This is a genomic window from Paracoccus shanxieyensis, from assembly GCF_009711265.1.
In the GTDB taxonomy this organism is placed as follows: Bacteria; Pseudomonadota; Alphaproteobacteria; order Rhodobacterales; family Rhodobacteraceae; genus Paracoccus; species Paracoccus shanxieyensis.
In genome coordinates this window covers 166203-211684 of the sequence record NZ_WMII01000007.1, presented here as the reverse complement: position 1 = coordinate 211684, position 45482 = coordinate 166203, and the positions used below count along the sequence as shown (strand labels likewise).

General features: G+C 64.4%; 51 protein-coding genes and 2 tRNA genes (1 of these 53 only partly in view). 20 read left to right on the top strand and 33 right to left on the bottom strand.

Annotation, left to right across the window (positions count from 1 at the left end; genetic code table 11):
- Nucleotides 1-101: 101 nt before the first annotated feature.
- From GL284_RS09690 to GL284_RS09660, 7 genes are all read right to left on the bottom strand, one after another.
- Nucleotides 102-590 carry a type I restriction endonuclease gene (locus GL284_RS09690; RefSeq protein WP_230382998.1) on the bottom strand — a complete coding sequence of 163 codons (489 nt, stop codon included), beginning with the start codon at nt 588-590 and terminating at the stop codon, nt 102-104.
- A gap of 168 nt (nt 591-758) precedes the next feature.
- Nucleotides 759-1478, bottom strand: coding sequence for a sulfate/molybdate ABC transporter ATP-binding protein (locus GL284_RS09685; RefSeq protein ID WP_196216748.1), 720 nt, complete (start codon nt 1476-1478; stop codon nt 759-761).
- A gap of 8 nt (nt 1479-1486) precedes the next feature.
- On the bottom strand, nt 1487-2371 hold the full coding sequence (cysW, locus tag GL284_RS09680) for a sulfate ABC transporter permease subunit CysW (protein ID WP_155044391.1): 885 nt from the start codon (nt 2369-2371) through the stop codon (nt 1487-1489).
- Nucleotides 2364-3200, bottom strand: a complete 837-nt coding sequence (gene cysT, locus GL284_RS09675) for a sulfate ABC transporter permease subunit CysT (RefSeq protein WP_155044390.1) — start codon at nt 3198-3200, stop codon at nt 2364-2366. Before cysT ends, cysW begins: the two co-directional genes overlap by 8 nt.
- A 3-nt stretch (nt 3201-3203) precedes the next feature.
- On the bottom strand, nt 3204-4352 hold the full coding sequence (locus tag GL284_RS09670; RefSeq protein WP_230382999.1) for a sulfate ABC transporter substrate-binding protein: 1149 nt from the start codon (nt 4350-4352) through the stop codon (nt 3204-3206).
- 297 nt (nt 4353-4649) lie between these two features.
- Complete coding sequence (locus GL284_RS09665; RefSeq protein ID WP_155044389.1) at nt 4650-5012, bottom strand: cell division protein ZapA; 363 nt, start codon at nt 5010-5012, stop codon at nt 4650-4652.
- 1 nt (nt 5013) lies between these two features.
- On the bottom strand, nt 5014-5577 hold the full coding sequence (locus GL284_RS09660) for a hypothetical protein (protein ID WP_196216749.1): 564 nt from the start codon (nt 5575-5577) through the stop codon (nt 5014-5016).
- Between the two features lie 178 nt (nt 5578-5755).
- Between GL284_RS09660 and hisB the strand changes: the two genes are divergently transcribed.
- A complete protein-coding gene (gene hisB, locus GL284_RS09655; RefSeq protein ID WP_155044388.1) occupies nt 5756-6343 on the top strand; it encodes an imidazoleglycerol-phosphate dehydratase HisB in 588 nt (195 codons plus the stop codon).
- Entirely contained in the window at nt 6343-6972 is a 630-nt protein-coding gene (gene hisH / locus GL284_RS09650) for an imidazole glycerol phosphate synthase subunit HisH (RefSeq protein WP_155044387.1), read from the top strand. Before hisB ends, hisH begins: the two co-directional genes overlap by 1 nt.
- Nucleotides 6973-7074: 102 nt before the next feature.
- On the opposite strand, the gene GL284_RS09645 is transcribed toward hisH, so the two are convergent.
- Entirely contained in the window at nt 7075-7461 is a 387-nt protein-coding gene (locus GL284_RS09645) for a DUF2147 domain-containing protein (protein WP_155044386.1), read from the bottom strand.
- 157 nt (nt 7462-7618) lie between these two features.
- Here GL284_RS09645 and hisA point away from each other — a divergent pair, with 157 nt between their 5' ends.
- Genes hisA through GL284_RS09625 form a run of 4 tightly spaced genes read left to right on the top strand, consistent with a single transcriptional unit; the run spans nt 7619 to nt 9908 of the window.
- A complete protein-coding gene (hisA, locus tag GL284_RS09640) occupies nt 7619-8335 on the top strand; it encodes a 1-(5-phosphoribosyl)-5-[(5-phosphoribosylamino)methylideneamino]imidazole-4-carboxamide isomerase (RefSeq protein ID WP_155044385.1) in 717 nt (238 codons plus the stop codon).
- A 10-nt stretch (nt 8336-8345) separates the two neighbouring features.
- Entirely contained in the window at nt 8346-9107 is a 762-nt protein-coding gene (hisF, locus tag GL284_RS09635) for an imidazole glycerol phosphate synthase subunit HisF (protein ID WP_155044384.1), read from the top strand.
- The gene (locus tag GL284_RS09630) at nt 9104-9415 is read left to right on the top strand and encodes a phosphoribosyl-ATP diphosphatase (RefSeq protein ID WP_155044383.1); all 312 of its coding nucleotides are present in this window, start codon (nt 9104-9106) and stop codon (nt 9413-9415) included. Before hisF ends, GL284_RS09630 begins: the two co-directional genes overlap by 4 nt.
- Before the next feature lies 1 nt (nt 9416).
- Complete coding sequence (locus tag GL284_RS09625) at nt 9417-9908, top strand: MgtC/SapB family protein (RefSeq protein WP_155044382.1); 492 nt, start codon at nt 9417-9419, stop codon at nt 9906-9908.
- Here GL284_RS09625 and rnd read toward each other — a convergent pair.
- The 3 genes from rnd to GL284_RS09610 form a co-directional block, all read right to left on the bottom strand.
- The gene (rnd, locus tag GL284_RS09620) at nt 9905-11077 is read right to left on the bottom strand and encodes a ribonuclease D (protein ID WP_341870342.1); all 1173 of its coding nucleotides are present in this window, start codon (nt 11075-11077) and stop codon (nt 9905-9907) included. The two genes, GL284_RS09625 and rnd, sit on opposite strands and share 4 nt — an antisense overlap.
- A 126-nt stretch (nt 11078-11203) precedes the next feature.
- Complete coding sequence (tgt, locus tag GL284_RS09615; RefSeq protein ID WP_155044380.1) at nt 11204-12334, bottom strand: tRNA guanosine(34) transglycosylase Tgt; 1131 nt, start codon at nt 12332-12334, stop codon at nt 11204-11206.
- A 43-nt stretch (nt 12335-12377) separates the two neighbouring features.
- The gene (locus GL284_RS09610) at nt 12378-13133 is read right to left on the bottom strand and encodes a GNAT family N-acetyltransferase (protein ID WP_155044379.1); all 756 of its coding nucleotides are present in this window, start codon (nt 13131-13133) and stop codon (nt 12378-12380) included.
- Between the two features lie 101 nt (nt 13134-13234).
- Here GL284_RS09610 and msrB point away from each other — a divergent pair, with 101 nt between their 5' ends.
- Entirely contained in the window at nt 13235-13621 is a 387-nt protein-coding gene (msrB, locus tag GL284_RS09605; protein WP_155044378.1) for a peptide-methionine (R)-S-oxide reductase MsrB, read from the top strand.
- A 24-nt stretch (nt 13622-13645) separates the two neighbouring features.
- On the opposite strand, the gene GL284_RS09600 is transcribed toward msrB, so the two are convergent.
- The gene (locus GL284_RS09600; RefSeq protein ID WP_155044377.1) at nt 13646-14110 is read right to left on the bottom strand and encodes an outer membrane protein assembly factor BamE; all 465 of its coding nucleotides are present in this window, start codon (nt 14108-14110) and stop codon (nt 13646-13648) included.
- 117 nt (nt 14111-14227) lie between these two features.
- Between GL284_RS09600 and GL284_RS09595 the strand changes: the two genes are divergently transcribed.
- Complete coding sequence (locus tag GL284_RS09595) at nt 14228-14749, top strand: YceD family protein (protein ID WP_155044376.1); 522 nt, start codon at nt 14228-14230, stop codon at nt 14747-14749.
- Here GL284_RS09595 and betA read toward each other — a convergent pair.
- The 3 genes from betA to betI form a co-directional block, all read right to left on the bottom strand.
- On the bottom strand, nt 14746-16407 hold the full coding sequence (betA, locus tag GL284_RS09590; protein WP_155044375.1) for a choline dehydrogenase: 1662 nt from the start codon (nt 16405-16407) through the stop codon (nt 14746-14748). The two genes, GL284_RS09595 and betA, sit on opposite strands and share 4 nt — an antisense overlap.
- An 81-nt stretch (nt 16408-16488) precedes the next feature.
- Nucleotides 16489-17934 carry a betaine-aldehyde dehydrogenase gene (betB, locus tag GL284_RS09585; protein WP_155044374.1) on the bottom strand — a complete coding sequence of 482 codons (1446 nt, stop codon included), beginning with the start codon at nt 17932-17934 and terminating at the stop codon, nt 16489-16491.
- Complete coding sequence (gene betI, locus GL284_RS09580; RefSeq protein ID WP_155044373.1) at nt 17931-18500, bottom strand: choline-binding transcriptional repressor BetI; 570 nt, start codon at nt 18498-18500, stop codon at nt 17931-17933. The genes betB and betI overlap by 4 nt, the downstream gene beginning before the upstream one ends.
- A gap of 118 nt (nt 18501-18618) precedes the next feature.
- On the opposite strand from betI, the gene choX reads away from it, so the two are divergent.
- The 3 genes from choX (at nt 18619) to choV (ending at nt 21611) form a co-directional block, all read left to right on the top strand.
- Nucleotides 18619-19566, top strand: a complete 948-nt coding sequence (choX, locus tag GL284_RS09575; protein ID WP_155044372.1) for a choline ABC transporter substrate-binding protein — start codon at nt 18619-18621, stop codon at nt 19564-19566.
- Between the two features lie 154 nt (nt 19567-19720).
- Nucleotides 19721-20572 (top strand): choline ABC transporter permease subunit, encoded by an 852-nt coding sequence (gene choW / locus GL284_RS09570; protein WP_155044371.1) that lies wholly within the window; start codon nt 19721-19723, stop codon nt 20570-20572.
- Nucleotides 20565-21611, top strand: a complete 1047-nt coding sequence (gene choV, locus GL284_RS09565) for a choline ABC transporter ATP-binding protein (protein WP_155044370.1) — start codon at nt 20565-20567, stop codon at nt 21609-21611. The genes choW and choV overlap by 8 nt, the downstream gene beginning before the upstream one ends.
- Before the next feature lie 92 nt (nt 21612-21703).
- Here the strand turns inward: choV and GL284_RS09560 are convergent, their stop codons facing one another.
- Both GL284_RS09560 and GL284_RS09555 read right to left on the bottom strand, forming a co-directional pair.
- On the bottom strand, nt 21704-22609 hold the full coding sequence (locus tag GL284_RS09560) for a DMT family transporter (RefSeq protein WP_230383000.1): 906 nt from the start codon (nt 22607-22609) through the stop codon (nt 21704-21706).
- 37 nt (nt 22610-22646) lie between these two features.
- Nucleotides 22647-23240, bottom strand: a complete 594-nt coding sequence (locus GL284_RS09555; RefSeq protein ID WP_155044369.1) for a LysE/ArgO family amino acid transporter — start codon at nt 23238-23240, stop codon at nt 22647-22649.
- Nucleotides 23241-23324: 84 nt separating this feature from the next.
- On the opposite strand from GL284_RS09555, the gene GL284_RS09550 reads away from it, so the two are divergent.
- Entirely contained in the window at nt 23325-24164 is an 840-nt protein-coding gene (locus tag GL284_RS09550) for a LysR family transcriptional regulator ArgP (protein WP_155044368.1), read from the top strand.
- A 41-nt stretch (nt 24165-24205) separates the two neighbouring features.
- Here GL284_RS09550 and GL284_RS09545 read toward each other — a convergent pair whose 3' ends face one another.
- From GL284_RS09545 to GL284_RS09495, 11 genes are all read right to left on the bottom strand, one after another.
- On the bottom strand, nt 24206-24946 hold the full coding sequence (locus GL284_RS09545; protein ID WP_155044367.1) for a YebC/PmpR family DNA-binding transcriptional regulator: 741 nt from the start codon (nt 24944-24946) through the stop codon (nt 24206-24208).
- A 74-nt stretch (nt 24947-25020) separates the two neighbouring features.
- Entirely contained in the window at nt 25021-25260 is a 240-nt protein-coding gene (locus tag GL284_RS09540) for a ribbon-helix-helix domain-containing protein (protein WP_230383001.1), read from the bottom strand.
- On the bottom strand, nt 25253-25444 hold the full coding sequence (locus GL284_RS09535) for a DUF4169 family protein (protein ID WP_155044366.1): 192 nt from the start codon (nt 25442-25444) through the stop codon (nt 25253-25255). The genes GL284_RS09540 and GL284_RS09535 overlap by 8 nt, the downstream gene beginning before the upstream one ends.
- Nucleotides 25441-25698, bottom strand: coding sequence for a hypothetical protein (locus GL284_RS09530; RefSeq protein WP_155044365.1), 258 nt, complete (start codon nt 25696-25698; stop codon nt 25441-25443). The genes GL284_RS09535 and GL284_RS09530 overlap by 4 nt, the downstream gene beginning before the upstream one ends.
- A complete protein-coding gene (gene fumC, locus GL284_RS09525) occupies nt 25698-27092 on the bottom strand; it encodes a class II fumarate hydratase (RefSeq protein WP_155044364.1) in 1395 nt (464 codons plus the stop codon). The genes GL284_RS09530 and fumC overlap by 1 nt, the downstream gene beginning before the upstream one ends.
- 112 nt (nt 27093-27204) lie before the next feature.
- Entirely contained in the window at nt 27205-27756 is a 552-nt protein-coding gene (locus tag GL284_RS09520) for a class I SAM-dependent methyltransferase (RefSeq protein WP_155044363.1), read from the bottom strand.
- 65 nt (nt 27757-27821) lie between these two features.
- Nucleotides 27822-28292, bottom strand: a complete 471-nt coding sequence (locus GL284_RS09515; protein ID WP_155044362.1) for an SspB family protein — start codon at nt 28290-28292, stop codon at nt 27822-27824.
- Nucleotides 28293-28481: 189 nt separating this feature from the next.
- Nucleotides 28482-28558, bottom strand: a tRNA-Asp gene (locus GL284_RS09510).
- 28 nt (nt 28559-28586) lie between these two features.
- Nucleotides 28587-28663, bottom strand: a tRNA-Asp gene (locus GL284_RS09505).
- A 150-nt stretch (nt 28664-28813) separates the two neighbouring features.
- Entirely contained in the window at nt 28814-29599 is a 786-nt protein-coding gene (locus GL284_RS09500) for a PRC-barrel domain-containing protein (RefSeq protein WP_230383002.1), read from the bottom strand.
- Between the two features lie 138 nt (nt 29600-29737).
- Nucleotides 29738-30835: an anhydro-N-acetylmuramic acid kinase gene (locus tag GL284_RS09495; RefSeq protein ID WP_155044361.1), complete on the bottom strand. Its 1098-nt coding sequence runs from the start codon at nt 30833-30835 to the stop codon at nt 29738-29740.
- A 61-nt stretch (nt 30836-30896) separates the two neighbouring features.
- Here GL284_RS09495 and tyrS point away from each other — a divergent pair, with 61 nt between their 5' ends.
- The gene (tyrS, locus tag GL284_RS09490) at nt 30897-32135 is read left to right on the top strand and encodes a tyrosine--tRNA ligase (RefSeq protein ID WP_155044360.1); all 1239 of its coding nucleotides are present in this window, start codon (nt 30897-30899) and stop codon (nt 32133-32135) included.
- A gap of 53 nt (nt 32136-32188) precedes the next feature.
- Here the strand turns inward: tyrS and GL284_RS09485 are convergent, their stop codons facing one another.
- Nucleotides 32189-32617 carry a VOC family protein gene (locus tag GL284_RS09485; protein ID WP_155044359.1) on the bottom strand — a complete coding sequence of 143 codons (429 nt, stop codon included), beginning with the start codon at nt 32615-32617 and terminating at the stop codon, nt 32189-32191.
- A 551-nt stretch (nt 32618-33168) separates the two neighbouring features.
- Between GL284_RS09485 and nrdH the strand changes: the two genes are divergently transcribed.
- The 6 genes from nrdH to pdxY all read left to right on the top strand — a co-directional run bounded on the left by nrdH (nt 33169) and on the right by pdxY (nt 38524).
- On the top strand, nt 33169-33390 hold the full coding sequence (gene nrdH, locus GL284_RS09480; RefSeq protein ID WP_142664303.1) for a glutaredoxin-like protein NrdH: 222 nt from the start codon (nt 33169-33171) through the stop codon (nt 33388-33390).
- Nucleotides 33391-33395: 5 nt separating this feature from the next.
- Nucleotides 33396-33812: a class Ib ribonucleoside-diphosphate reductase assembly flavoprotein NrdI gene (nrdI, locus tag GL284_RS09475; protein WP_155044358.1), complete on the top strand. Its 417-nt coding sequence runs from the start codon at nt 33396-33398 to the stop codon at nt 33810-33812.
- Nucleotides 33794-35920 (top strand): class 1b ribonucleoside-diphosphate reductase subunit alpha, encoded by a 2127-nt coding sequence (gene nrdE / locus GL284_RS09470; RefSeq protein ID WP_155044357.1) that lies wholly within the window; start codon nt 33794-33796, stop codon nt 35918-35920. The genes nrdI and nrdE overlap by 19 nt, the downstream gene beginning before the upstream one ends.
- Before the next feature lie 27 nt (nt 35921-35947).
- On the top strand, nt 35948-36919 hold the full coding sequence (gene nrdF, locus GL284_RS09465) for a class 1b ribonucleoside-diphosphate reductase subunit beta (RefSeq protein ID WP_155044356.1): 972 nt from the start codon (nt 35948-35950) through the stop codon (nt 36917-36919).
- A 91-nt stretch (nt 36920-37010) separates the two neighbouring features.
- Complete coding sequence (locus GL284_RS09460; RefSeq protein ID WP_155044355.1) at nt 37011-37691, top strand: MOSC domain-containing protein; 681 nt, start codon at nt 37011-37013, stop codon at nt 37689-37691.
- Nucleotides 37688-38524 (top strand): pyridoxal kinase, encoded by an 837-nt coding sequence (gene pdxY / locus GL284_RS09455; protein WP_155044354.1) that lies wholly within the window; start codon nt 37688-37690, stop codon nt 38522-38524. Before GL284_RS09460 ends, pdxY begins: the two co-directional genes overlap by 4 nt.
- Nucleotides 38525-38634: 110 nt before the next feature.
- Here the strand turns inward: pdxY and GL284_RS09450 are convergent, their stop codons facing one another.
- Nucleotides 38635-40938, bottom strand: a complete 2304-nt coding sequence (locus GL284_RS09450) for a Tex family protein (protein WP_155044353.1) — start codon at nt 40936-40938, stop codon at nt 38635-38637.
- Nucleotides 40939-41071: 133 nt separating this feature from the next.
- Between GL284_RS09450 and GL284_RS09445 the strand changes: the two genes are divergently transcribed.
- Nucleotides 41072-41551 carry a MarR family winged helix-turn-helix transcriptional regulator gene (locus GL284_RS09445; protein ID WP_341870334.1) on the top strand — a complete coding sequence of 160 codons (480 nt, stop codon included), beginning with the start codon at nt 41072-41074 and terminating at the stop codon, nt 41549-41551.
- Nucleotides 41552-41554: 3 nt separating this feature from the next.
- On the opposite strand, the gene GL284_RS09440 is transcribed toward GL284_RS09445, so the two are convergent.
- The 3 genes from GL284_RS09440 to GL284_RS09430 all read right to left on the bottom strand — a co-directional run.
- Complete coding sequence (locus tag GL284_RS09440; RefSeq protein ID WP_155044352.1) at nt 41555-43501, bottom strand: TonB-dependent receptor plug domain-containing protein; 1947 nt, start codon at nt 43499-43501, stop codon at nt 41555-41557.
- A gap of 92 nt (nt 43502-43593) precedes the next feature.
- Nucleotides 43594-44943, bottom strand: a complete 1350-nt coding sequence (locus tag GL284_RS09435) for a sigma-54-dependent transcriptional regulator (RefSeq protein ID WP_155044351.1) — start codon at nt 44941-44943, stop codon at nt 43594-43596.
- On the bottom strand, nt 44940-45482 hold the 3' end of the coding sequence (locus tag GL284_RS09430; protein ID WP_155044350.1) for a sensor histidine kinase. The gene runs 1086 nt beyond the window's last position; the window shows 543 of its 1629 coding nt (coding positions 1087-1629); its start codon lies beyond the right edge, outside the window — the gene reads right to left on this strand; it ends in the stop codon at nt 44940-44942. The genes GL284_RS09435 and GL284_RS09430 overlap by 4 nt, the downstream gene beginning before the upstream one ends.

Here is a 45482-nt window from a genome sequence, read left to right as displayed (position 1 = left end):
CAAGGTCTCGCAACCCGAAACTTGTCCGAAGATCGACGGTGACCGCCAGCGTCACCAACGGCCGCGCGCTGCGCTACGCCGAAGGCTCCGCGCGCGGCCTCCTACACCATGTGTTGGGACACTGCCTTTCTGAAGCGTGACAGTTCTTGAACCTGTACACGATCATGCTTTTGGAAATCGAATTTGAAGAACGGCTTTTTGTCCATCTTGTTAGGCTCGTCTGTGTCAGAGAAGAACCAGGCTTCGCGACCATTCGTCAGGATGGCAAGACGCGCTTCCGTCACAGTGAAATAGCGGAAAAGTTGGCTGTACTGCGTATCGCCCAGCTTACTGCTTATCGGCTTGACCTCGACCAGCATCGCGATTTTTCCGTCGATTTTCAGTGCAAAATCGACCTTCTCCCCCTTCTTTACGCCGACATCAGCGATGAACTCGGGCACCACTTCATCCAGACTGAAAACGTCGAAGCCCAATGTTTGCAAAAACGGCAGTATCATCGCCGTCTTAGTAGCCTCCTCCGTCAACGCTTGCCGTTCGGCGACCATTGAACGCGAAGCCAACGCTTCTATTGCCTGAATGAAATCTGCCATAGCTAACCCTTGGTAACGCCAGATAGAGCGGGTCGAAAAAGCGGCAGCCTTTTCAGCCTGCCGCCCAGTGTTACAGGGTTCTCTGAATTCAAAACCTGAACGACGAATCGACCACGATTTTGACCTTAGGCGAAGTTTTGCCTATCGCGCAATCTTAAGTTTAGTACGCTAAGCCTCGATAAACTCGCGCACGAAAGGGGTGGCGGGGCGGGCGCGGATGTCTTGCGGGCGGCCGACCTGTTCGATGCGGCCCATGGACATGACGACCACCAGATCGGCAAGCTCCATCGCCTCGTCCTGATCGTGGGTGACGAAAACGGTGGTCAGGCCGGTATTGTCGTGGATGTCGCGCAGGCCCTGACGCAGTTCCTTGCGCACGCGGGCATCCAGCGCGCCAAAGGGTTCGTCCAGCAGCAGCATCCGCGGCTCGATCGCCAGCGCGCGGGCCAAAGCCACGCGCTGACGCTGGCCGCCGGACAGCTGGTTGGGGAACCGCTTGGCGATCTGGGGCAACTGGATCAGCTCCAGCAACTTGGTGACGCGGCGCTGGATCTCGGCCTCGGGCGGGCGGGACGCGCGGGGGCGTGCGCGCAGGCCATAGGCGATGTTTTCAAACACCGTCATGTGCCGGAACAGCGCATAGCTTTGGAACACGAAGCCCGCGCGGCGGTCCTGCACCGAAAGCCCGGTGGCGTCCTTGCCGTCAAACAGCACCCGCCCCGAGGTCGGGAATTCCAGCCCGCCCAGAATGCGCAGCAGCGTCGTCTTGCCCGAGCCCGAAGGCCCCAGCAGCGCCACCAGCGCACCCGAGGGGATGGGCAGGCTGACCGGATGCAGCGCGGTGGTCTGGCCGAATTCCTTGGCGATCTCGTCGATCTCGATATGCATGGGAGGCCTCAATGTCTGCGGGTTGCGGCAAGCTGGTCGGCGTGACGCCATTCCAGTCCGGTCTTCAGGGCAAGCGTCACCAGCGCCAGCAGGGCAAGCACACCCGCCATGCTGAAGGCCGCGACGGACAGATATTCATTGTAGAGCATCTCGATGGTGATCGGCATGGTGGCGGTCTGTCCACGGATTTTGCCCGAAACCACCGCCACGGCGCCGAATTCGCCCATTGCGCGGGCATTGCACAGCAAGACGCCGTAAAGCAGGGCCCATTTGATATTGGGCAGCGTCACCGTGCGGAACACCCGCCAGCCCGAGGCGCCAAGGGTCAGCGCGGCCTCTTCCTCGGTCCGGCCCTGTTCGATCATCACCGGGATCAGTTCGCGGGCGACAAAGGGAAAGGTCACGAAGATGCTGGCCAGCACGATGCCCGGCAGCGCGAAAATGATCGGAAAGCCCGAGGCGACCAGCCAGCCGCCGATCAGGCTGTTGGCCCCGAACAGCAGCACCAGCGCCAGACCGGCCACGACCGGCGAGACCGAAAACGGCAGGTCGATCAGCGTGATCAGGAACGCCTTGCCGCGGAAATCGAACTTGGTGATGACCCATGCGGCCGCGATGCCGAAGACGGCATTCACCGGAACCGAGATGGCCGCGACGATCAGCGTCAGCTGGATGGCCGAGCGCGCATCGCGAGAGGCCAGCGATTTCACGGCGGCGACCGCGCCGCGCGCCAGCGCCTCGGCAAAGACCACGGCCAGCGGCGCAAGCACCAGCAGCGTCAGACCGACCAGCGCGATGGCGATCAGGGTGACGCGGGTCGCGCGGGATTCCTCGGCCACGGGGCGCCATTTGCCGGGCACGACATCGGTATCGTCAAAGGTGGCATCAGACATGGCCAATTCTCCGGCGGCTCCAGATCTGGATAAGGTTGATGATCAGCAGCATCGAAAACGAGATCACCAGCATCGCGATGCCGATGGCGGCGGCGCCGTCGTAATCGAATTCTTCCAGCTTGATGACGATCAGCAGCGGCGCGATCTCCGTCTTCATCGGCAGGTTGCCCGCGATGAAGATGACCGAGCCGTATTCCCCCACCGCCCGCGCCAGCGACAGCGCAAAGCCGGTCAGCGCGGCGGGCATCAGCATCGGCAGGATCACGCGGCGGATGGTATAGAAGCGCGTCGCACCAAGCGTCGCCGAGGCCTCTTCGACCTCACGCTCGATCTCGGCGATGACGGGCTGCACGGTGCGGGTCACGAAAGGCAGACCGACGAAGATCAGCGCGATCAGGATGCCCCATTCGGTATAGGCGATCTTGCCGCCCGCGGCCTTGGCCAGACTGCCAAAGACGCCGTTCGGGGCGTAAAGCGCGGTCAGCGCGATGCCGGCAACCGCTGTCGGCAGCGCGAAGGGCAGATCGACGATGGCATCGACGAAGCGGCGGCCGGGAAAGTCATAGCGCGCCAGCACCCATGCCAGCAGCGTGCCGAAAATCAGATTGAACACCGCCGCAAAGAAGGCCAGCCGAAAGGACAGGAACAGCGCCGACCAGACGCGGGGCGTGTTCACGGTGTTCCAGACCCCGGCAGGCCCATAGCTGATGCCCTGCGCCAGCAAGGCGCCGATGGGCAGCAGCACGATCACCGACAGCATGGTCAGGGTGATGCCCATGCCAAGGCGGAAGCCCGGCATGGGGGATTTCTGGGTGCGCAGCGCCAGCATGGACTAGTGCCCCGTATAGATCTGGTCAAAGGTGCCGCCATTGCCGAAATGTTCGGGCTGGGCCTGCTTCCAGCCGCCGAAATCGGCAATCGTCACCAGATCCAGTTTCGGAAAGCGGGCCACGTCCTCGGGATTGGCGGCGCTGGTATCCCATGCGCGGTAATAGTGCTTATAGGCCAGCGCCTGCCCTTCCGGCGAATAAAGGAAGTTCAGATAGCCATCGGCCAGCGCCTTCTGTTCGTCATCGACGATGTTCTTGTCGACCACCGCAACCGGCGGCTCGGTCAGGATCGAGACCGAGGGCACCACGATGTCGAACTCATCCTCGCCCAATTCGTTCAGGGCCAGATAGGCCTCGTTTTCCCAGGCCAGCAGCACATCGCCGATGCCGCGCTGGGTAAAGGTCGTGGTCGATCCGCGCGCGCCGCTGTCCAGAACCGGGACATGCTTATAGATCTCGCCGACGAATTCCTTGGGATCCAGATTGTTCTTCTGGGCATAGGCCCATGCCGCCAGATAGTTCCAGCGCGCCCCGCCCGAGGTCTTGGGGTTGGGTGTGATGACCTCGACTCCGTCCTTGATCAGATCGTTCCAGTCCTTGATGCCCTTGGGATTGCCGTCGCGCACCAGAAACACGATGGTCGAGGTATAGGGCGACGAGTTGTGCGGCAGGCGCGACTGCCAATCCTCGGGCAAAAGACCCTTGGCGGCGATCTGGTCGATATCGGCGGCCAGCGCCAGCGTCACCACCTGCGCCTTCAGCCCGTCGATGACCGAACGTGCCTGCGCCCCCGAGCCGCCATGCGAGGTTTCGATGGTCGGGGCCGGATGTCCGTCGGCCTGCCATTTCGCAGCGAAGGCGTCGTTCACCTCGCGGTAAAGTTCGCGGGTCGGGTCATAGCTGACATTCAGCAGCGTGTTGTCGGCGCGGGCCTGTTCACCGGCCAGCAGCGCGAAGGCGCTGACGGTCAGGATGGCGGCCACCGTGCGCCGCGCGCCCAAAGCCAGGCAACGCGACAAGATCCCCTGACGCAGCGGATAGCCGGTCATCTGTTTCGTGCCATCTGCGATGGTCATGCGCCCGTCAAGGTGACGACGCACGACGCGTCCATGGGCCAGTTGGGTGTCGTTCACGCGAATGGTGCGGATCATGTCGGCTTCCCTTGTCATGTGGTTTCGGGCTGACTGGGCCTGAAGCTCCATAACCGCAATAACGACAGAGATAGTCGTTAATTTCAAGAAAAAAGACGAATAATCCTATCGTTTTTAATGTCACTTTATTTCAATAATTTAGCATGGTGAAATCGGTTGCGCGGCATGGTCGATACGCGCAAAAAACACGGTCGACAGGCGGGGGCTGGAGGAGAATCGTAATCTATTTTCGCAAAAAAACTGCCGCGCTTTCGGGATGAAAGCGCGGCATGCGACAGGTTTGTTCTGTGTGCGGGACTAGCGGGGAAGCTGTTCTTCGGCCTTCTGGGCCAGCGCCTCGGCACGGGCGGCCATCTCGGCCATGGCTTCGGACAGGCTGGCGGGAACCACGGGAACCTCGACGCGGGCCGGGTTGGTCTTCAGCCGCGACAATTCGCGTTCGGCGGTCAGGGCGCGATCCTCGAACGCGGTGGTGCGCTCGGCCAGCATCAGGCCCGCCAGCAGCAGCAGGCGCGGCTCGGGCATCCGGCCCGCCTGTTCAAGAATGTGCTGCGCTTCATTGTCCAGAAGGGCTGCGGCGCGTTTCAGCAGCCGCTCTTCGCCTTCCTGACAGGCGAGCTTATAGGATTTGTGCCCGATCGAGAAATCGACTTCGGCCATGTCAGCCCCTTTCCTGTTCGCTGTCGGCCAGGCTGCCCTCGGCCAGCGTATCGTCCAGCGCCTGATCCGACGCGACCGGGCTTTCCACCATGGCAGGCATGGCCGCAGATTTCACCGAGCCGCCGGGCTGCGCAAGCATGCGGTCCAGCGCATCGACGATATCGCCCATCTGGCCGATTTCCGCATCGCGCGAGGCGCGGAGTGCGGCGATCTCGGCCTCCAGCGCCTCATAGCGGCTGTCTTCCGACACATCGCCCATAAGGCTGCGATTGGCCTCGGTCAGCGCCTCATTGGCGGCGGACAGGCGCGCGGCCTCGTCGCTGGCGGCGGACAGGCGGTCATTGGTTTCGGCCAGGCGGGTCTCATAGCTGGCCAGCAGCTCGGACTGGCGTTCATGCAATGCGGCAAGTTCCGCCGACAAGCGGCTGTTTTCATCGCGCAATGCGTCGTCACCGTCCCCCGGCACCGCCTGATCCCGGTTGGCGGCGGCGCGGTCGATGGACCGATCAAGCCGGTCAAATGCCGCGATCAGCCGCTTCTCGCTGGCGTTCAGGTCGTCCTTCATCGGGCGGTTTCCTTTCGGTCGCTCGTCCTTGGCATAATGTAACTTTTTGGCATCACTGCGGCCATATGACAAGCAGGCGCTGCCATGGACTGCCACTTCTCGCCGATTCCCGCCGCTTCCCCGGCTTTTCAGGCCGCGCCGCGCTGCCTATAAGGCGGCAGGATATACGGAGAGGCCGATGCGCAGCGCCACCATCACCCGCAAGACCGCCGAGACGCAGATCGAGGTGACCCTGAACCTTGACGGCACCGGGGCCTATGACAACCAGACCGGCGTGGGGTTCTTCGACCACATGCTGGACCAGTTGTCGCGCCATTCGCTGATCGACATGACGGTGCAGGCCAAGGGCGATCTGCATATCGACGACCACCACACGGTCGAGGATACCGGCATTGCCATCGGTCAGGCGCTGACGCGAGCCCTGGGCGACAAGACGGGCATCCGCCGCTATGGCAGCTTCCATCTGGCGATGGATGACACGCTGGTCCGCGCGGCGCTGGATCTGTCGGCCCGGCCCTATCTGGTGTGGAATGTCGATTTCCCGACGGCAAAGATCGGCAGCTTCGACACCGAGCTTGTGCGGGAATTCTTTCAGGCGCTGGCCACGCATGGCGGCATCACGCTGCATGTCGACCGCCTGCACGGCATCAACAGCCACCACATCGCCGAAGCCGCGTTCAAGGCGGTGGCCCGCGCGCTGCGCGAGGCGGTCGAGCCGGACCCGCGCATGGCGGGCGTGCTGCCCTCGACCAAGGGCGCGCTTTGATGCGGGTTGCCCTGGTCGATTATGACAGCGGCAACCTGCATTCGGCGCAGAAGGCCGTCGCGCTGATGGGGCGCGATCTGGGGGCCGAGGTTCTGGTCACCTCGGACCCGGCGGTCGTGCGCGGCGCGGACCGGATCGTCCTGCCGGGCGACGGGGCGTTCCCGGCCTGCAAGGCGGCGCTGGACGCCGTGCCGGGCATGGTCGAGGCGCTGGAGGATGCCGTCCTGACGCGCGGTGTGCCCTTCATGGGGATCTGCGTGGGCATGCAGATGCTGGCCGGTCTGGGCCATGAATATCGCGAGACGCCCGGCCTTGGCTGGATCGGCGGCGAGATCCGCGCCATCGACGCGCCGGGCCTGAAAGTGCCGCATATGGGCTGGAACGATCTGGCCGTCAGGCAGGCCCATCCCGTGCTGGAGGGCGTGGCCTCGGGCGATCACGCCTATTTCGTGCATAGCTGGCAGTTTCAGGTCGCCGATCCTGCGCATCTGCTGGCGGTGGTGGATTATGGCGGTCAGGTGACGGCGGTGGTCGGGCGCGACAATATCGTCGGCTGCCAGTTCCATCCCGAGAAATCGCAGGCTGTCGGACTGCGCATCATCGCGAATTTTCTGCGCTGGCGCCCCTGACGGGCGGTGGCGGGGGCTCTGCCCCCCGCCTTCATCCCCCCCTTGATGGGGGAGATGAAGGCGTCCCCCGGGGTATTTCAAAAACAAGGATGCCGGGTCGGATCAGCGGGCGCGCTGCCATTTTTGCGTCTTGCAGATGATCGTGACGCAGCCCGAGACGCTGAGCACCTGCCCGTCGAGCTGCATCTTGGATTTATAGGTCTTGTCCGCGCCGGGATCCCAGATCGTGCCGCCCGAGAACTTGCCGCCGCCATTATCGCTCATGCCCGCCACGATATTGCGTCCGGTATGCGGCGAGGAGATTTCCTTGCCCGTCTTGTCGAAGGACTTGACCAGCTTGCCGCAATATTTGCCGCCGCAGTCGTAGAATTCGACCATGCCGATATTGCCCTGATCGTTGGCCTGGGTCTGGAAGATGCCCGAGATGCCCTCGGCCTGCGCAGCCGAAACGCCCAGCATCAGCATTGCGCCGATCGCCCATGTCTTCATTGTGATTCCCCCCTGTGCAGGCACGCGCCCGCTGCGGCAACGATGCGCCTGCCCCCGCCTGGCGATCAAGCATGACGTGGCGGCGGCTGCGACCCCGCAGCCCCTTTCGGTCGGTCCCGCCATGTGGCAAAGGAGCGCCAGCTACAGGAGAGATGCGATGATCCTTTACCCCGCCATCGACCTCAAGGACGGCAATTGCGTGCGTCTGCTGCGCGGCGACATGGAGGCCGCGACCGTTTTCGGCACCGATCCCGCAGCGCAGGCCAAGGCGTTTCAGGACGCCGGCGCGCAGTGGCTGCATCTGGTCGATCTGAACGGCGCGTTCGAGGGCCATCCCGTCAATGCAGCCGCCGTCGAGGCCATTTTGGCCGCCACCGATATTCCGGCGCAGCTGGGCGGCGGCATCCGCGATATGGCGACCATCGAAAGCTGGCTGGAGCGTGGGCTGGCGCGGGTGATCCTGGGGACCGTGGCCGTCGAGCAGCCCAGCCTTGTGCGCGAGGCCGCGCTGGCCTTTCCGGGCAAGATCGCCGTCGGGATCGACGCGCGCGGCGGACGGGTCGCCACCCGTGGCTGGGCCACCGAGACCGATGTCATGGCCGTCGATCTGGCCCGCCAGTTCGAGGATGCGGGCGTGTCGGCCATCATCTATACCGATATCGACCGCGACGGCGCAATGCAGGGTCCGAACATCGCCGCGACCGAGGCACTGGCACGGGCGGTCAATATCTCGGTCATTGCCTCGGGCGGGGTCAGTTCGATGCAGGATCTGCTGGCGCTGCGCGATACGCGGGTGATCGCGGGTGCGATTTCGGGCCGGGCGCTGTATGACGGGGCGATCAATCTGGGCGAGGCGCTGCGCGCGCTGGCCTGAAGGGGGCGGAATGCTGAAGACGCGGGTGATCCCCTGCCTTGACGTGGCCGATGGCCGCGTCGTCAAGGGCGTGAATTTCGTGGACCTTCGCGATGCCGGGGATCCGGTTCAGGCGGCGCGCGCCTATGACGCGGCGGGCGCGGATGAGATCTGCTTTCTGGACATCCATGCCACGCATGAAAACCGCGGCACCATGTTTGATCTGGTCACCCGCACCGCCGAGGCGTGCTTCGTGCCGCTGACCGTGGGCGGCGGGGTGCGCAGCCATCACGATGTGCGGGCGCTGCTGCTGGCTGGCGCCGACAAGGTCAGTTTCAACTCCGCCGCCGTCGCCAATCCCGATGTGATCGCCGAGGCCGCCGACCGCTTTGGCAGCCAGTGCATCGTCTGCGCCATCGACGCCAAGACCGTGGCGCCCGGTCGCTGGGAGATCTTTACCCATGGCGGCCGCAAGCCCACCGGCATCGACGCCGTGGAATTCGCCATGACCGTCGCCGCCAAGGGCGCGGGCGAGATCCTGCTGACCAGCATGGACCGCGACGGCACGAAATCCGGCTTCAACATTCCGCTGACCCGCGCCGTCGCCGATGCGGTGAATATTCCCGTCATCGCGTCGGGCGGGGTGGGCGCGCTGGAACATCTGGCCGAGGGCGTCATCGAAGGCCATGCCAGCGCCGTGCTGGCGGCCTCGATCTTTCACTTCGGCACCTTCACCGTGCGCGAGGCCAAGGAGCACATGGCCGCCGCAGGCATCCCGATGAGGCTGACATGAGCGGATTGCACCGACTGGCCCAGACAATCGCCGACCGCAAGGCGGCCGATCCCGAAAGCAGCTGGACCGCCAAGCTGCTGGCCAAGGGCCCCGAAAAATGCGCCGAGAAATTCGGCGAAGAGGCCGTCGAGGCGATCATCGAGGCCGTCAAGGGCGACCGCGCGCGTCTGACCAGTGAGGCCGCCGATGTGCTGTATCACCTGCTGGTGATGCTGGCTGCGCGGGATGTGACGCTGGCCGATGTCGAAAATGAACTGGATCGCCGCGAGGGGCGTTCAGGGATTGAGGAAAAAGCGTCACGGAAATGACATGTTCGACCAGCTTTCCGCGGAATTCGCCCGCCCGATGAGCCTGCCCTTCGGGGTGGTGGTTCTGCGGTTGGCGATGGCGGTGCTGCTGGGGGGCATCATCGGCTGGGAGCGCGAAAAGAAGCATCGCGCCGCCGGTCTGCGCACGCATATGCTGATTTCGCTGGCGGCGGCCTGTTTCACGCTGGTGGCGATGGAGCTGGTGAATTTCGCGCCTCAGCATGAGGGCGACGGCCAGCAGCAGACCGATCCGTTCCGCCTGATCGAAGCCGTCACCGCGGGCGTGGCCTTTCTGGCGGCGGGGTCAATCATCACCAGCGGGCGTAATGTGCGCGGCATCACCACCGGCGCCTCGATGTGGCTGTGCGGCGGCATCGGGCTGTGCTGCGGCACGGGCGATCTGCAACTGGCGGTCATCGTCACGGCAATGGCGATCACCGTGCTTTACCTGATCCGGCGGCTGCTGAGTCCGGTGCTGCGCGCTGAGGATTAGACCGTGACCGGCACGACCCGGACCGCCCCGCCCTGTGCCGAAAGCGCAATCTCTCCGCTGGCAAGGCGCAGCGCGTCGCGGCCAAAGACCTCGGCGCGCCAGCCCGACAGCGCCGGCAGATCCCGCGCGCCCGAGGCGATGGCATCCAGGTCCGAGGCCGAAGCGATCAGACGCGGCGCCACGCCGGTTTCGTCCGATTTCGCCTTCAGAAGCACGCGCAGCAGATCGGCCAGCGCGGCATTGCCGGGGCGGCCGGGTTCATCCGGGGCGGGCTTCGGCAGATCCTTCGTTTCGATCCCCTGCTTGACGGCGGCCAGAATGCCATTGGCGATCTCGCCGCGGCGGGCATCGCGCAGCAGCAGGCGGGATTTGCCCAGATCGGCCTCGGAGAGCGGTTTGGTCGAGGCAAGCTCGATCAGCGCGTCGTCCTTGAAGACCCGCGCGCGGGGAATGTCGCGTTCCTGCGCATAAGCCTCGCGGAAGCGGGCCAATTCGCGCACCACGGCAAGAAACCGCGGCGAGCCCGAGCGGGTGCGCACGCGTTCCCACGCCTCATCCGGGCGGGTGATATAGGTTTCGGGGTTCAGAAGCACCGCGACTTCTTCGTGCAGCCATGGCGCGCGCCCGGTCTTTTCCAGTTGCGCGGCAAGGAATTCATAAATCGCCCGCAGATGCGTCACATCGGCCAGCGCGTAACTGGCCTGCGCATCCGACAGCGGCCGGTGCGACCAGTCGGTGAAGCGCGAGGATTTGTCCAAAGGCTGCCGGGCGATCTTCTTGACCAGCGTTTCATAGCCGACCTGTTCGCCGAAGCCGCAGACCATCGCGGCAATCTGGGTGTCAAACAGCGGATCGGGCAGCACGCCCGCATCATGGAAAAAGATCTCCAGATCCTGCCGGGCGGCGTGAAACACCTTGACCGTCGCGGTGTGGCGGAACAGGTCATACAGCGGCTCGAGCGACAGATCGCCCACCAGCGGGTCGATCAGCACCGCGACACCGCCATCGGCCTTGACGCCCGAGGCAGGCGGAAGCGCCGCCTGAATCAGGCACAGCTTGGAATAATAGGTGCGTTCGCGCAGGAATTCGGTGTCGAGCGTCACATAGGGCTTGGTCTTTGCAAGCTCGCAGAACTCGGCCAGTTCAGCCGTGGTGGTGATCGTACGGATGTCGTCTTGCTTCGCGTTGGTCGGGGCGGGCATGGGTTTCTTTCGAACATGGGCGGGGCGTCCGCCGAATCTGCAATTCCGCGCATGAGACAGTCTTGTCCGAAAATCAAGGCGCTATGTCACGATCTATAAAGGATCGATATCGCCCTGTGCCCGCTTTGCCTCGAAATCGGCGACAAAGGCGTCCAAACTGCCCGCAGCGATCGCCGCGCGCAGCCCCGCCATCAATTCCTGAAAGTAATGCAGGTTGTGCCAGGTCAGCAGCATTCCCGAGATCATCTCGCCCGAGCGGAAGACGTGATGCAGATAGGCGCGCGAATAGCCGGTGCAGGCGGGGCAGGTGCAATCCGCGTCCAGCGGGCGCGGATCATCGGCATGGCGGGCGTTCTTGATATTGACCTGACCGCGCCGGGTCCATGCCTGCCCCGTCCGCCCCGAACGCGAGGGCAGCACGCAATCCATCATGTCGACGCCGCGCACGACCGCGCCCACGATGTCATCGGGCTTGCCCACGCCCATCAGGTAACGCGGCTTGTCCTCGGGCAGGAAACCGGGGGCATAGTCAAGGACGCCGAACATCGCCTCTTGCCCCTCGCCCACGGCCAGCCCGCCGATGGCATAGCCGTCAAAGCCGATGCCGCGCAGCGCCTCGGCGCTTTCCTGACGCAGGTCGCGGGTAACGCCGCCCTGCATGATGCCGAACAGCGCATGCCCCGGCCGGTCGCCAAAGGCATCGCGACTGCGCTGCGCCCACCGCATCGACATGCGCATCGACGCCGCGACCTCGGCATCGGTCGCGGGCAGCGCGGGGCATTCGTCGAACGCCATCACGATATCCGAGCCCAGCAGGCGCTGGATCTGCATGCTGGTTTCGGGCGACAGGAAATGCCGCGAGCCGTCGACATGGCTGGCGAAGGTCACGCCCTCTTCGGTCAGCTTGCGCAATCCGGAGAGCGACATGACCTGAAACCCGCCCGAGTCGGTCAGAATGGGCCGCTGCCAGTTCATGAACCTGTGCAGCCCGCCCAGCCGCGCCACGCGTTCCGCGCCGGGCCGCAGCATCAGGTGATAGGTATTGCCCAGCAGAATATCCGCCCCCGTGGCGCGCACCGATTCCGGCAGCATCGCCTTGACGGTCGCCGCCGTGCCTACGGGCATGAAGGCGGGTGTGCGGATCTCGCCCCGCGGGGTCTGGATCGTGCCGGTGCGGGCGCGGCCATCGGTGGCCGAGACATGGAATGCGAATCTTTGGGTCATGCCCGCGCAGATATGCGCTTTGCGCGGCTTAGGAAAGCCCTGCCTAGGCCCCGGCGGCGCGAAGCAGCTTTGCCCGCGCCGGAGGAATGGCGCGGATTTCCAGCCCGGTGAACACATGCAGGGTGTTCAGCTGATTATCGACGACCGCATGATCGCTGACCCAGCCGCCCATCGCCAGATAGGACCGCAGCAGCGGCGGCATCCCCGCCATGGCCGCGCGCGGGTCGGGCTTGCGCAGCCGCAGCGCACGGGCAAAACGGAAGACCTTGGGCGCCTTGACGCGCGGCAGCCAGCGTTTCGGCGCCAGATGGCGTTCGCGCAGCATGGCGAAGGTGTCGGCATACCCTTCGGTATCGGTGCCCATGAAGCTGGAACAGCCGAACAGCATCTGCACGGCTTCATCATCGACATGGCGGGCCAGCGCCCCCCATGCCAGCCGCAGGATGTCGGGATCGTGCCATTCGGGATGGATGCAGAAGCGGCCGATCTCGACCATCTTGCCGTCGAATTCGCGCAGGCGGGACAGGTTGTAATAGCGCGCCGAATAGCTGTCGCCGATCTCATGCCCGCCCGACAGCGTCAGCATGCGGAAACAGGCGATCAACAGGCCAGAGGCCGTTTCGCGAATCAGCACATGGGTGCAGCGGTCGTCATAGTCATCGGCATCGACCGCCTCGGGCGTGTCCGAGCCCCCCCGTTTGCCGATGAAACACAACCAGCGGAGGCGCTGCGCCTCTCGGATTTCCGCTGTGGTTTCAGCGGTCCGCACCTCGTAACGGCCTTTCTGCAATGCCATCATGGCACTCCTGCCCGATCCCCGAAGGCAGGGCAGGCCCCGCCTTGTTCCTGTCCTCCCTGAACCTATCTTGTAACAGCAGCGCAAACAAATGAAGGGCCAAGATGACAGATCGCATCACCAAGACCGACAGCGAATGGCGCGAAGAGCTGGACGCCGAGACCTATCGCGTCACACGTCAGGCGGGAACCGAGCGGCCATTCTCGCATCCGGGCTTTCCCAAGGGGCCGGGACATTACGACTGCGTCTGCTGCGGCGCGCGGCTTTTCGACGGCGATGCCAAGTTCGAAAGCCATTGCGGCTGGCCCAGCTTTTCCAAACCCGGCGGCGATATCGATGAACATCGCGACGTGACCCATGGCATGATCCGCACCGAGGTGCGTTGCCACCGCTGCGACGCGCATCTGGGCCATGTCTTCCCGGACGGGCCGCCGCCCACGGGCCTGCGCTACTGCATCAATGGCGTGGCGCTGACCTTCGTGCCCGAATAAGCCCAAAGCGCGCCGTCAGGGCGCTTATTGCAGCCCGTCATCCAGCAACTGCCCGGCCGAGACGCGGCCGACATTGCCCATCAGTTGCCGGATCAGACCCGTGCTGTTCACGCCGGTATCGGTGACCCGGCGCGACAGCACGACGACTTGACCGCGTTCCTGACCGAAGCGTTCGACATTGGCGACGGTGCCGCCCTCGTTGAAGCTGATGGCGACGACCTGCCGCTCGATCTCACGTGCGGGGCGGGGGCCGTAATTCTGCCAGCGCGAGCCGACGTAATACCATGCCGATCCGGTCAAAAGACCCTGCGCGCTGGGGCGGCCGATCATGCCCTCCAGCTCATCCTGCCGGGTCTGGCCGACGACGACCTGCGCCAGTTCATCCTCGGCAGGCACATAACCGTGATTGCGATAGGTGGCCTGACAGGCAGCAAGCGCCATGGGCACGATCAGCACAAACGCCGCGATATGCCGCCGGGAAATTTTCATCTTGCCACCTGTCCCTTTCGCGCGCCTGTTGACGACGCGGGACCGGCTTAGCAAACTCGCGCCCCACGCTCAAGAATATCCCAAGCCGACCTCAGTTCACAGAAAAAGGCCAACCACATGTCGCAACCTTCCCAGCAACCGACCCGCTACCGCGTGGCCCAGCTGAACCCGCGCCAGCCGACGGCCTTCGTTCTTGCCCCGGACGCCGAAGCCCGCGCCGCGATCGCCGGCGAACTGGCGCTGTCCAGCCTGCCCGCGCTGCGCTTCACCGGCGATATTCGCCCCGCCGCGCATGACGCATGGGAGGTGACGGGCCTGCTGACCGCCAAGGTCGTGCAGCCCTGCGTCGTGACGCTGGCCCCGGTCAAGACCGCCCTGACCGAAAAGCTGCGCCGCGTCTTTTCGCCCCATGCCGGCACCCCCGAAGGCGATGAGGTCGAAATGCGCGACGAAGAGCTTGAGCCGCTCGGCCAGTTCATCGACCTGCAATCCATCATGATCGAGGCCCTGTCGCTGGCCCTGCCGCTCTATCCGCGGGCCCAGGGCGCGGAACTGGACAACCCGCAGGACGATCAGGACGAAGAGACCCGCAAACCCTTTGCCGGGCTTGCGGATCTGCTGAAGCAGCCCAAGACCTAGCGGCTGACACCGGGGCGCTGCTCGGCCTGCCAGTCGCCGTCCATGACGGGGCCAAGGTTCAGCGGCGCCAGCATCCCCTGACCCAGCACATGATCGGCGGCCTTTTCGCCGGTCATGATCGACGGCGCGTTCAGGTTGCCATTGGTGATGCGCGGAAAGATCGAGCTGTCGGCGACGCGCAGCCCTTCGACACCGATGACGCGCAATTCCGGATCGACCACCGCCATCGGATCGTCCGCACGCCCCATCCGCGCCGTGCCGCAGGGGTGAAAGGCCGATTCGGCATGTTCGCGGATGAAGGCATCGATCTGTTCGTCGCTTTGCACATCGTTGCCCGGCTGGATCTCATAGCCGGTATAGGTGGCCATGGCGGGCTGATCAAAGATCTCGCGCGTCAGACGCACGCAGGCGCGGAACTCGGCCCAGTCATCGGCATGGGACATATAGTTGAAATTGATCCGTGGCGCCGCGGTGGGATCGGCCGAGTTCAGCCGCACCGTGCCGCGCGATTTCGACCGCATCGGCCCGACATGGACCTGAAAGCCATGCCCCTCGGCAGCAGCCTTGCCGTCATAGCGCACGGCCAGCGGCAGGAAATGATACTGGATATCGGGATATTCCACGCCCGCCCGCGACCGGATGAAGCCGCAGCTTTCGAACTGGTTCGACGCCCCCAGCCCGGTCCCCGTCGCCAGCCATTGCGCCCCGATCGAGCCTTTGCCCCACAGGTTCCAATGCTTGTACAGCGTGATCGGCTGGGTGGCGGTGAACTGCATATAGACCTCAAGATGGTCCTGCAAATTCGCGCCGACGCCGGGCCGGTCCGCCCGGACCTCGATCCCATGCTCGGCCAGATGATCCGCAGGCCCGATCCCCGACAGCATCAGAAGCTTCGGCGTATTGATCGAGCTTGCCGACAGGATCACCTCATGTTTCGCGCGGAACGTGTTGATCCCACGGTTGTTCTTGACCTCGACACCGACGGCGCGCCCATCCTCGAACACCACGCGCTGCGCCAGCCCGCGCCGCAACCGCAGCAGCCCGGTTTCTTGCGCGGGCCGCAGATAGGCATTGGCCGCAGACCAGCGGCGGCCTTCCCAGATGGTGGCCTCCATGGCGCCAAAGCCTTCCTGCTGGGCGCCATTGTAATCCTCGGTCATCGGATAACCCGCCTGCCGCCCGGCCCGGATAAAGGCATCGAACAGCGGGTTCTTGCGCGATCCGCGCGTGACATGCAGCGGCCCCTCGCTGCCGCGATAATCGCTGACGGCGCTGTGCGACGTCTCCATGCGCCGGAAATAGGGCAGCACATCGGCATAACCCCAGCCCTCGGCACCACTGTCGCGCCAATGGTCGAAATCGCGCGCATGCCCGCGCACGAACACCATGCCGTTGATCGAGGACGACCCGCCCACGACCTTGCCGCGCGGCGTCACCAGCTGACGCCCGCCCAGCCCGGCCTCGGGCTCCGAGGAAAAGCCCCAGTCATATCGACGCATGTTCATCGGATAAGACAGCGCCGCGGGCATCTGAATGAACGGTCCGGCATCCGTGCCGCCATATTCGATGATATCGACGCGCTTTCCGGCCTTCACCAGACGGTAAGCCAGCGCGCAGCCCGCCGAACCGGCTCCGACAATCACATAATCCGGGATCATGCCTGCCCCCTTTGCACCGCGCCCGCGGGTTTCCTTGTTTTCCAAATACCCATGCCGACCGCGCCACGCGCAGGGCGCCGATCAATAAGGCGCATCGACCGCCCCCATGCCTACATAGACCGACTTCAATTGCGAATAATGCTCGATGGCCGCGGCCGAGTTCTCGCGCCCCACGCCCGACAGCTTGACCCCACCGAAAGGCGCCTCGACCGGCGTCAGGTTATAGGCGTTGATCCATGTCGTGCCCGCCTCCAGCGCGGCGGCAACGCGGTGGCCGCGCGCCAGATCGCGGGTAAAGACCCCGGCCGCCAGCCCATAGGGCGTCGCGTTCGCGCGCGCCACCACCTCATCCTCGGTCGCGAATCGCAGCACGGTCATCACCGGGCCGAAGATCTCCTCGCGCGCAATGAACATGTCGTCGCCCGCATCGGCAAAGACCGTCGGCGGCACGAAGGCGCCCTCGCCCGGCCCGCCGCAGACCAGCCGCGCGCCTTCGGCCTTGCCCTGCGCAATGGCGGCGCGGATCTTGTCGACCTGCGCGGCGCTGACGATGGGGCCGTGCTGCGTGTCGTCCTCCAGCGGATCGCCGATCTTCACCGCCGCCAGCCGCTCGGACAGCCGCTCAAGGAAACGCGGCAGGATGGCGTCCTGCACGAAGACCCGCGTGCCGTTTGAACAGATCTGCCCCGAGGAATAGAAATTTGCCAGCATCGCCGCGCCGATCGCGTCCTCAAGGCTCGCATCGTCAAAGACGATCAGCGGGGATTTCCCGCCCAGTTCCATGGTGACATGACGCATCCCCTCGGCGGCGGCGGCATAGACCTTCTGCCCGGTCGAGACCGAGCCCGTCAGCGACACCTTGGCCACGCGCGGATCGGTGACCAGCGCGGCCCCGACGGCCCCGCGCCCCTGCACGACGTTGAACACCCCCGCAGGCAGACCGGCCTCGGCCAAAATCTCGGCCAGTTTCAATGCGCCAAGCGGGGTTTCCTCACTTGGTTTGAACACCATGGCATTGCCCATGACCAGCGCGGGCGCAGCCTTCCAGCAGGCGATCTGGCTGGGATAGTTCCACGCGCCGATGCCCGCGCAGACGCCCAGCGGCTCGCGGATGGTATAGACGAAATCGCCGCCCAGCGGGATGGTCTGGCCGGTGATGGTCGCGGCCAGCCCGCCGAAATATTCCAGTGCATCGGCCCCCGACGGCCAGTCGGCCACACGGGTTTCCTGAATGGGCTTGCCGGTGTCCAGCGTCTCCAGCCGGGCCAGTTCCTCGCCGCGCTCGCGGATGAGGGCGGCAGCGCGCAAAAGCACGCGGCCACGTTCGACCGGGCGCAATGCGGCCCATGCCGGCTGGGCCTTGGCGGCGGCGGCGCAGGCGGCGGCGACCTGCGCCTCGCTTGCCTCATGCAAGGTGGCGATGACCTCGCCGGTATAGGGGTAATGCACGGCCAGTGCCGCCCCCTGCCCTTCGACCGGACGACCGTCGATGTAAAGGCTGGCTGTGGGTTGGGCGGAATGGCTCATGGCAGGACCCTTTCAAGATAATCCAGTGTCAGGCGCTCGGCGGCCTGGGCTTCGGGGGCGTCAGACAGGGCGGCGCGCAGATACACCCCGTCGATCAGCGCCCCCAGCGTATGGGCGATATTGGCGGCCTGATCGCCCACCAGCGGGCGCAGCACCGACATCAGGTTGGAATGCAGCCGCCGGTGATAGACGCGCAGCAGCCGCGCCGCTTCGGCATCGACAAAGGCCAGCGAATAGAAGCTCAGCCATGCGGCGATGGTCTCGCGCTCGAAATTGTCGCCACCGAAATTCGCGCCGACGATGGCGTAAAGCCGGGCACGCGGCCCCTTGGCCCCGCGCAGCGCCGCAAGATTCATGCGGCGATACTGCGTCAGGATGTGGCGCATGGCCGACAGGAAGATGCGTTCCTTGGATCCGAAATAATGATGCGCCAGCGCCGTGGACATGCCAGCTTCGCGGGCGATCTGCGCCACGGTGACATCAAGCGATCCGCGACGCCCAATGGTCGCAATCGTGGCGTTGATCAAAGCCGCCTTTCGGATAGGCTCTGCACCAAGCTTGGGCATACGGAGGCACCTTCCTGTGGATATACGGTTTATATTCGGAACTAGCTGTGTTTTGATTGACTCGTCAATTAATAAACGCCTTACTCAACGAAACAGAACAAAACTTGGGGAGAACATGATGAAATTTCGCCGCACCGCCGCATTCCTTGCCGGTCTGGCCATGACAGCGACCGGAGCGGGAACGGCGCTGGCGGAAGAGCCTGCTGCTTGCCGCGATGTCGTTTTCGCCGATGTGGGCTGGACGGATATTTCTGCCACGACGGGTCTGGCCTCGACGGTCCTGACCGCGCTTGGCTACAAGACCGAAACCAAGATCCTTGCGCTGCCCGTGACCTATACGGCCATGGCCAAGGGCGATGTCGACATCTTCCTTGGCAACTGGATGCCCAGCCAGGAAGGCGATCTGAAACCCTATCGCGACAGCGGCACGGTCGAGGTGGTGCGCACCAACCTGACCGGCGCGAAATACACCCTTGCCACCAATGAGGCCGGCGCCAAGCTGGGCATCGACGATTTCAGCAAGATCGCCGCGCAGAAAGACGCGCTGGATGGCAAGATCTTCGGGATCGAGCCCGGCAATGACGGCAACCGCCTGCTGCTGGAGATGGTCGCGGACAACAAATTCGATCTGGGCACGTTCGAGATCGTCGAATCCAGCGAACAGGGCATGCTGGCGCAGGTGGCGCGGGCCGATAATGCAGGCCAGCCCGTCGTCTTTCTGGGATGGGCCCCGCATCCGATGAACAACCAGTTCAAGATGACCTATCTTGCGGGCGGCGATGACATTTTCGGGCCCGATTTCGGCGGCGCGCGGGTGGATACCAATGTCCGCACGGGTTATGTGGGCGAATGCCCCAATGTCGGAAAATTCCTGCAAAACCTCGAATTCTCGCTGCCGATGGAAAACGACGTGATGGGTCTGATCCTGAACGACGGCGATTCGCCTTCGGACGCGGCGATGACCTGGCTGAAGGCCAATCCCGATGCCGTGACGCCGTGGCTGGCCGGCGTGACGACCTTCGATGGCGGCGATGCCGCCGCAGCCGTGACCGAGGCGCTGCAATAAGTATCGGCAGGCGGGGCCCTGTCCCCGCCGCACCCCCTCTCCATGTCCTTCGGGGCGCGATTTCATCTACCCTCGCCGGGGCCCGAGAGCCTGACCGGCCGCTGCTGCGGCGCAGGACAGGACCGAAATCCCGACCGGCAGAAAGAAAAGACGCATGGAACAACTCACTGATCTTTTGACCGGGACCAAGATTCCGGTCGGCAAGACGGCCAAGGCGATCTTCGACTGGCTGAACGCCAATGCCGCCTTCGTCTTCAACGCCATCTCCAAGGCGATGGATTCGCTGATCGGCGGCATCCTGTGGCTGCTGGAATTGCCGCATCCGCTGATCTTCACCCTGCTGATGGTCGCCCTGACATGGGCGCTGCAACGCAGCTGGAAGACCTGCCTTCTGGTCCTGCTGGGCTTTCTGTTCGTCCTGAACCAGGGCTATTGGGAAGAGATGATGCAGTCGCTGACGCTGGTGCTGTCGGCCTGCGTGGTCTGCATGGCCATCGGCGTGCCCATCGGCATCGCCTGCGCGCACCGGCCCAAGCTTTACGCATGGATGCGCCCGGTTCTGGACCTGATGCAGACGCTGCCCACCTTCGTCTATCTGATCCCGGCCATCGTGTTTTTCGGCATCGGCATGGTCCCCGGCCTGATCGCCACGGTGATCTTCGTGCTGCCCGCGCCGATCCGCCTGACCTATCTGGGCATCTCCTCGACCCCGAAGGCGCTGGTCGAGGCCGCTGTGGCCTTTGGTGCGACCCCGCGCCAATTGCTGTGGAAGGTCGAGCTTCCCAGCGCCTTGCCGCAGATCATGGCGGGCCTGAACCAGACCATCATGCTGTCGCTGTCGATGGTGGTGATTGCGGCGCTGGTCGGCGCTTCGGGTCTGGGCGTTCCCGTCGTCCGGGCGCTGAACAGCGTCAACACGGCGCTGGGTTTTGAAAGCGGCTTCATCATCGTGATCGTCGCGATCATGCTGGACCGGATGCTGCGCGTGGGGAAACACAATGACTGAAGATCGCAACGCCGTCGAATTCGACAATGTGAACATCGTCTTTGGCGAAAATCCTCAGGCTGCCCTGCCGCTGATGGATCAGGGTCTGGCGCGCGGCCCGATCAAGGCGGAAACCGGGCAGGTTCTGGGCGTCCACAATTGCAGCCTGAACGTCCGCGAGGGCGAAATTCTGGTGCTGATGGGGCTGTCCGGTTCGGGCAAATCCACGCTGCTTCGGGCGGTGAACGGGCTTAATCAGGTCTGTCGCGGCGATGTGCGGATCTGGGACGGCAAGCAGATGGCCTCGGTCACCAAGGCACGCGGGGCCGAGTTGCGCCGCCTGCGCCGCCACAATGTCGCCATGGTCTTTCAGCAGTTCGGCCTGCTGCCATGGCGTTCGGTCCGCGAGAATGTCGGGCTGGGGCTGGAGCTTGCGGGCGTGCCGCCCAAGGAACGCCAGAAGCGGGTCGAATCGCAGCTGTCCACCGTCGGGCTGACCGAATGGGCGGATCGCAAGGTGGGCGATCTGTCGGGCGGCATGCAGCAGCGCGTGGGCCTTGCGCGCGCCTTCGCGACCGAAGCGCCGATCCTGCTGATGGACGAACCCTTCAGCGCGCTGGACCCGCTGATCCGCACCCGGCTGCAGGATGAACTGCTGGAACTGCAACAGCGCTTCCAGCGCAGCATCGTCTTTGTCAGCCACGATCTGGACGAGGCCTTCCGCATCGGCAACCGCATCGCCCTGATGGAGGGCGGGCGCATCGTGCAGGTCGGCACGGCGCGCGAAATCATCGCGAACCCGGTCGATGCCTATGTCGAGGATTTTGTGGCCCACATGAACCCCTTGGGCGTGCTGACCGCCGAGGACATGGCCGAACCCGGCGAGGCTGCGGGCGATCCCATCCCGCGCGACACGCCGGTGCGCGATGCCATGCGGATGCTGACCGATTCCGGCAGCGATGCCCTGCCCCTGCAAGGCGGCGGGCGTGTCACGCGCCATTCGATCATGCTGCGCCTTGTCGATCCCGGCGCCAGAAAAGGCGGCGCGTCCGAACACTGAGGCCGCGGCATTGACCGCGCCACACGAAGCGCCGCGACGGTCCCGTGTCAGCCCTGCGCTGATGCGGGCCGTTTTCGTTTGCGGCTGCGCGCCTATCCCTCGCGGGCCAGACCGGGGGGCGGGGTGACCGCGCGCCGCAACCGGGCCTCGCGCCATGTGATATAGCAGATCGCGCCGATCATCACGCCGCCGCCGATCAGCACCCACAGATCCACCGGCTCGGCAAAGACCAGCGCGCCCAGCAGGCTGGCCCAGATCAGCTGCAGGAACACCACCGGCTGCGTGACGGTCAGCGGTGCCGCGACAAAGGCCCGCGTCATGGCATAATGCGCCGCCGTCGCGAACGCCGCCGTGCAGGCCAGCACCGCGCATTGCAGCGCCGACGGCGCCACCCAGTCCAGCGCGGCAATCGGCGCCAGCCCGATGCAGACCGTCAGCGACATTATCGCCACGACCACGGCGGGCGGTGCCAGATCCGACAGGCGTTTCGCGACCAGATAGGACGACCCAAAGGCCACCGCCGCGCCAAGCTGCGCAATATGGCCTGCCTCCAGCACACGCAATCCGGGGCGCAGCACGATCAGCGCCCCGCCCAAGGCCACGACGATGGCCAGCCCGCGCCGCCATGACAGCCGCTCGCCCAGCAGCAAGGCTGCGCCGACGGTGACGATGATCGGGTTCAGAAAGCCGATGGCCGTCACCTCGGCCACGGTGATGCGGGCCATGGCGTAAAACCACAGGATCACCGCCACCACATGCAGCGCGCCACGCAGGGCAAACAGCCGCCAGACCTTGGGCGCAAAGCCCCGCCGCAAGGCCGGCAGCAGCACGGGCACCAGAAATACCAGCCCAAAGACAAAGCGCAGGAACGCCGCCTCGGCTGCCGGCAGCGACTGACCCAGCCAGCGCACGGTGCCGTTGACCGCGACGAAGCAAAGCCCGGCCGACAGCATCCAAAGGATGCCGATCACGTCCTGTCTGGTGGAAGTTCCGCTCATGCCACCAGCCATGACGGCTGCGGCGGGCAAGCGCAAGTCAGCCCTTGACGATCAGCCCGAATGCGATGGTCCACATGACCAGACCGACACAGACATCCAGCACCTGCCACGCCTTGGGCCGCGCAAAGACCGGAGCCAGAAAGCGCGCACCATAGCCCAGCGAAAAGAAGAACAGAAACGATCCGCTGACCGCCCCCGCCGCAAAGGGCAGACGGTCGAAGCCGCTGGACAGCGACCCCAGCAGCACGACCGTATCCAGCCAGACATGCGGGTTCAGCCATGTCAGCGCGGCAATGACCACCAGCGTCGCAGACAGGCTGGGCGCCGCCTCGCTTGCGTGCAACGCGCCACCCCCCCGCCACGCCGCCAGAAGGGCCCGCGCCCCATAGACCAGCAGAAACGCCGCGCCGCCCCAGCGCATCAGCGGCAGGAACCACGGAAAATGCGCGGCCATCGCCCCCGCCCCCATGACGCCCAGCACGATCAGCACGGCATCCGACAAGGCGCAGAACGCGCAGGTCGCAAAGACATGGCGCCGCATCAGCCCCTGCTTCAGCACAAAGGCATTCTGCGCGCCGATGGCCAGGATCAGCGACAGTCCCGTCGCCAGCCCGGCAAGATAAGCCTGCATCGCACTCTCCCGTTTTCCGGCCTTCTTGCCGCAGGCGTGCTATTCAGGCAAATTCATAATCCTTACCCAAATGAAGGCAGGCTAATGCTCGACTATCCCGCCCTCATTGCCTTGGCCGAGATCATCCGCCGCGGCTCGTTCGAAGCCGCAGCCGCGGCCCTGGGCGTCACCCCCTCGGCTATTTCGCAGCGCATCAAGGGACTCGAGGAAAAGCTGGGCGAGGTGCTGATCCAGCGCGGCCCGCCCGCGCGCGGCACCGCCAAGGCCATGCGGCTGGTGCAGCATCTGGATCAGGTGCGGCTGCTGGAACAGGCGCTGGACCCTACCGCGCCAAAGCCGACCCTGCGCATCGCGGTCAATGCCGACAGCCTTGCCACATGGTTCCCGCCGGTCATGACGGCCCTGCCGGTGCTTTACGATCTGCTGATCGACGATCAGGACCACGCCCGCGACTGGCTGGGCAAGGGACAGGTCTCGGCGGTCATCAGTTCGGACCCGCACCCGGTTCCGGGATGCGAGGTCACGCCGCTGGGCCATATGCGCTATTACGCGATGGCCACGCCGGATTTCATCGCGCGCCATTTCGCCGGCGGCATCACCGCGAAAACGCTGGCAGCCCCGGCGGTCATCTTCAACCACAAGGACGCCGCGCAAAGCCGCTGGGCGCGGCTGCAGACCGGCCAGCGCCTGCACCCGACCGGCCACATGATCCCCTCCTCGGAAGCCTTCGCGCGGGCGGTGGAACTGGGCCTTGGCTGGGGCATGATCCCCGAAACCATGGCGCGGCCGCCACTGGCGCATCTGAACGCCGACCTGCCGCTGGACATCCCGCTTTACTGGCATGTGCAGCGCGCCATGCGCCAAAGCCTCGCGCCCCTGACCCGCACAATAAAGGAAAGGGCCGCAGCAGACCTGCGACCCTGACTTCTTCGTTCTTCAAATACTCACCGGCCCAAGGCCCGCAATCAAAGCTGCGCGGCCACATCCTCGGGGATGTCGAAATTGCCGGTGACGTTCTGCACGTCGTCATCGTCCTCCAGTGCGTCGATCAGCTTCATCAGCTTCGTCGCCGTCTCAAGGTCGATCTCGGTCGGAGCCTGCGGCTTCCAGATCAGCTTCGCCGTCTCGCTTTCGCCAAGCGCCGCTTCCAGCGCGGTCGAGACCTCGGCCAGATCGGTGTCCGAGGTATAGATCCAGTGCCCGTCCTCGTCGCTCTGGACATCCTCGGCCCCGGCTTCGATCGCGGCCATCATCACCGTGTCGGCGTCACCGGCGCTGGCGGGATACATGATCTCGCCCTTACGGTCGAACATGAAGTTGACCGATCCGGTCTGGCCCAGATCGCCGCCATGCTTGGTGAAATAGCTGCGGACATTGGACGCGGTGCGGTTGCGGTTGTCGGTCATCGCCTCGACGATGATCGCGATGCCGTTCGGGCCGTAACCCTCATAGCGGATCTCGTCATAGTTCTCGGCGTCACCGCCCTGCGATTTCTTGATCGCGCGGTCGATCACGTCCTTCGGCACCGAACTCGACTTGGCTTCCTTGACCGCCAGACGCAGCCGGGGGTTCTTGTCGGGATCGGGATCGCCCATCTTCGCGGCGACGGTGATCTCTTTGGCCAGCTTCGAGAACAGCTTCGAGCGCAGCTTGTCCTGCTTGCCCTTCCGATGCTGGATATTGGCCCATTTGCTATGGCCTGCCATGGTGCTTCCCAATTTCTACGGAATATCGCAGGCGCTTCTAGCCAGCGAAAGCCGAACCCGCAAGCGTTACGGGCCTAACGCAGCCGTTTCAGCAGTTCCGACAGCACATAAAGCCGCAAGGCGGTGGCCAGCCCCACCTCGGCCGGACGCTTGGCGTCGATGGCCGCGATCAGCGCGGCGGCGGTCTGGCCGCGCATCTTGGCGATGCCGCGCAATTCGCGCCAGAAGGCATCCTCAAGACTGACCGAGGTGCGATGCCCCCCAATCGTAACCGAGCGTTTGGCGGGCGCGGACATCGCGGGCAGTTCAGGCATCGTGACTATCACCATCGCGCCGATGACCATCCAGATGGCGCGCGGCACGGTCGCGATCATCCTTCTCAACCTGTTTCTGCTGCTTCGTGCGGCCAAACCGGGCCGCATTTTCGTCACCTTGCTTGCGCGCCGCATCCCGTGCGGCCGTTTTTCGCGCCAGGCGAAGATTGATGATCTTTGTCATTCAACGCACTGCCTGCCAACGCCAAACCGATCCTGTGACCAAAGACCGCATCCGGCAAAGCCATATTTGCCCAAACGCCCCGATGTCGCGCCAATCTCGCCCAGAATTTCGGCAGCAGGACGCATGACCGGCGCGTCAGGCGCGCCTTCCGCCGGATCTCCCGGCGAAAGGTCTGGTTTCAGAACGGCTGCGCATCGCAGCGCCAGCGCCTGATCCGTCCCGCCCTGAAGCCTCAGCCGCGGGACGCTGCGCATCAGTCTTCCGGCCCGACCATCTGCTCGGGGCGGACCACGCGGTCAAAGGTCTCGCCATCGACCAGACCCAGCGCGATGGCCTCCTCGCGCAGCGTGGTGCCGTTCTTATGCGCGGTCTTGGCGACCTTGGTCGCGTTGTCATAGCCGATGGTCGGCGCCAGCGCCGTCACCAGCATCAGCGATTCCTTCATCAGCTTGTCGATGCGCGGAATATTGGCCTGCGTGCCGACGACCATATTGTCGGTGAACGAGCCCGCCGCATCGCCCAGAAGCTGCATGGATTGCAGCACGTTATAAGACATCATCGGGTTATAGACGTTCAGCTCGAAATGGCCCTGCGAGCCGGCAAATCCGATGGCCGCGTCATTGCCCATGACATGGGCACAAACCATGGTCAGCGCTTCGGCCTGCGTCGGGTTCACCTTGCCCGGCATGATCGAGGAACCGGGCTCATTTTCCGGCAAGATCAGCTCGCCCAGACCAGACCGCGGGCCGGACCCCAGCAGGCGCATGTCATTGGCGATCTTGAACAGCGACCCGGCGACGGTTTTCAGCGCGCCGGAAAAGAACACCATCGCGTCATGCGCGGCCAGCGCCTCGAACTTGTTCGGCGCGGTGACGAACGGCAGGCCGGTGATCTTGGCGATTTCCGCCGCGATGGCCGTGTCCCAGCCCTTCTTGGTGTTCAGCCCGGTGCCGACGGCGGTGCCGCCCTGCGCCAGTTCATAGATGTCACCCAGGGCCAGTTTGACGCGCTCGATGCCCTTGGCAACCTGATGGGCATAGCCGCCGAATTCCTGACCCAGGGTCAGCGGCGTCGCATCCTGCGTATGGGTGCGGCCGATCTTGATGATGTCCTTGAATTCCTCGGACTTGGCGACCAGCGCCTTGTGCAGCTTTTCCAGCCCCGGGATCAGCAGATCGCGGGCATGCATGGCAATGGCCACATGCATCGCGGTCGGGAAGGTGTCGTTCGACGACTGCCCCATGTTCACATGGTCATTGGGGTGCACAGGCTTTTTCGAGCCCATCTCGCCGCCCAGAATCTGGATCGCGCGATTCGAGATGACTTCATTGGCATTCATGTTCGACTGCGTGCCGGATCCGGTCTGCCACACGACCAGCGGGAAGTTGTCGTCGAACTTGCCCGCCGCCACTTCGCTTGCGGCCTGCACCATCGCATTACCCAGCGTGGCGTCCAGATTGCCGGTGGCCATGTTCACCTGCGCAGCGGCCTGCTTGATGATGCCAAGCGCGCGGATCACCGGGACCGGCTGACGCTCCCAGCCAATCGGGAAGTTCATGATCGAGCGCTGCGTCTGCGCGCCCCAGAACTTGTCGGACGGAACCTCAAGCGGGCCAAAGCTGTCGGTTTCGGTGCGGGTATCGGTCATGTCATCATCCCTCACGAGTTTGCGCGGGTTTTAGCCCGCGCGCCCCGGATAAGCAATTCGGAAGCGGAATAACGCAGTTAGCGGTCACATCGTGGCCCGGCGTGAAAGCCGCTTAAAGCTGACGAAACACATAGACCTGTGCGGGCGGCAGATTTGCCCAGATGCGCGGGCTTTTCGTATGCGACAGAGCGAATTTGCGGCGCACCGCCTCTGACAGCGGCGGGGCGGGGCCATAGGTGATCTGCACGAAGGGCGCGCCGGGCTTCATCATCTGAAAGGCCGCGCCGACGATGGCCGATTGCAATTCGTCGGGCATGGGCAAGGTGGGCACGCCGGAAATCACAGCATCCAGCCCCGCGCGGCCGACATTGACCATCTCCTGCGCAGGCAGGTTGTGCACGACCGCCCCCGGAAAACGATCCCGCAGACGGCCGCAAAAGGCGGCGTTCAGCTCATACATTTCCAGCCGCTCGGGCGGCAGGCCGGTGTTCAGGATCGCTGCGGAAATCGTCCCGGTTCCGGAACCGATCTCGGCCACCGCCTGCATGTCGGGGGTCACAAGCCGCGCCATTTCGCGCGCCGTGGCGCGGCCCGTGGGCGCGATGGCGCGGATTTCGGAAGGACGGCGCAGAAACTGGCCAAAGAACAAAGACAGATCGGACAAAGCGGCCTCCTGCAGTATTGCCTCAGGCCGCTCTATTGCGTGGGGGTGACAGGGATATGACGCCCCTATTTGCGCCACTTGTCCAGACTGACGACCTCGGCGCCGCCCTTGGGCGTATCGTCGCCGCCCTCGTCCCCCGAGGCCGCCTCGTCCTCGCCGTCCTCCTCGTCCTCATCATCGTCCGGCTGGGTCTCGAAGCGCAGCCCGAACTCGACCGAGGGATCGACAAAGGTGCGCACGGCATCGAACGGCACATAAAGCGGCTCGGGCGAATTGCCGAAATTCAACGTGATGGTGAAACCATCGGGCCGCACTTCCAGATTCTCGAACCAATGCTGCACGACGATGGTCATCTCTTCGGGATAACGCTCTCGCAGCCAGTCGGCCATCTCGACATCCGGATCGCGGGTGTCAAAGGTGATGAAGAAATGATGCTCGCCCGGCAGACCTTCCTGCGCCACGGCTTCCAGAACATCCGCAATCAGCCGCTGCATGGCCCGATGCATCATCCCGCCGTAATCAATTCCACGCGCCATCGGCGTCTCCCCTTCATCTTGAGGGTCAGCATAGGGAATTGCGCCCCGATGAAAAGCCCTCGCAAGACGCATCGGCATCGCCCCGGACGCACAGCTTCCGGCGTCCTTGTTTTGAAAATACCCATGCGACGCTGCGACATGGCCGAGCATCGGATATCAGGAACTGATCGGAAAAAGAAGAAAGGATGATGGCGCGGTTGACGGGGCTCGAACCCGCGACCCCCGGCGTGACAGGCCGGTACTCTAACCAACTGAGCTACAACCGCGCATCGTCTGGTGATATCTGGAAGATAATGGCGCGGTTGACGGGGCTCGAACCCGCGACCCCCGGCGTGACAGGCCGGTACTCTAACCAACTGAGCTACAACCGCGCAGCATATCTTCCCCGGATCACCTTCCGGAGTGGGCGGTGTTTACGCACGGGTGCCGCCCCCGTCAAGAGCCTCATCGCAGGATTTTCGCGCGAAGCCGAAAAAGAAAACGGGGCGTCCCGCAGGACGCCCCGGATCATGGGACAAGGCTTACTTGCGCACGGTCTTTTCGTCGAAATCGGGCAGCGCTTCCAACTCGGCCTTGGTATAGTTGGTGGCAAAGAATGTATCCGTGCCCACCGTTACCATATGGATCGCGTCGACCCCCAGCAGCACCTTCTTGGCGCCGATGCCCAGAAAGCCGCCGATATCGGCGATATAGCCCACGACCTGCCCCGAATCGTCCAGCACCATGTCATTGACCTTGGCAATGTCCTGCCATTCGGCGGGACGTTCATCCAGCGCCTCGGGCTGATCCCATTCCTGGCTGGACGGCTGGTTCGTGGTCCAGATCCGGCGCGAGGTGATCCATGTGCCCAGAACGCCCGGATCGGCCTCGGAAATCGCCGGCGGCTTCACATCGGGCGGCGTCACCGAGGCAGCCGCCTGCCCTTCGGTTGCGGCATCGGCCGCCGAATCCGCTGCATCCGAGGCCGCCTCTTCCGCATCCTGCGCGGCGTCGGCGGCAGTTTCGGCAGCCTCGCCGCCCATGGTCTCGGCGGCCCCGGCGGCATCATCTGCCGCGGTCGCCGCAGCATCCGCGGCCTGATCGGCGGCATGCGACGCCTCATCGGCGGCCTGTTCGGCTGCAGCGCCCGCCTCGTCCGCCGCCTTGTCGGCCGCGGCTTCGGCATTCTCGGCGGCGGCTTCTGCCGTGCCTGCGGCGCTTTGTGCGGCCTCGGCTGCGGGGGCGGGCTGCGTTTCCTGCGCGATCGCCGGCATGGCAAAGGCGATTGCGGTTGCCGTCGCTGCAATGACAAAGGGTTTCATGGACATGGATCCTCCGGTCTCTGGTTTGGCGCAACCGCGCCGTCGTGACGGGGCTGAAACGCGCATGACCGCGCCATCGTTCCCGCCAGATCGACAGAAGAGTTCACGAAAACGCAAATATGCCAAGGCATTGGCACAGTCGCGTCAGCCCCGCCGCGGGTGACTGATGCGTCCGCCGCAGACCGGCCCCGGCGCGCCGGTGGTGCCCGGACCGGATGTGGGCAACCCGCGCAGGACGCGCACGGCAAGCCAGCCAAAGGCCTGCGCCTCAAGCATGTCGCCATCCAGCCCGGCCTGATCGACCGGCGCGACCCGGCAATCCAGCCGGGCCGCAAGCGCCGCCATCATCGCGGCATTGTGCCGCCCCCCGCCACAAACCAGCAGCAGCGCGACCGGCGGCACAAGCGCCATGCCCGCAGCGACCGCAGCCGCCGCCGCATGCGTCAAGGTCGCCGCCGCATCGGCATCGGACAGATGCGCCACACGCGGCAACAGATCGAAAGCGTCGCGATCCAGCGATTTCGGCACCGGGCGCGCGAAATGCGGATGGGTCAGAAAATCCGCGATCACCGCATCGTCGGGGGTGCCCCGCGCGGCCAGAGCGCCGCCCTCGTCGCGGGCCATGCCGCGCCGCGCCCGCAGCAGATCGTTCAGCGGCGCATTGGCCGGGCCGGTATCAAAGGCGATGCAGGCCCCGTCCGCTTCGGGGGCTGTGGCGGTCGGATCGACCCATGTGACATTGCCGACGCCGCCAAGGTTCAGAAACGCCACCGGCGCGCGCGGCAACAGCCCCTGCCCCATCGCCCATTCCGCACAGGCCCAATGAAAGAACGGCGCCAGCGGCGCGCCCTCGCCGCCCTGCCGCACGTCTTCCGAACGGAAATCCCAGACGACAGGACGCGCCAGCCGGGCAGCCAGCGCCGCGCCATCCCCGGCCTGATGCGTGCCGCGCCCGCCCGGATCATGCGCCAGGGTCTGGCCGTGATAGCCGATCAGCCCGGCATCCGGGAACCCTTCGGCCAAGGCGGCATGAGCCGCCACCGACAGCGCGCCCGCCTCGGCCACATCGAGATCCCCCGGCCACTGCCCCAGCGCGGCGTGCAGCATGGCAGATTCGTTGCCGGAATAGGCGCGATAGGCCGAGCGGCCAAAGCCGCCGATCCGCACGCCATCCGTGTCGATCAGCGCGGCATCAACGCCGTCCAGCGATGTGCCCGACATCATCCCCAAGGCCCGGATCATTCGCCTGTTCCCCTTTTTTGCCGCCACAGGTATATCCGCTGCCATTCGAAAGGAAACGCTCATGACCTATAAGCCCAAATCCGACTTCCTTCATGTGATGGTCGAGCGTGGCTATCTGGCCGACTGCACCGATCTGCAATCGCTGGATGACGCGCTGATCAACGGTTCGGTGACGGCATATATCGGTTATGACGCGACGGCCGCGTCGCTGCATGTCGGCCATCTGCTGAACATCATGATGCTGCGCTGGTTCCAGAAGACCGGCAACCGCCCGATCACGCTGATGGGTGGGGGCACGACCAAGGTGGGCGATCCCAGCTTCCGCTCGGACGAACGCCCGCTGCTGGACGCGGCGGCCATCCAGTCGAATATCGACGGCATGGGACAGGTGTTTGCGCGCTACCTTGATTACGGCCCGGACAAGGCCCTGATGCTGAACAATGCCGAATGGCTGGACGGGCTGAACTATCTGGATTTCCTGCGCGACATTGGACGGCATTTTTCCGTCAACCGGATGCTGTCCTTTGAATCGGTGAAATCCCGTCTGGACCGCGAGCAGTCGTTGAGCTTCCTCGAGTTCAACTACATGATCCTGCAGGCTTATGACTTTCTTGAGCTTTACCGCCGTTACGACTGCCGCCTGCAGATGGGCGGGTCGGACCAATGGGGTAATATCATCAACGGCATCGACCTGACCCGCCGCGTGCTGGACGGAGAGATCTTTGGCCTGACCTCGCCGCTGCTGACGACCTCGGACGGACGCAAGATGGGCAAATCGGCGGGCGGCGCGACCTGGCTGAACGGCGCGATGCTGTCGCCCTATGACTTCTGGCAGTTCTGGCGCAACTCGACCGATGCGGATGTCGGGCGCTTCCTGAAGCTGTATACCGAACTGCCGGTCGAGGAATGCGACCGCCTTGCCGCGCTGTCGGGGTCCGAGATCAACGCCGCCAAGATCATCCTTGCCAATGAGGTGACAACGCTTTTGCACGGCGCCGACGCCGCCGCATCGGCCGAGGCCACCGCGCGCGAGGTCTTTGAACAGGGCGGCGCAGGCGGCGATCTTGAGGTGGTGACGATCGCGGCCGATGCGCTGCCGGTATCGGTGGTGCAGCTTCTGGCCCAGACCGGGATCGCCACCTCGGGCAAAGAGGCCAAGCGCCTGATCGCGGAAGGCGGGCTGCGCCTGAACAATGACGCGATTGCCGACCCGCAACTGGTCGTGGATGCGGGGATGATCGGCGCGGGGCTGAAAGTCTCGGTCGGGAAGAAGAAGCACCGCATGGTGCAGATCGGGTAACGAAAAAGGCCGAAGCGCTTGCTTCGGCCTTGTTTCATTCCGGCGGGCGGCGCTTACCAGTGGCCGGTGTTTTCCATGCTGGACCACGGCTCTTGCGGCGGCAGGTCGTCGCCTTCCTGAAGCAATTCGATGGACACATTGTCCGGGCTGCGCACAAAGGCCATATGGCCGTCGCGCGGCGGGCGGTTGATCGTCACACCCGCATCCATCAGCTTCTGGCACATGTCGTAGATATTTTCGACGCGGTAGGCCAGATGCCCGAAATGCCGACTGTCCGAGGGCAGGCCATCGTCGCCATCCCAGTTATGGGTCAGTTCGACCGGGCATTCCGGCTGGCCGGGCGGCGCCATGAACACCAAGGTGAACCGGCCTTTGTCATTGTCGATGCGGCGCGTCTCCTCCAGCCCCAGGAGTCGGAAAAACGCCATGGTTTTTTCAAGGTCCAGAACACGCACCATTGTGTGCAGATAACGGGTGGTCATCGGTCTCTCCTGTTTGCGGGCTGCAGACTGGCAGCGTCGGGATCCAACGACAAGCGCAGGACCACGGTTTCATCCGCAGTGCCCGATGCCCCGGCAAACCGCGCCGCGATGTAGTCTTGCGCATTGCGTCACAGGCCGTCCTGCGCAAGACTGCATATCAGCATCCCGGCGCGGTTTTTGATATGGACGCGGACTGGATGCGGGTCTAGAACGCCCGCCCCGCCCTGCGGTATCCGTACAACCAAAAGAAGAAATGCACTTTCCATCCTGTTCACGACAGGTGGCGGATCACGTGTGCGCACGGAAACGTTAAGACTGATGTTCTGCGTTCAGACCACCATATATGGGTAGCGCAGCCCGGCCGATGTCTATATAGTGGGGGTGCGAGATGACAGCGGCGACTCGAACTGCCCGCAAGGCGCTTCGGATCGTCACGCAACTGTAAGTAGCCGATGCCCGTTTGCCGATCTGCTTTTGACGGTGGGATCAGCCAGCAGGTTGCCGCAGGCAGATCGCCACGACATGACAGACGAAAAAAAGGAAAACAGGCAATGAGCATCACGGTCTACTCCAAACCTGCCTGCGTGCAGTGCACCGCAACCACCCGCGCGCTGGACGCTCGCGGGCTGGCCTATGACATCATCGACCTGACCGAAGACGACGCGGCGATGCAGCTGGTGACCTCGCTGGGCTATCGTCAGGCGCCGGTCGTCGTGGCGGGCGATGCGCATTGGGCGGGTTTCCGTCCCGACATGATCGGCCGCCTGTCCTAAGGGCGATGGGCGGGCTGGTCTATTTCTCGTCTGCCTCGGGGAACACGGCGCGCTTCGTGGCGCGGCTGGGGCTGACGGCGGCGCGGATCCCGATTTCGCCCGCCGATGCGACGCCTGAACCCGCCCTGCCCTATGTGCTGATTTCACCGACCTTCGCTGATGGCGAGGGTCGTGGCGCGGTGCCCAAGCAGGTGATCCGCTTTCTGAACGATCCGGGTCGCCGGGCCCTGCTGCGCGGCGTCATCGCCGCGGGCAACCGGAATTTCGGCGCCACCTATGCCCTTGCGGGTCGTGTGATCGCCGAGAAATGCAATGTGCCGCTGCTTTACAGTTTCGAGCTGGCAGGAACCGACAACGATATTGCCCGCGTCCATGACGGGCTTCACAAATTCTGGGGGACAGAATGCTTGACGATGGCGTAAAGGCCGAGCTTGATTATCACGCGCTGAACGCGATGCTGAACCTTTACGACGGCGAAGGCCGCATCCGCTTTGACGCGGATCGCAAGGCTGCGCGGCAGTATTTCCTGCAGCACGTCAATCAGAATACGGTCTTCTTTCACAACCTTGATGAAAAGCTGCGCTATCTGATCGACGAGGGTTATTATGAACCCGAAGTGCTGGACCAGTATTCCAAGAATTTCCAGCGCGCCATCTGGGACGCCGCCTATGAGCGGAAATTCCGTTTTCCAACATTTCTGGGCGCGTTCAAATATTACACCAGCTACACGCTGAAAACCCGGGACGGGCAGCGCTATCTGGAACGCTATGAAGACCGCGTGGTCATGGTGTCGCTGGCGCTGGCGCGCGGCGATGAAGCCCTGGCCATGAGCTTCATGCAGGAAATCCTGTCCGGGCGTTTCCAGCCTGCGACGCCGACATTTCTGAATGCCGGCAAGAAATCGCGGGGCGAGCTGATTTCCTGTTTCCTGCTGCGGCTGGAAGACAATATGGAATCCATCGGCCGCTCGATCAATTCGGCGCTGCAATTGTCCAAGCGCGGCGGCGGCGTCGCCCTGATGCTGACCAACCTGCGCGAGGCGGGTGCGCCGATCAAGGGCATTGAAAACCAGTCCTCGGGCGTCATTCCGGTGATGAAACTGCTGGAAGACAGCTTCAGCTATGCCAACCAGCTTGGCGCGCGTCAGGGCGCGGGCGCGGTCTATCTGAATGCGCATCACCCCGATATTCTGCGCTTCCTTGATACCAAGCGCGAAAATGCCGACGAAAAGATCCGCATCAAGACGCTGTCGCTTGGCGTCGTCATTCCCGATGTGACCTTTGAACTGGCCAAGAAAAACAACGATATGTATCTTTTCTCGCCGCATGACGTGGAAAAGGTTTATGGCGTTCCCTTCTCGGAAATCTCGGTCTCCGAGAAATATGCCGAGATGGTCGATGACAAGCGCATCAAGAAGAAAAAGATCAACGCGCGCGAATTTTTCCAGACCATCGCCGAGATCCAGTTTGAAAGCGGCTATCCCTATATCATGTTCGAGGATACGGTGAACCGCGCCAATCCCGTGCATGGCCGCATTACCATGTCGAACCTGTGCAGCGAAATCCTGCAGGTGAATGAGGCGTCCGAGTTCAACGAGGATCTGTCCTATTCGCATATGGGCACCGATATTTCCTGCAACCTCGGTTCGCTGAATATCGCGGCGACCATGGATGGCCCGGATTTCGGCGCCACCGTCGAAGCCGCCGTGCGTGCGCTGACCGCGGTCTCGGAAATGTCGGCCATCGACTCGGTCCCGTCGATCCGTCGCGGCAATGACGAAGCCCATGCGGTGGGCCTTGGCCAGATGAACCTGCACGGCTTTCTGGCGCGCGAACACATCCATTACGGATCCCCCGAAGGCGTTGAATTCACCAGCGTTTATTTCGCTGCCATCGCCTATCATGCCATTCGCGCATCGAACCTGCTGGCCAAGGAAAAGGGTCACAGCTTCAAGGATTTCGACAAGTCGAAATATGCCGATGGCACGTTCTTCGACAAATATACCGAACGCGACTGGCTGCCGGTGTCCGAGGATGTGACCCGGGTCTTTGAAAACATCACCCTACCCACCCGCGAAGACTGGGCGGCGCTGAAAGTGGCGGTGATGAAAGACGGGCTGTATAATCGCAACCTGCAGGCCGTGCCTCCGACCGGCTCGATCAGCTATATCAACAACTCGACCAGCTCGATCCACCCGATCGTCGCCAAGATCGAGATCCGCAAGGAAGGCAAGATCGGCCGGGTCTATTATCCTGCCGCCTTCATGAATAACGAAAACCTTGAATATTATCGCGACGCCTATGAAATCGGTCCGGATGCGATCATCGACACCTATGCGGCGGCGACCGAACATGTCGATCAGGGGCTTTCGCTGACGCTGTTTTTCCCCGCCGAGGCCACGACGCGCGACATCAACCGCGCCCAGATCTACGCGTGGAAAAAAGGCATCAAGACGATCTATTATATCCGCCTGCGCCAGACCGCGCTTGAAGGGACCGAGGTGCAAGGCTGCGTCTCCTGCACCCTGTAACCTCAAATCGAATAAGGGGAAGGTCCGATGAAGGATCATATCTTGCGCAATCCGCTGCGCGCCATCAACTGGAACCGGCTTGAGGACGAAAAGGATCTTGAGGTCTGGAACCGTCTGACCGTCAATTTCTGGCTGCCCGAAAAAGTGCCGCTGTCGAATGACGTGCAAAGCTGGGCCACGCTGCGCCCGGAAGAACGCGAATTGACCATTCGCGTTTTCACCGGCCTGACGCTTCTGGACACGGTGCAGAATACCGTGGGCGCGCCGTCGATGATCCCGGATGCCGTCACGCCGCATGAAGAGGCGGTGTTGTCGAATATCTCGTTCATGGAGGCGGTCCATGCGCGCAGTTATTCGTCGATCTTTTCGACGCTGTGCCTGACAAAAGAAGTCGATGAGGCTTTCCGCTGGTCGGAAGAAAACCCGCATCTGCAAGCCAAGGCGCGGCTGATCCTTGAAGAATACAAGGCCGGCTCGGATCCGCTGAAACGCAAGATCGCCAGCGTGTTTCTGGAAAGCTTCCTGTTCTATTCCGGCTTTTATCTGCCGATGTATTGGTCGTCGCGCGCCAAGCTGACCAATACCGCTGACCTGATCCGCCTGATTATCCGGGATGAGGCCGTGCATGGCTATTATATCGGCTATAAATTCCAGCGCGCCGCCGAAAAGCTGGACGAGGCCCGCCGCGCCGAACTGAAGGATTTCGCCTTTGCGCTGATGTTCGATCTGTATGACATCGAACAGAAATACACCGCCGAGCTTTATGACGGCATCGGTCTGACCGAGGATGTCAAAGCCTTCCTGCATTACAACGCCAACAAGGCGCTGCAAAATCTGGGATATGAGGCGCTGTTCCCGCCGCAGGCCTGCGAGGTCAACCCGGCGATCATGGCGGCCCTGTCGCCCGACAGCGAAAACCATGACTTCTTCAGCGGCTCGGGCTCTTCCTATGTCATCGGCAAGGCCGTGGCGACCGAAGACGAAGACTGGGATTTCTGATCCTGACGCCCGCCCCGAAAGGCGGGCGTTTCGCCTTGTGGCGGCGACGCTAAGCGGTAATCTGGCGTCTCTGACAGCCAGCGACCACGCCATGACCAGCATCACCCTTTTGACCGGGCGTGCAGCCCCCCTGCCAGGCAGCGACAAACGCAGCGGCATCGACAAGCGCCCGGTCCATGCGCCCCTTGCGCTTGGCACAGAGGGGCTGGCGGGCGATGAACAGGCCGATCGCCGGGTGCATGGCGGGCCGGAAAAGGCCGTGCATCATTATCCCTTCGATCATTATGCCGCGTGGCGCGCCGATCTGGGCGCGCTTGCGCTCTTGGATGCGCCGGGGGCCTTTGGGGAAAACATCTCGACCCGCGGACTGACCGAGGCCGATGTCGCGGTGGGCGACATCTTCCGGCTGGGCGGCGCGCTTGTGCAGGTTAGTCAGGGGCGGCAGCCCTGCTGGAAGCTGACGCACAGGTTCGGCGTGCCGAAACTGGCTCGGCTGGTGCAGGATAGCGGGCGCACCGGCTGGTATTACCGCGTCCTGCAACCCGGCAAGGTCGGTCCCGGCGACGGGCTGGAACTGATCGACCGTCTGGCCCCGGAATGGACGGTGCAGCGGCTGTGGCGCGCGCTTTATGTCGACCGGCTGAACCTGCCGGAATTGCAGGGCATCGCCGCGCTGGACGTGCTGGCTGAGGGCTGGCGCAGCTATGCCGCCCGCCGTCTGGACAGCGGCAAGGTCGAGGACTGGTCGGCCCGGCTGGAGGGCAATTCATGACACCGCCTTTGGTGATTTCCATTCAAAGTCAGGTCGTTCTGGGCCATGTCGGCAATTCGGCGGCGGTCTTTCCGATGCTGGCCGCCGGGCTGGATGTCGCGCCCGTGCCGACGGTGGTGTTCTCGAACACGCCGGATTATCCCACGCTGCGCGGTCGCGCGATGCCGCCTGACCATTTCGCCGACCTGCTGCAGGGCGTCTGGGAACGCGGGCTGCCGGGGCGCGCGCGCTATGTCGTGACCGGCTATATCGGCTCGGTCGAGATCGCGCTGATGACGGCCGAATTCATCCGCCGCGCCAAGGCGGAAAATCCCGCGCTGATCTATCTGTGCGATCCGGTGATGGGGGACGAAAAGCCGGGGCTGTATGTGCCCGAAGCGATTGCCGCCGTGCTGAAGGATGCGCTGCTGCCTCTGGCCGACATCGCCTCGCCCAACCCGTTCGAGATCGCCTATCTGACCGGCCAGCCGATCCGCGCGCTGGCGGACCTGCCGCGCGCCTTTGCCGATCTGCGCATGGCGCCGGGCGCGCATCTGATCGCCACCGGCTGCAGCCTTGAGGAGACGGCGGCGGGGATGCTGGAAAGCGTCATCCTTGGGCCTGATGGCATCAGCCGACATCCAACGCCGCGCCTGTCGGTGTCGATGGCGGGCACGGGCGATCTGTTTCTGGGGCTGATCACCGCCGCGCTGGGATGCGGGCGCGATCTGGCGCAGGCGGTCGAGTTTGCGCAGATCCAGACCTCGCGCGCGCTGGCACGGGCGGCGGCACTGGGCACGAAAGAAGTGGTGCTGTCCGATCCCGATTTCCGTGCCGCGCTGCTGACGCTTTGACCCCGCGCGCGCTTTGACGGAACGCGCCTGTTGGCGGCACAGGCCACGCCTCGGCGCCTTCATCAAGAAGGCGCCGAGGCGTCGGGTCAGGCCCGCAAGCCCTTGCGCCCTTAACCTTTGCGCATGGCGTTCAGCAAGGCAGCCCCAAGCCCGCCGACTTCCTGCTGGGCTGCGGGCTTTGCCGTCTTGGGCCCCCGCGCCGGGGCCGATTTCGGCCCGCGTTCGGTCTGTGCCTCGCGGGCCGAGGCCCCGCCATCCTTGCGCATGGTCAGCCCGATGCGTTTGCGGGCCACGTCCACCTCGGTCACGCGGACCTTGACCACATCGCCGACCTTCACGACCTCATTGGGGTCTTTCACGAAGCGGTCGGCCAACTGGCTGATATGGACCAGACCGTCCTGATGCACGCCGATATCGACGAAGGCGCCGAAGGCCGCCACATTCGTCACCGTGCCCTCCAGCGCCATGCCGGGACGCAGATCCTTGATGTCCTCGACCCCGTCGGCAAAGCTGGCGGTCACGAAGCTGGGGCGCGGGTCGCGGCCGGGCTTTTCCAGTTCCGACAGGATGTCGCGGATCGTCGGCAGGCCGAAACTGTCATCGACAAAGGCCTCGGCCCGGACGGATTTCAGCGCGCTGCCATCGCCCATGATCTGCCGGATGTCGCGCCCGCAGGCGGCGACGATCTTGCGGGCGACGCCATAAGCCTCGGGGTGGACGGAAGAAGCGTCGAGCGGTTCCTTGCCGTCGCGGATGCGCAGGAAACCCGCGCATTGTTCAAAGGCCCGTGGCCCCAGCCCCGTGACCTTCTTCAGCGCGGCGCGGGATGCAAAGGCCCCTTCGGCATCGCGATGCGCCACGATATTCTGCGCCAGCGACGGGCCAAGCCCCGCGACATGCGCCAGAAGCGGTGCCGAGGCGGTGTTCAGGTCCACGCCAACCGCGTTCACGGCATCTTCGACCACGGCTTCCAGCGTCTTGGCAAGCTGGCGCTGGTCCACGTCATGCTGATACTGGCCGACGCCGATGGATTCGGGCGGCACCTTCACCAGTTCGGCCAGCGGATCCTGCAAGCGGCGGGCGATGGACACCGCGCCGCGCAGCGACACGTCCAGCCCCGGAAACTCTTTCGCCGCCAGCTCGGACGCGGAATAGACCGAGGCCCCGGCCTCTGACACGATCACCTTGACCGGCGCCTTGACGCCCGCAGGCAGGCGTTTCAGCACATCCGTGACCATGCGTTCGGTTTCGCGGCTGGCAGTGCCGTTGCCGATGGCGATCAGTTCGATGCCATGCTTGACGATGGCCGCAGCCAGCGCGGCCTCGGCCCCGCGCAGATCGGATTTCGGCGGGAACGGATACAGCGTCTCGGTGGCGACCAACTTGCCGGTCGCATCGACGGCGGCCAGCTTGACGCCGGTGCGGATGCCCGGATCCAGCCCGATGGTCGGACGCGCCCCCGCCGGAGAGGCCAGCAGCAGGTCGCGCAGATTGCGGGCAAAGACCCGGATTGCCTCGGCATGGGCGCGGGCGCGCAATTCGGTCAGCAGGTCGATATACATGGTGTTCGACAGCCGCACGCGCCAGCACCAGCCCGCCACCTTGCGCAGCCATGCGTCGCCCGGACCGTCGCCCAGCCGCCCCAGGGCCGCCGCAACGATGCCTTCGGCACGCGCCACGCCGGTTTCGGGTTCAGGCGCGATGTCGATGGTCAGCACCTCTTCCTTGGCGGCGCGCAGGATCGCCAGCGCCCGGTGCGCGGGGATGGTGGACCATTTCTCGCGCTGGTCGAAATAATCGCTGAACTTGGCGCCGACCTGTTCCTTGCCCTCGACCAGTCTGGCGTGGATGATCGCCTCGGATTGCATGAAATCGCGCAGACGGCCCAGCAGGGTGGCGTTTTCCGAAAGCTCCTCGACCAGAATGTCGCGCGCGCCGTCCAGCGCGGCTTTCACATCCGCCACGGTGTCGGACAAATAGCCGGAGGCAAGGGCCTCGGGGGCAACGGCGCGGTCGTCCTGAATGGCGCGCAGCAAGGGCTCCAGCCCGTTTTCGCGGGCGATCATCGCCTTGGTGCGGCGCTTGGGCTTATAGGGCAGGTAGATGTCTTCCAGCGTGGCCTTGGTCTGCGCCCCGGCAATGGCGCGGGCCAGATCGTCGGTCAGCTTGCCCTGCCCCTTGATCGAATCGACGATGGCCGCGCGGCGGGCCTCAAGCTCGCGCAGATAGGCCAGACGCTCGGCCAGATTGCGCAATTGCGTGTCATCCAGCCCGCCGGTGATTTCCTTGCGATAGCGCGCGACGAACGGCACGGTCGCGCCCCCGTCCAGAAGCCCGGTCGCGGCGATCACCTGCGCGAGGGTCGCGCTGATTTCGGTGGCGATCGTGCGGGCAATGCGGTCGGTGGCGTCCATCCCAAAGGCTCCTTCATAGGCGAAGGCCCGTCATATCCCGCCCGCCCCGGCCCGCCAAGCAGAACTGCACCGCGCGGGGTCGCGGTCCGGCGGCGATTGGCGTATCCTGCGGCAATCACAGCAGGATCGTGCCTTGTCTTTCACCTTGATGCCAGCGCCACGCCAGCCGCAATTCGGCGATGACACCCCCGAGACGGCCTATAACCGGGTGTTCTTTGCCATCCTGCGCATCCAGCGCAGCCTGATGCCCGAGATCGAAAAGCAATTGCGCGCCTTGGGCATCGCCGACCCGATCTGGTACGAGATCCTGTATGCCGTCGAACAGGCGGGCGCGGGCGGCGTGCAGATGCTGGCCTTGCAGAACCGGCTGGCCGTGCCGCAATACGCGCTGTCGCGCCACGTCACGCGCATGGAAAAGGCCGGTCTGATCCGGCGCGAAGCCGCCCCCGGAGCCGGGCGCGGGCAGAATCTGCTGCTGACGGAAAAGTCGCTGGGGCTGCAGGACCGGATCTGGCAGGTCTATGTCACGCTGATCCAGAACGCCCTTGGCCCGCATCTGACAACGGACGAGGCCTATGACCTCGTCCGCTATCTGAACCGGCTGTATCGCTGAGGTCTAGAACTTCAATGCGGCGGTCAGCATGAAGGTCCGGCCGGGTTCGTAAAGCGGCTCGACGCTGGAATAGTCCTGACCATAGGTGGCGCGGTCGGCAAAGTTCTTGTCAAAGAGGTTCGCGACCTCGGCCCGGATGACCACGGCGTCATATTGCGGCGGGGTGTATTCGGTGAACAGGTTCAGCACCGCATAGCCCGGAATGCCGCGATCGGCATCGACATCGGTGTCGTCATAGGCCTGCGCGGCCTGAATGCTGCCGCCGAAGGTGAAGGCGTTGACGGTCTGCTGCGCCTCGATGGCAAAGACCCCACCCAGGGGCGCGCCCAGATCGACGGCGCTATAGCTGTCGGTGCCTGCGCCGTTCACCTTGATCTTGCTGTGCGAATAGCTGGCGCGCAGGAAACCGTCGGCCCAGCCATAGCCAAGGCCAAGGTTGAAGCCGCGGCTTTCGACATCGGCATTGTCATTCGCGCGGTATGAACTGAACCGGGCATCGTTGATCTTGGTCAGGAACAGTTCACCGTCCAGCCGCAGATCGCCCGCCTCATAGTCGAAGCCCAGCGTATAGTTCTGCGAGCGCGCGGCCTTCAGCCCGGTATAGTCCCATGCCGGGTTGAAGATGAAGTTGTCCTCCAGCGTCACACCGCCAAAGACCGAGGACATGCCGCCGCGCAGTTTCAGGCTGTCAGTGACGGCATAGGACACCGAGGCATTGCCGCTGAAGCCGGAAAAGCTGTCATCCCAGCCGGTCGTGCCGGTAAAGTCCTGATGATCCCAGCGCGCGCCAAAGGACAGCGCCAGCCGGTCGCTCGGCTCAAGGCGGGCCTGCGCATAGATGCCGATATTCTGCGCGTCCTCGGTGACATCCCCCAACAGCGAGGCATCGCTGTAGCGGCTTTCGCGGTCATAGTAATCCACGCCCGCCGTCACGCTGTCGGTGGCATTCAGGTGAAAGCGGTTTTCGATCCTGGCGGAAAAGGTCTTGTTCAGGCCCCTGCTGGTGCCAAGGCCGGGATCAAGCGGCTGGGCCACGCCGATATCGACCTCGGACCAGCCCAGCACGGCGCGGGGATCCCAGATGCCGCTGGTCTGGGTGTTTTCGTAAGACAGCGCATAGGTCTTGCGGTCGGTGTCATAGCGGCGCAGCGGGAACGGGCGGCCATCGCCCACGAAATTCGCGCGATAGGGCCGCAGCGCATCGTCGCGCATCCGCTGGGCCGACAGTTCGACACGGTGGCCGTCCTGCGTTTCATAGGCCAGCTTGCCCAGTTGCGTCTGCATGTCGGCGGCGCTGCCTTCGACCGTGACACCGGCGCCGGTCTCATAATCCTCGCCGGTCGCGGCCTTCAGATAGCCCAGCCATTCAAACCCGCCATGCCGCCCGGCCAGCGTCAGCGAACGCCCGAACGTCTGGCCATTATCGGCATAAGACAGCCGGGCATTGCCGCCGATGTCGCGCCCGTCCTGCAGGATGTCGGCGGCATCGACCGTCTCCATCACCACGGCCCCGGCCATGGCGTTCGGCCCGGCATCGGCGGCGGCCACGCCCGCATCGACGCGCACGAATTTCATCAGCCCCGGATCGAAGGCATTGGCCGAGACATGGTGAAAGATGCGATTGTTCTGCGCCACGCCATCGACCGTCACCGCAAGGTTCAGCATGTCGACGCCGTTCACAAAGATCTTTTGCGCCACCGGGATCGCGCCGCCCACGGAAACCGAGGCGATGCCGCTGAACAGATCGCGCAGATCGCCCATCCGCGCCCGCTCAAGTTCGGCATCGGCCACATATTCGCTGGTGCCCCGGTCGGCGGCATTGCCGTCATCGTCGCGGGCGCGCACGACCACCGGATCCAGCAGCACGCTGGGCTGGGCGTCCTGCGCCAAGGCGGGCAAGGGCAACGCGGCAAGCAGAACAAGGGTCGGGGGAATGCGGGACAGCGCCATGGTCGATCTCCGAAGACAAAGGACATGGCTGGGGCGATGCCCCTGGCTGATGCCAGCGCCTAGCACATGACATCTTAACATGCAATTGCATGTTAACTGTCCGGTCCGCGATAATCCGCGGGCTTGATGCCGTGCCGCGTCAGCTTGTCATAGAAGGTCTTGCGGGGCAGTTGCAGCCGCTCCATCGCGCGGGTGGCATTGCCGCCCGCCAGCCGCAGCGCCTCGCGGATCAAGCCGGATTCGTAATCCTGCACCATCTGGGACAGGCCCTGCGCCGGGTCGTCCTCGGGCGCGGTGTCGAAGGCGGGCAGGCCCAGCACATGCGCCTCGGCGAACTGGCGCAATTCGCGCAGATTGCCTGGCCAGTCATGGCTGCTGAGGCGCGCCCGTATGGCGGGATTCATCGGCGGAGCATGGACCTTCAGCCGCGCGCCCGCCTCAAGGATGAAGTGGCGGAACAGGTCCAGCACGTCCTCGCGCCGGTCGGCCAGCGCCGGCAGATGCAGCGCCACGCCCGACAGCCGGTAATACAGATCCGCCCGCAGAACGCCGTCGCGCACCAGCCGTTCCGGGTCCACCCCGGTCGAGGCGATGACGCGCAGATCCAGCGGGCGCGGCGCGGCAGCGCCCATGGGCCAGAACTCGGCCCCCTCGATCAACGCCAGCAGGCGGGCCTGCAAGGCGGGGCTCAGCCGGTCGATGCCGTCCAGATACAGCGTGCCGCGATGCGCCTTTTCCAGACGCCCCGCCACCCGGCCCTGCCGACCGGCGGCATCAAGGCCCATGAACTCGGCGTCGAACCGCGCCTCTTTCAGCGTCTCGCAGGCGATATGCACGAAGGCCCGCGCGCGCCGGGCGCTTTGGCGGTGAATGGCCCGCGCGACGGTTTCCTTGCCCGAACCGCCCGGCCCCGCCAGCAGCAGATCGCCCCCCGTTTCAGCCAGCCGCGCGATGGCGTCGCGCAGGTGCTGCATGACGGCGCTTTGGCCGATCAGCCGGGTTTCTTCGGCGGCGGTCTCTTGCTGGGCACGGCGCAGGGCGCGGTTCTCCATCACCAGCGCGCGCGACTGGCAGGCCCGGTTCAGCGCGGCGGCAAGCTGGTCCGCGCCCAAGGGCTTGGACAGGAAATCATAGGCCCCCTGTTTCAACGCCGCGACCGCCATGGGCACATCGGCATGGCCGGTCAGCAGGATCACCGGCAATTCCGGGTCCATGGCGTGCAGACGCTGAAAGAACGCGAAACCGTCCATGCCGGGCATCCGCACATCCGACAGCACGACGCCGGGCCAGTCGGGACCAAGCCCGCTCAGCGCCGCCTCGGCCGAGGCAAACGGCTCGGTCAGAAACCCCGCCACCCGCAGCGCCTGCGCCTGCGCGGCCAGCAGATCGGCATCGTCATCGACCAGCCGGACAAGGCGCGGGGTATCGTCGTGATCGGTCATAGAGCCCCCGGCAGATCAAGGATGAAGGTCGCGCCCTGCCCCGGCACCGGCGCGGCAACGCTCAGATCGCCGCCAAAATCCCGCGCGATCTCTTGCGAAATCACCAGCCCCAGTCCCAGCCCCTGCGGCTTGCTGGTGGCAAAGGGCATGAACAGCTTGCCCGCGATGTCCGGCGAAAGGCCGGGGCCGTTATCGCTGACGCTCAGCCGGACCTGCGCGCCCGGTTGCAGGCGCAGGGTGATGCGGGGGGCGGGCGTATCAACCAGCGCCTCTTGCGCGTTTTGCAGCAGATTCACCAGCACCTGTTCCAGCCGCACGGTTTCGGCCATCACCCGCAGATCGGGCGGCAGCACGGGCAGATCCAGCGCGATGCCCTGCGCTTCCCTGCGGGCGGCGGTCAACAGCAGCGCCGCATCCAGCGCCGGGGCCAGATCCACCGGCACGACCTGCCCGGTCGCCTTGCGGGCAAAGCCGCGCAATTGCTGGGTGATGCGCGTGATGCGTTCCGTCATGCGCATGATGGTGGACAGGTTTTCAGC

Coding starts and splice junctions, on each gene's coding strand:
- GL284_RS09690 (WP_230382998.1), bottom strand. CDS start 590: ATGGCAGATTTCATTCAGGCAATAGAAGCGTTGGCTTCGCGTTCAATG.
- GL284_RS09685 (WP_196216748.1), bottom strand. CDS start 1,478: ATGCATATCGAGATCGACGAGATCGCCAAGGAATTCGGCCAGACCACC.
- cysW (WP_155044391.1), bottom strand. CDS start 2,371: ATGTCTGATGCCACCTTTGACGATACCGATGTCGTGCCCGGCAAATGG.
- cysT (WP_155044390.1), bottom strand. CDS start 3,200: ATGCTGGCGCTGCGCACCCAGAAATCCCCCATGCCGGGCTTCCGCCTT.
- GL284_RS09670 (WP_230382999.1), bottom strand. CDS start 4,352: ATGATCCGCACCATTCGCGTGAACGACACCCAACTGGCCCATGGACGC.
- GL284_RS09665 (WP_155044389.1), bottom strand. CDS start 5,012: ATGGCCGAAGTCGATTTCTCGATCGGGCACAAATCCTATAAGCTCGCC.
- GL284_RS09660 (WP_196216749.1), bottom strand. CDS start 5,577: ATGAAGGACGACCTGAACGCCAGCGAGAAGCGGCTGATCGCGGCATTT.
- hisB (WP_155044388.1), top strand. CDS start 5,756: ATGCGCAGCGCCACCATCACCCGCAAGACCGCCGAGACGCAGATCGAG.
- hisH (WP_155044387.1), top strand. CDS start 6,343: ATGCGGGTTGCCCTGGTCGATTATGACAGCGGCAACCTGCATTCGGCG.
- GL284_RS09645 (WP_155044386.1), bottom strand. CDS start 7,461: ATGAAGACATGGGCGATCGGCGCAATGCTGATGCTGGGCGTTTCGGCT.
- hisA (WP_155044385.1), top strand. CDS start 7,619: ATGATCCTTTACCCCGCCATCGACCTCAAGGACGGCAATTGCGTGCGT.
- hisF (WP_155044384.1), top strand. CDS start 8,346: ATGCTGAAGACGCGGGTGATCCCCTGCCTTGACGTGGCCGATGGCCGC.
- GL284_RS09630 (WP_155044383.1), top strand. CDS start 9,104: ATGAGCGGATTGCACCGACTGGCCCAGACAATCGCCGACCGCAAGGCG.
- GL284_RS09625 (WP_155044382.1), top strand. CDS start 9,417: ATGTTCGACCAGCTTTCCGCGGAATTCGCCCGCCCGATGAGCCTGCCC.
- tgt (WP_155044380.1), bottom strand. CDS start 12,334: ATGACCCAAAGATTCGCATTCCATGTCTCGGCCACCGATGGCCGCGCC.
- GL284_RS09610 (WP_155044379.1), bottom strand. CDS start 13,133: ATGATGGCATTGCAGAAAGGCCGTTACGAGGTGCGGACCGCTGAAACC.
- msrB (WP_155044378.1), top strand. CDS start 13,235: ATGACAGATCGCATCACCAAGACCGACAGCGAATGGCGCGAAGAGCTG.
- GL284_RS09600 (WP_155044377.1), bottom strand. CDS start 14,110: ATGAAAATTTCCCGGCGGCATATCGCGGCGTTTGTGCTGATCGTGCCC.
- GL284_RS09595 (WP_155044376.1), top strand. CDS start 14,228: ATGTCGCAACCTTCCCAGCAACCGACCCGCTACCGCGTGGCCCAGCTG.
- betA (WP_155044375.1), bottom strand. CDS start 16,407: ATGATCCCGGATTATGTGATTGTCGGAGCCGGTTCGGCGGGCTGCGCG.
- betB (WP_155044374.1), bottom strand. CDS start 17,934: ATGAGCCATTCCGCCCAACCCACAGCCAGCCTTTACATCGACGGTCGT.
- betI (WP_155044373.1), bottom strand. CDS start 18,500: ATGCCCAAGCTTGGTGCAGAGCCTATCCGAAAGGCGGCTTTGATCAAC.
- choX (WP_155044372.1), top strand. CDS start 18,619: ATGAAATTTCGCCGCACCGCCGCATTCCTTGCCGGTCTGGCCATGACA.
- choW (WP_155044371.1), top strand. CDS start 19,721: ATGGAACAACTCACTGATCTTTTGACCGGGACCAAGATTCCGGTCGGC.
- choV (WP_155044370.1), top strand. CDS start 20,565: ATGACTGAAGATCGCAACGCCGTCGAATTCGACAATGTGAACATCGTC.
- GL284_RS09560 (WP_230383000.1), bottom strand. CDS start 22,609: ATGAGCGGAACTTCCACCAGACAGGACGTGATCGGCATCCTTTGGATG.
- GL284_RS09555 (WP_155044369.1), bottom strand. CDS start 23,240: ATGCAGGCTTATCTTGCCGGGCTGGCGACGGGACTGTCGCTGATCCTG.
- GL284_RS09550 (WP_155044368.1), top strand. CDS start 23,325: ATGCTCGACTATCCCGCCCTCATTGCCTTGGCCGAGATCATCCGCCGC.
- GL284_RS09545 (WP_155044367.1), bottom strand. CDS start 24,946: ATGGCAGGCCATAGCAAATGGGCCAATATCCAGCATCGGAAGGGCAAG.
- GL284_RS09540 (WP_230383001.1), bottom strand. CDS start 25,260: ATGCCTGAACTGCCCGCGATGTCCGCGCCCGCCAAACGCTCGGTTACG.
- GL284_RS09535 (WP_155044366.1), bottom strand. CDS start 25,444: ATGACAAAGATCATCAATCTTCGCCTGGCGCGAAAAACGGCCGCACGG.
- GL284_RS09530 (WP_155044365.1), bottom strand. CDS start 25,698: ATGCGCAGCGTCCCGCGGCTGAGGCTTCAGGGCGGGACGGATCAGGCG.
- fumC (WP_155044364.1), bottom strand. CDS start 27,092: ATGACCGATACCCGCACCGAAACCGACAGCTTTGGCCCGCTTGAGGTT.
- GL284_RS09515 (WP_155044362.1), bottom strand. CDS start 28,292: ATGGCGCGTGGAATTGATTACGGCGGGATGATGCATCGGGCCATGCAG.
- GL284_RS09500 (WP_230383002.1), bottom strand. CDS start 29,599: ATGTCCATGAAACCCTTTGTCATTGCAGCGACGGCAACCGCAATCGCC.
- GL284_RS09495 (WP_155044361.1), bottom strand. CDS start 30,835: ATGATCCGGGCCTTGGGGATGATGTCGGGCACATCGCTGGACGGCGTT.
- tyrS (WP_155044360.1), top strand. CDS start 30,897: ATGACCTATAAGCCCAAATCCGACTTCCTTCATGTGATGGTCGAGCGT.
- GL284_RS09485 (WP_155044359.1), bottom strand. CDS start 32,617: ATGACCACCCGTTATCTGCACACAATGGTGCGTGTTCTGGACCTTGAA.
- nrdH (WP_142664303.1), top strand. CDS start 33,169: ATGAGCATCACGGTCTACTCCAAACCTGCCTGCGTGCAGTGCACCGCA.
- nrdI (WP_155044358.1), top strand. CDS start 33,396: ATGGGCGGGCTGGTCTATTTCTCGTCTGCCTCGGGGAACACGGCGCGC.
- nrdE (WP_155044357.1), top strand. CDS start 33,794: ATGCTTGACGATGGCGTAAAGGCCGAGCTTGATTATCACGCGCTGAAC.
- nrdF (WP_155044356.1), top strand. CDS start 35,948: ATGAAGGATCATATCTTGCGCAATCCGCTGCGCGCCATCAACTGGAAC.
- GL284_RS09460 (WP_155044355.1), top strand. CDS start 37,011: ATGACCAGCATCACCCTTTTGACCGGGCGTGCAGCCCCCCTGCCAGGC.
- pdxY (WP_155044354.1), top strand. CDS start 37,688: ATGACACCGCCTTTGGTGATTTCCATTCAAAGTCAGGTCGTTCTGGGC.
- GL284_RS09450 (WP_155044353.1), bottom strand. CDS start 40,938: ATGGACGCCACCGACCGCATTGCCCGCACGATCGCCACCGAAATCAGC.
- GL284_RS09440 (WP_155044352.1), bottom strand. CDS start 43,501: ATGGCGCTGTCCCGCATTCCCCCGACCCTTGTTCTGCTTGCCGCGTTG.
- GL284_RS09435 (WP_155044351.1), bottom strand. CDS start 44,943: ATGACCGATCACGACGATACCCCGCGCCTTGTCCGGCTGGTCGATGAC.